We start from the raw sequence: 57671 nt of genomic DNA, 5'->3' as shown, positions 1-57671 counted from the left end.
TCTACTTTACTTCCATTGCAAATCCTGTTCTTAAATATGGTAACGGATGTATTTCCGGCACTCGCACTCGGTTTAGGAAAAGGAGATAAAACCGTTATGGAAAGACCACCAAGAGATCCTAAACTCCTTATTATATCTAATAGAGACTGGATTACTATTTCTTTATATGCTGCTGCCATGACCTTAGCAGTAATTATTGCTGTGGTTTATTGCAAACAAACTATTTCAACTGATTCCAAAATTATAAATAATGTTGCATTTATTACGCTTGCCTTTGCCCAACTGTTTCATGTATTCAATATGTCTTCCCCACATTCAAATTTTTTTGTGAATGAGATCACCAAAAATAAATTTGTATGGATAGCTCTTTTAATTTGCACCGCTCTAATGGTATTGGTTTTTGCTATACCTCAGATGCGTTCAGTACTCCGCTTGGACGTGCTGCCTGCTCAAGTGTGGCTAGTGTCAATTTTAGCTGGATTGATTCCATTGTTGTCAGTTCAGGTATATAAATTTATTTGGGAGAGAAGAAGTTCAAAATAAACCAACAACTAAAGTGGATTTCTACAACATAGCTCACAATGCCAATTCAAAATGATAAAACAAGTTGAAAACAGTAAAATGCCTGCCTTTCACAGTTGTTTGGCAAAAATGTCGGTTCAATGCTTCGTAAAAACATTTGTGGTTAATCAAACATTAGTTTCTTCGTATCACATTTGTGGTAAAATCCGCCACCTTCACCAAGCCGCAACATGTTAATGGCAACCGGCACGCAACGAAAAAATGAATATACAGGAACTACGTAGTATAAATGTGCAGATTGAAACTTATCAATCAATTTTTTTGATACTAAAATGTGATCAAAAAATAGATTGCTTTGACATTTTCGGCAAATAAGAATTTGGATTGAAAAAAGGCACAATTGGAGAACTTAAATGTTTTGAAACTCACCCGTTATTGATTAATTATGCAGAGAATAAAATTGTAAAGTTGCCAGCAGATTATTATTGCGGTTCCACAAGAAATTATGCTGCATTAAAAATGAAGTACAGGTAACTTGATTAGATTTACTTTAGTTGGCAATTGGAATGGACACAGTTTGCAAAACTGCGCTAACGATTATGGTAAATTCGGATAGCTGTTTCCAAATATTTACGGCGATGGCAAATAGCTTGAATATTGAGAAAATCAACAAAAATATTGATCCGAAATCTATGTGAAAATGCTGTTAAAAAAATTAAATGAAGTTTAAATTAAACAAATTTATACTCTGACTGACCAAATCGTTAAACTAAAAACATGTTTCAATTCAACCGCAACTATTTTGCGCTCACCATTTTGCTTTTTGTGATGGAAATTGCAATTGGTTTGTATGTGCACGACAACTTTATAAGACCTTATTTTGGCGATTTTTTAGTAGTGATTCTACTCTATTGTTTTCTGAAATCCTTTGTAAAAGTATCCGTTTGGGTAGCCGCAGCTCTTGTTTTACTTTTTTCATTTGCTATCGAAAGCGCACAATATTTAAATTTGGTTGAAAAATTAGGATTACAGCATTCAAAAATAGCTAAAGTTGTTCTTGGAAATTCTTTTGCGTGGATGGATTTGCTTGCATATACGTTGGGTATTTTAGCTGTGATTATCATGGAGAAAATTTTATTTAAAACGAAAGGCTAGCAAGCAATAATTACTTCGAGCTCATATTAAAAGAATCAAATTCTTGTAAAAATAAAGTACGTTTTTAAGAACCAATACTAAAAACTTTAAAAATATGATTCAAAAATTATTATCCCCAACTTCTTAGTCTGCTCATGTAACGGATTGAAATTCGCTTTTTGCAAGACTACCATTTGGTTTATTGATGTTGGTCACGGTATTCCAAAAATGATGAAGCAAATCAATAACACAAAGTAATTTATTGATCCAATTGGCATCATAGTGCCCGACTCATTGGCTTTAACTGTTTTTGCCGAAGATTTGTGCTCCGTAATAATTGTAAGATGATTTTGGATAGGACTGGCTTTAATTCCACTTATTATTACGATGGCAGTTGCCGTGTATAATGTTCACATCAACGATGGACTGGAAACTATTGAATTAGCACTATTCTATTTGCTGTCCTATTGCGCTCTGTTTTTTATGAGAAAGTGGTCAATATTCTGTTGATGCAATTCTGAAAAGATAATCATAAAATAACTATTTTTAAAATACAACCTTAGTTGTGCTGTTTGCAAGATATGATTAAAGTTTTACTTTTTGTGCAATTTCATAAAAGCAATAATCTCATCAAAGCGTTTGCTCCAAGGCGAGAAATACTGAAGCACCATCGGGACATGCCTTTTGTTCAATTTAATTGGCTCCACATCAGGTTGGAAGGGTTGTAAAGCAACTAAAAAACGGCTATTGGCAATTTTTATGGAATTATAAGTTTTATCTCCTACATAAATTAAAAAGGGAGGCGCGTTTTTGTTTAAAAAATAGATCGGCGAAGCGTCTTTCCATTGCTCAGGATTTGCGGTCCAAGTGGTGAGATAATCGTCTTTTGCCGTTGGCGGATTTCCTTCTAAATAATTTTTCATATCTAATCCTGCCGCATCGTTGAGGATGATTCCAGCAATAGTTCCGGAAGCAATTCCGAACTTTGGATTCATAACAGCCAAAGCGCCAAGATGCCCACCTGCAGAATGACCGTTAATATAAATCATATTGGGATTACCATTGTACTGGCTAATGTTCTTTTTTGTCCACTGGATTACAGACACAATCTGCCGCGCCATTTCATCATACGTAGCGTCAGGACTTAACGTATAATCCGGGATAACCGTAATGACTCCCTTGCTGGCAAAATTCCTGCCCAGTAAATCATACGTTCCTTTCCTGCCACTATTCCAATTTCCTCCGTGCACAAAAATTAAAACAGGGACTTGCGCTGCACTTGATTTTCGCGGCACAAAAACATTCAGTCTGGGTACTTTTGAGCTATTTTTATCCACAGATTCTAAATACGAAATATCAGTACTTTTTTTCGCAGCGCAATTGACCAACATAAAAGCACTCAATAAAACGATGATGACGTAGGAGAAACGCATATTTTTTTTTTACAAATATAAAATTAAAAAAAGTAGTCTGATACCGCTCATTCTACAAACACAAAACAAAAATCAATCAAAAAATACAAATATTTTTTTTATTTGATTTTTAAAACGCTGTGGTTCTAAACAAAAGAAGCTGCCTTTTGAGACAGCTTCTTCGTATTTATCTGTAATTGATTAGTTAAATTGTGAAGCCACATATTCAATTAAACTTTCATCATTCATTTTATTAGAAGTACTTTGTTTAGTCTCTACATTTTTGTATTGTGGAGTTTCACCCAAATATTTAATGAATTGTTCCTGAGCTGTTCCAGGACCTGTTACATGTAATTCATCAACATTTTGCATGTGAGCAGTAATGCTTTTGAATAATTTATGAAGTGAATCTCTTTCAGCATTATTAGCTGCATTTTCATTTGAGTTACCACCCTGACCTTCTTCTTTTTCGTGTCCTAAAACTACGAAATCTCCAGAATCTACATTTTCTTTACCTACAATAATTGCATGATGTGAATCCATCCAAACTCCAAATTGTTTTTTACTTTTCTCTGACATTATTTTTTATTTATTTGTTTAATACTTTGTTTTTAAATCGTCAAAAAGTATGCCGTGAAAGCTTAAATACTTTTTCTTTTAAAAACAAGAAATTATTGTCAGTTATTCAGGCTCTGCCTTTAACAAAAAATTTAAGATTGACAGAAATAAATTGTAGGTAAAAATTAATGAAATATAGCTACCTTTATTATCGTCCTGTAATAAAAAATTGCTAACCAAAATATTCTGAAAGTAATGGATTTATAAAATCATTATTTCTTTATTTTTTAATTTATTAATGGCGACTTAAAATAAAAAACTCAACATCTTTTTGTGTGACAAATGACACCAAAAACCAACTCTGTAATTGTAATTTTGTACCATGCAAACAGCTGTAAAAACGCGCAAATATCTTAAAAATAAAACTATGGAAGTATCAAAAATAATCAAAGAAAAACTGGGAACCATTGTCGATGTGCGCTCCTATGATGAATTTATGGGTGGCCATGTTGCAGGTTCATTCAATATTCCGTTGAATGAAATTCCGCATAGAATGCACGAAATACAGGAACTCAAAGCGCCTTTGATACTGTGTTGCGCCTCTGGAAATAGAAGTGGTCAGGCGCAAGTGTTTCTGACCGCACATGGTGTCGAGTGTTATAACGGCGGTTCGTGGCTGGATGTGAATTACCTTCAATCTCAATCTGAATAAAATGATAGAAAGACTCAAAAAATTATTCGGACTTGGTTCCAAAGTGAACTATCCGGAATTAGTGCAAAACGGAGCCATTATCGTTGATGTGCGCAGCAAAGCGGAATATTCCACGGGGCATATAGAAGATTCTATTAATATTCCTGTTGATGCGCTACGCAATAATCTTTACAAACTGAAAGATAAAAACCAACCTATAATTACGTGTTGCGCTTCAGGAATGCGAAGTGCTTCGGCAAAAAGTATTTTGAAATCAAATGGATATACAACAATTTATAATGGTGGTGGATGGAGCAGTCTCAGAAATAAAATAAGCTAAATAAAAAACTAATTTGTTAGCGATGAAGCTTGATGAAAAGAAAAAACAAATGCAACATCGACAGGAATTGTAATGTCGACTATCAACAAACAAGCCTGCACAGCGGATACAATTACAAATATAAAAGCATAATTTCAATACCAGAACAGCATGACATATTGCGTTCCAATAAATATGAAGCCCACTAAATGTGGGCTTCCTTGTGAATTATAATTTAACTTAAATAAAAATGTGCTGTGTTTTTACAGCTAACGAAAAATTTTTATTATTCAGCCATGGCCGGATAATCAGTGTATCCTTTCACTGTGTCAGTGTAAAACGTACTTTGGTCTGGTGTGTTTAATGGCGCATCAGCTTCAAAACGAGCCACTAAATCCGGATTCGCAATAAAGGGAACTCCATAAGCAACAAGATCAGCGTAACCGTCCTCGATAACTTTGATACCCGTTTCTTTATTAAAACTTTTATTGATGATTAAAGTTCCTTTATAAAACGGTCTGAAATGTTTGGCCACTTCAGTAACTGCAAAAGGTACATCATCCACTGGCGTAAAAGGCTCCGTTAAATGCACATATGCTAAACCATAATCATTTAAACGGTTTACAATATATTCATGCGTTGGAATTGTCTCTTTATCCAGCATCATTCCCTGCGAATTGTGCAATGAAGGATTCAATCGAACGCCAACTTTGGAATAATCAATAACACCTTCTAAAGCATCAAGAATATCAAATAGAATTCGGGATTTATTTTCAATTGAACCGCCGTATTCATCGATACGATGATTGGAATAACCATTAAAAAACTGTTGCAACAAATACCCGTTGGCAGCGTGCAATTCGATTCCGTCAAAACCTGCAGTCATCGCATTTTTTGCTCCGTTTTTAAAATCTAGAACGGTCTGTTTAATGTCTTCAATCGTCATTTCTTTTGGAGTCACCGTATCTACAAAACCATCTTTGGTGTAGGCTTTTGCATGAGGATTCAGCGCTGAAGGTGCGTGTGGTAATTCGCCATTATGTAAATCCGGATGCGACAATCGTCCCGTGTGCCACAATTGCGCGAATATAGTTCCTCCTTTTTCGTGTACTGCTTTCGTAACTAGTTTCCAACCTTCGGTTTGTGCTGCACTGTAAATCCCCGGCACGTTAATAAAACCAACTGCTTTTGTACTTACAAAAGTTCCCTCAGAAACTATTAAACCTGCAGTAGCTCTTTGCGCATAATATTCTGCTGTAAGTGCTGTAGCAACATTTCCTTCATTATTAGAACGGCTTCGCGTCATTGGCGCCATCACCATTCTGTTTTTTAAAGTACGGCTTCCTAATGTATAGGGTTGAAATAAAATTGATTTACTCATTTGATTTTTTGTTAAAAATTAGTAGTTTATGTATATGCAATACTGGCTTTCAAACCAATACTTGTAAAAAGAGTCCAAATAGTTTTTAAGGTTTCTTCATCATTTCCTTTTAAAAGAACGGAATTTTCTACTTCATCCATTGATTCGAAACTCTGAATAACTTTAGAAAAAGGAAATAAAAGCTGTAATTTGTCAAGAGCACTTTCAAAATCAATCGTATTCTTTTCGTTCACCAAAACAAGTACGATTTTACCCGTAGCGACTCTTTTGATTTTTTTAGTAAAATTATCATCAGTTGCCGCATCATTTGAAAGTATTATAATATCCGCCTCCCAGCTTGCATTAGTTGGACAAATCATCATCTCCGCATTTGCCTTTGGAAACTCTAAAAGTATTTGGGCATAAACATTATTCAGCGTAACAGCATCATAATCAAACAACAAAACGGAATTGGTTTTGGCAATTTGCTTCGCTAAAAAAATACTTTTGGTTTCTGAAACTCCGAGGACTGCAAATGTTCTTCTATTTGACATGAACTTTTATTTACAGGACAAATTTAAGGCTGTACGGCTTAAATAACAGTTGATGTAAAACAAGAAATTCTATTGATCTAAATCAATTTTAATTAACTCCGATTGTTAATTTGTTTGCGAACCCGACTCAATGTTTCGGGTTTAAGTCCAAGGTAGGAAGCGATCATGTGTTGGGGAACACGATTTACAATTCCGGGAAAAGCAATTCCTAAATTGATATATTTTTCTTCGGCGGTTTCTGTTAAGGCTGAATTTATTCTGGCTTGATTTGCGATATAAGCATTTTGCAATAACAAGCGTTGGTATCTTTCGAACATGGGAATTTTATCCATCAAAGCTTCTCTGGCAGCTGTTGTCAGCAAAAGTAGTTCAGAATCTTCAAGTGCTTCAATGGTATAAATAGAATTACTGTTGGTCAGAAAACTGGACAAATCAGTAATCCACCAGCCTTCAATTGCAAATTGTACGATGTGTTCATTTCCTTTTTCATCCATGGAAAAAGAACGAAGAATTCCTTTTTCAATAAAGGCATTGTAGACGCAAATATCTCCTTCCTGCAACAGAATTTGTTTTTTGCGCAACTTTTTAGGGATAAAAAAAGTTTTACACAACTCCATTTCTACTTGAGTCAGTATCACTTTTTCCTGAATGCTTTTGAATAATTGTTCAAACATGGCTGCAAGGTACTAAATACTCAATTATCCATGAAAAATTTTATTGTTGCTAAATTTATAATCTTTGATAACTATTAACAAATCTAAAAATGGAACCTTTTATTAATCAAATTATCTGATTATATTTGCGCAGTCTAATTTTAACACACAAATGAAACCGAACACACAACAATTAAACGATTTAACAATCCAAGTCAGAAGAGATATTCTTCGAATGGTACACGCAGTCAACTCAGGCCACCCAGGTGGTTCTTTAGGTTGCGCTGAATTTCTTGTAGTCTTATACCAAAATATAATGGAACGCAAAGAAGGTTTTGATATGAACGGTATTGGAGAAGATCTTTTCTTCCTTTCAAATGGGCATATTTCACCAGTGTTTTATAGCGTTTTGGCAAGAAGTGGTTATTTTCCGGTTTCAGAACTGGCTACTTTCCGTTTGATCAATTCAAGGTTACAAGGACATCCAACTACACATGACGGATTACCTGGAATTCGTATTGCGTCTGGTTCTCTTGGACAAGGATTATCAGTTGGGATTGGTGCTGCACAGGCAAAAAAATTGAATGGTGACAACCATATTATTTATACGCTTCACGGCGATGGTGAATTGCAGGAAGGTCAAAACTGGGAAGCGATCATGTATGCTTCTGCAAAAAAAGTGGACAACCTTATCGCTACAATCGATTTAAACGGAAAACAAATAGATGGTACTACTGACGAAGTTTTGGCTATGGGAAGTGTCCGTGCTAAATTTGAAGCTTTTGATTGGGATGTTTTAGAAATTGAAAAAGGAAACGATATAGAAGCTATTATTGCTGGTATGAACGACGCCAAATCAAGAACTGGAAAAGGAAAACCAGTTTGTGTATTGTTGCACACTGAAATGGGTAATGGTGTAGATTTTATGATGTACAGTCACGCTTGGCACGGTAAAGCACCTAATGATACGCAACTTGAAATTGCTTTAGGTCAAAATTATATTGAAGGAGAAAGCGACTATTAAATAATTATGAATTATAAATTATAAATTGTGAGTTCTCATAATCGTTTGATTTATAAATTATTCAATTAAGAAAAAATGAAAAAATATACAAATACAGGAAGTAAAGATACGCGTTCAGGTTTTGGAGCGGGAATGACTGAATTAGGTCAAAAAAACGAAAATGTTGTGGCACTTTGTGCAGATTTGATAGGCTCCTTAAAATTTGATGATTTCAAGAAAAACCATCCAGAGCGTTTTTTCCAAATTGGAATCGCGGAAGCCAACATGATTGGAATTGCCGCAGGTTTAACCATAGGAGGAAAAATTCCTTTTACCGGAACTTTCGCTAACTTTTCTACAGGAAGAGTGTACGATCAAATTCGTCAGTCGGTTGCGTATTCAGAGAAAAATGTGAAAATTTGTGCTTCACATGCCGGGTTAACTTTAGGAGAAGACGGTGCAACACACCAAATCCTTGAAGATATTGGTTTAATGAAAATGTTGCCGGGAATGACTGTGATTAATACGTGTGATTACAACCAGACAAAAGCAGCTACATTAGCTATTGCAGATCACCACGGTCCTGTTTATTTGCGTTTTGGTCGTCCGGTGGTGCCAAACTTTATGCCCGCTGATGAGCCTTTCGAAATAGGAAAAGCAATTGTTTTAACCGAAGGTTCTGATGTAACTATTGTAGCTACAGGACATTTAGTTTGGGAGGCGTTAATCGCAGCTGAAGCATTAGAAGCACAAGGAATTTCGGCTGAAGTAATAAATATTCATACAATCAAACCATTGGATGAAGAAGCTATTTTGAATTCATTGGCTAAAACAAAATGTATCGTTACCGCTGAGGAACATAATATTCTTGGTGGTCTTGGCGAAAGCATTTCCAGAGTCTTAGCCTTGAACAGTCCGTTGCCGCAAGAATTTGTGGCGGTGAACGACAGCTTTGGAGAATCTGGAACACCAGAACAGCTAATGGACAAATACAAATTGAACAATCAAGCGATTGTTGAAGCTGTAGAAAGAGTGATGAAAAGAAAATAATTGCTTCCTTTTACATCAAAAAAAAACAGTTCAATTTAGATTGAACTGTTTTTTTTTTGAATTGTATTTTTTAATTACATTTTACTAAATGTCTTTTTATCCTTGCGGGATCGGTCGTATTTCCGTTACATGCAGGAATAGCTTCAAAAGGAATCAAAACACCATTAGCATTTGTGATTTCAGTTTTGGTGCTCACACCATCACCATCATCATCCGTATCTAAAAAATTAGGAATTCCATCTTTATCAGTATCATCTGGAGTTGTTGTGGGAGTTGTTGGGTAGTTTGCTGTATTCCTATAATCATAAACATAGCCATCTCCATTAATATCTTCCTGAAAATTCTTTATTCCATCACCATCCGAATCGAGTCTGTTGATTTCAAATAATTTAAAACTAAAAATTAAAGGCGCATAAGCAGGAATGCTATTGCTACCTAAATTGTAATACCCTAATCCAGATGGAATGAACATTACTCCCGCCCCAAAATCATTATACGAAACTGTACCGTCAGCGTTTGACGAATACGTTCCTGTTTTAAATTCCGGAAAAGTTTCTCCCCAACCAGTAATAGTTGTCGTTAGGTTAAAAAACTGTTGCGGACTCTTAGATTCTTCGAAAAAAGTAGCTGTTAACGTTTCAACTTCGGCAACTTTTTGACGGGACAAATAATCTCCTTTATAAGAAGTTAGTATCCCGTCCGTATTTGTAGGTGAGATTCCTGTTCCTTCTCTTAAAACCAAGTAATACAATGTATACGTAATGTCGTGAAGTTTCACAGGTCTACTCAAAAGTTTAGGATATGTAGGACTCTTCAAATAAGAATAGATAGAAGGTTGAGTTCCACCTGTTGCAATCTTAGTAAACGTAACATCTTGATCGTCTTGAAAACCGGCGTGGTTCACAACGGTAATATAATATGTTTTTAAATACTCTTCAATATCCGTTAAATCAGTTGCATATTGCACTGCATAGTCTCTTGGTGGGGTGATTTCTGCTGGGGCATCATCCTTTGAACATGAAAATAAAGAGACGGTTGTAATTAATAGAATAAAATAATACTTAAATTTGTTCATTATAGCTAATTTTTTAAGTGCGCAAGATACAATATTGATTGATTTTTGTAAACTATTTAACTCCGATTTTAGAAAATTTATGAGAATAGATAAATATTTATGGTGCATGCGGTACTACAAAACCAGAAACATGGTTACCGAAGCCTGTAAGAAGAATCACGTAACGGTAAACGGTCTAGTTGCCAAACCTTCAAAGGAAGTTTTCCCTACTGATAAAATTACATTTAGAAAAGACCAAATTACCCAAATCATTACGGTTTTGGACATTCCTGAAAACCGTGTCGGGGCAAAATTAGTTGATATTTACAGGCGAAACGATACGCCGGCAGAAGCGTATCAACATCTTGAACTTTTAAAATTATCGAAAGAACACTATCGAAAAAATGGAACTGGAAGACCAACTAAAAAAGACCGAAGAGACATTGATGAATTTGGTAATGAAATAATTACTGACGACAGCACCGAATAAAAAACAGGACATAATCTAAGATCTCAATTGGCGGTAACTTTAAACAATAAACTAAAATAATGAGCAGAAATATCATCTTAACGAAACAAGAAATAGAGCATAAAATAAAAAGAATTGCGTACCAAATCTATGAAACCTTTGTAGACGAAGAAGAAATTGTAATTGCCGGAATTGCCACTAACGGTTTTATTTTTGCAAAAAAAATCGCATTGGTTCTGGAATCCATATCACCCATTAAAGTTTCGCTTTGCGAAGTACAAATCAACAAACAAAATCCGCAGTTGCCCATTTACACTTCCTTACTAAAAGAACAATACGCTAATAAAGGCTTAATTCTGGTTGACGATGTATTGAATTCAGGAACAACACTAATTTACGCAGTAAGGCATTTTATTGACGTTCCGTTGAAAAAATTCAAAACAGCGGTTCTCGTTGACAGAAACCACAAAAAGTATCCGGTAAAAGCAGATTTTAAGGGAATATCGCTTTCTACCTCATTACTGGAACATGTGCATGTTATTTTTGATCAAGACAATGATGATTGTGCGTATTTAAGCTAAAATAGCAACAATATCTAAAACCGTCTGATCAATGGTTTTATTATCAACTACCACTTTGTATTGCGCCTGATTGTAATAAAAGCTTCGATCAAAAAGATGTTTTGCAATAAACTCTTTCATTTCGTCCTCGCTTTTAGCGGCTATAAGAGGACGTTTGCTTTTATTATGCTTCAATCTATTAAATAAAGTCTGAATTGACGCTTTAAGATAAATAGAAACAACATTATCGCCTTTTAACAAGTCATGGTTATTGGCATAACACGGCGTACCTCCACCCAATCCTACAATTAATTGCTCTGGCGAATTCAATAATTCGACAAAAACTTCATGTTCTAACTTTCTAAAATATATTTCTCCATGTTTCTCAAAAATGGTATTTATGGATAAATTTGCTCTCTCTTCAATTTTTTTATCCAAATCCACAAAAGGAATTCCGATATTTTTGGACAGATTATTTGCAATTGTGGACTTACCACAACCCATATAACCCAATAATATAATTTTTTTCATCTGAATAAAACCTTACAAATTAAGGTGTTGAGTAATTTTGTTTAAAAAAGACAAATTTATAATAAAATTGCTTTGAAAACTCCAAAATAAGTCCTTATATTTGCACCCGCGTTCAAGGAAAGAATATGACTCGATAGCTCAGTTGGTAGAGCACATCACTTTTAATGATGGGGTCCTGGGTTCGAGCCCCAGTCGGGTCACAATTTTAGTGATCAACACATAATTTTCTTGAAAGCATTGACTCGATAGCTCAGTTGGTAGAGCACATCACTTTTAATGATGGGGTCCTGGGTTCGAGCCCCAGTCGGGTCACAAAAAGGTCGAGTAATTTATTACTGGACCTTTTATTTTTTAAGGCCACGTGGAGAAACGGTAGACTTGCCAGCTTGAGGGGCTGGTGCTCGAAAGGGCGTGCGGGTTCAAATCCCGCCGTGGTCACAAAGCAGAATGCTTCTAAAACAATCAAGTATACTTGAAGGTTTCAGAAGCATTTTGCTTTTTACAAAAAATCATTTTATGAAAAATAATCAGGCGATATTCATAAGCAATTGTTTTTTTCAATTTTAAAAAATATTTCGTAACGCATTTAAAAAAAAATAACCATCAAAATTCCCACGGACAGGCTTCCTGCAAAAAAGAAGAAAGTACCAATGTATAAAAATGTTGTATTGTTTTTTACTTTCATAAGTTTACTGCTTTGTCTTTCTACTACTGTGTTTCCCATCTTTAGTGCTGTTTTACTTCGATAAATAATGATTCGATTTAAAATCTCTACTTATGCAAAATTACGGGTATGAAAAGGCTTCCACAATACCAACTTTTAGTGATTTTTTAATTGAATCTAAGATTGATAAAGTTTATTCAAAATAAAACACATTTCTATTCGTTAACTAAATAGCTAAAAAAAGAATTGTACCTTTATATAATTGTCACCCATTAATAATTAAAGAAATTCCCCCAATTTCAAACCTTAAATTTTATGAGAAAATTAGTCCTACTAGCATTATTATTATTAACTTCCTTAGCGGGATGGAGTCAAAATCCAATCGCTTATGACTTATTTGACAAAGCGTTAAAGAAAGCAGAAGTGGGAAACAACAAAGGCGCCATCGATGATTACAGTAAAGCAATTCGAATTGATCCTTTATTCGCCTCGGCTTACTTAAACAGAGCTCTTTTGAAACAAAAATTAGGTGATATTAAAGGTGCTTTAAACGATGTAGACACAACAATAAAAGTAGAACCTAAAAGAAGTGATGCTTACACCACAAGAGCCGACATTAACTATAAAGCGAAGGATTACAAAAGTACGATCGAAGATTGCACCATGTCTATTAGTTTAAACGAAAAGGATTATATCGCGTATAATTTAAGAGGCCTTTCTAATTTTCATTCTAAAAACAAGAAAAATGCCTGTGCCGATTTTACCAAAGCAATCCAATTAGGCAGTCAGAGTGCCGTAAAAAACAAAAAAATGTTTTGCAAATAACAGGTTGACACAAATTATTTAAAATTTACTCCATAAAAAAAGCGTCTTGAAACTATCAAGACGCTTTTCATTAGCTGTACACCCATTTATTTCATTAATTGCTGTAACGGTTTCAATTGTTCTAAATCGATGTTGGATTGTTGTAACACACTCATCATAGTCATTACGCTGGTAGGGTTCATATCTTTGCCCAAAATTCTCACCACTGCAAAACCATTTTCTTTTTTATTGGCATAAAAAACAAATTCCTCGATATGTTCATCGGAACCAACAAAGCTAACCGAAGCACCTTCTTTGCCTGAACCAAATTTCATCAGTTGCTGATACTTTTTGTCTTGTAAAATCAAGTCAACTTTGGCACGTTCCGTTTCAAACTCCGCCTTGTTGGTATCATTTAATTTGAAAGCCAGCACATTAATTTTGTCAAAGGATTTCAAAGCATCAATTTGTGCTACTGACAATTTTGTTTTATCCACATTCAAAATATCGGGAGAAACATCAAGTGCAACAAAATTTTTGTTTTCGGTGTTTTCCACAAAATACTTTTGCAAGGTTGGCTCCGAGCTGCAACTAATCAGGAGCATACTGAAAATTAGTGCAATTCCATAGATCATTTTCATCTTATTTTTTACCTTTAGTTGCTTTCTTCAAGTCATCGCCTCCGGGAATTCTCATCTTATCGGTAAGAATCGAAATTTCATTCAAATCGAAAGTACCGGTCAGCGACATTAGAACAGTATCGTCATTTTTAGCCCCTTCAATAAACATCAATAATTCTTTTATTTGTGAATCAGTTGAACCTGATTTCACCAAAATTTTTATGTTTCTGCCATTCTCATTTACGCGCATCAACTCTTCCAAGCCGGCTGATTTGATGTACTTGTCGGCAACTAATTTCATTTCTCCCTCTACCCGAGTGCTTTTGGTAGTGAAAACTTTTAAATTATCAAGCTTTTTTATTAACGCCAAGTATTGTTGGGTTTCTTTGTCAGAAGCGTCAACTTTTACTTTACTCATCAAGTCAAACATTTTTTTATTGACAATAATTGAGGTTACATCATCTTGTCCGTCAAATTTATCGAAGGCTGTTTGCGCAAAAATTGGACTCGCAATAAAAACCAGTAGTACGACAATTAAAAACTTTTTAGCTGAACTTAGACGTGAGTTCTTTTGAATCTGTTTTGCTGGTATGCAAAAACTTGGATTGGGATTGATTGATTTCATTTTTTTAATTTGTTTACGATTATTTTAATTGATTGTAGCGTTTTACGCCGTGATTAATATTTTTCGGAAGATATTAAATGCCCCCGGATTTATTTTTTTGTTTTCTGAACACTTTATTTTTAGCAATTTGATACTCCTCAATATACTTTACACTTTCTATGCCAACGTTTACGTTATTCGACAATAAATACAACGCTTTTTGAGTCGCTTTGAAAGCTAGTTCAGGATCATCGTAGGTTCCCAAATCTTTACTTTTAGTCACCGTTTCCGAATCATAAAACATATACGTTCCTACTCCCATCAAAACAACAACCGACGCCGCAATAGAAACCCAAGCTAAATTCCTTTTTTTATACTTGTTTTCTCCCTTATGAATTCCGAATGCTGTAATTTCCTGCTTAAACTGCTGCCCTTTTGCAACAGCAAAATGTTTAAATAACGATGCATATTGTTGTAAATGTGGAGCAACCTCAGGTGACGCAAAATAATCCTGCAATTCTTGCTCGTCTTTAATCGTGGTATCTCCTTCAAAATATTTTTTTAGTAACGTTTCTGCTTTATATAATTCCATAATTGTGTGTTTTTGTCATGTATTCTCGTATCGTTTTTCGTGCTCTGGAAAGTGAAACTCTAATGGCACTCTCAGTCATATCAAGCATTTTAGCCATTTCTTCAAATTCATATTGCTCAATGTCCCGGAGTTGAATGATCATTCGTTGCTGCTCCGGCAATTGACTTAAACTTCTTTCAACCCAATTCAAACTATCATTATCTTCCAGTTTCTTGTCTAAAGCAGGAGCTGAATCTGTATAGTTACTAGAAACAATTTTCAGATTATCTGCTCGCTTAGATTTCAATTGATCTAAACAATAATTTTTTGTAATGGTCATCGCAAATGCCTCAATACTGCTATAACTGGAAAGCCCGCCATTCTTGCTCCATAATTTCACCAAAACTTCTTGAGTCGCATCTTCGGCTTCCTCGGTACTCACCAGCAATCGCTTGGCCAACCTGAAGACTTTGTCTTTGAAAGGAGCCACAATTAGCACAAACTCATTTTGGTTCATAAAAATTAGGTATTAAACTGATTATAGAATTAAGACGATTCAAATTTATTTTTGCAACATCGAACATAAAATAAAACTAAAGTTAGTATTTTTACGTTTATTAAGATTAAAACAAATATATGAGAACTGCATTCAAATTTACACTTTTATTATTCATCGCTACATTTGCATTCCAAAGTTGTCAGGACAATGATGATATTGCACCTCCAGCCAGTTTAGAAATCCAGGATTTCATCTGGAAAGGCATGAATCAATACTATTTATGGCAAGCTGATGTTCCAAATTTAGCAGATAACCGTTTTGCAGATCAAACTGCATTAAACACTTTTCTAAGAGGCTATCCGGTTCCTGAGGACTTATTTGCTGCTTTAAGAGTGAGTCCGTCTATTGATAAATTCAGTTGGATTGTAAGTGATTATTTGGAGCTCGAAGGAACTCTTCAAGGAACAACAAAAAACAACGGAATCGATTTTGGTTTAAGCTTTAAACCAGGAAGTACTACCGAAATATTTGGTTATGTGCGTTATGTTATTGCAAATTCAGATGCTTCTACTAAAAATATTAAGCGTGGTGATTTTTTTACGGCTGTAAATGGAACGCAACTGACGGTCAGCAATTATAAATCATTACTTTTTGGCGCCAACGAAAGTTACACGCTAAATCTTGCGGAATTCAACGGAACTACAATTGTTGGCAATGAAAAATCAGTCTCATTAACTAAAACAGTGCTTTCTGAAAATCCAATTTTAATCAATAAAGTAATCACTTCTGGTGCTCACAAAATAGGATATTTGATGTACAATGGTTTTTATGCCAATTATGACAAGCAGTTAAACGATGCTTTTGCTGCTTTAAAATCACAAGGAGTTACGGACTTAGTATTAGATTTAAGATATAATGGTGGTGGTTCAGTGCTATCTGCGACACGATTGGCAAGTATGATTACAGGACAATTTACAGGAAAAGTTTTTGCAAAACAACAATGGAATGCGAAAATCAATGCCTATTTCGAAGCCGAAAATCCAAGTGCTTTATTCAATTATTTTACAGATAAAATTGAGTCAACAGCCATAAACAGTTTGAACTTGACAAAAGTTTACATCTTAACTAGTGCAAGTTCAGCATCAGCAAGCGAACTTGTAATTAATGGATTAGAACCTCACATCAACGTAATACAAATTGGTGATGTAACGGTAGGAAAAAATGTTGGATCTGTTACTCTTTATGATTCTCCAAGTTTTGGTTCAGAAAATAGAAATCCAAACCATAGATATGCGATGCAGCCTATTGTATTAAAAATTGTCAACTCTGTTGGGTTTGGAGATTATTTCAAAGGATTGCAACCTGATTTTTTAATAAAAGAAACTTTGAGCACATTGGGTGTTCTTGGTGATACAGCTGAACCTTTATTAAACACAGCTATCGGAAAAATAACCGGGACATCACGTATGGCACGACAAAACCCAGGAAAAGAATTTGACTTTTTCACTGATGCAAAATCGATAAAAGGAATGCAAAACCAAATGTATATTGAGAAAGCACCAGAAGGACTTTTGAAAGCTTTGGAATAAAAATACAGTTACACAATAAATCTTACTTTTTGTAAGTTATTATTGAATAACCATTTAAGACAAAACCAAATGAAAAAAGCAATTCCGTTCTTTCTGACTTTTGCGACCATCGTATCTTTTGCATTCGTAACAACACATACTGGAAAATCCAAACATATCAATGTTGTTATTGATGCTGGGCATGGCGGATCCGATTTTGGAGCTACTTCGAGCAGCAGCAATGAAAAACAAATTGTAGCCCAAATCACGGATAAAATCAAATTTTTGAATAAAAACGAAAATGTTACTATTCACCTCACGAGAATTGGAGATCAATTTCTTTCTTTGAGCGACCGTTCTGCACTGATTAATAAGATCAAACCTGATTTAGTTTTGTCATTGCATATCAATCAAAATACAAATGTAGCAAAATCAGGAATGGAATTTTATGTTGCTACAGAGTCGATTGCGAACGAAAAGTCAAATGAAATTGCGGTTGAACTTCGCAACAAATTTATCCGCAATACTACTATAAAATCATCTGAAGTAAAGAAAGCTCCCTTTTATATTTTAAAAAAATCGGAAGTGCCGGCAGTACTTATTGAATTGGGTTATATGTCTAATCTTGACGACAGAGAATATTTAACAAATGATTTGCAACAAAACAAAATTGCAGCAACTATCGTAGCATTCATTTCAGAGTTGAAATAACAATACGTTACAAACAAGAAAAGGCTTTCATCACTGAAAGCCTTTTCTTGTTTACATAGATTCGAATTACAATTTGATATTCATACCTAATTTAAAATTTCTTCCTAAAGTATTATAGCCTACATTTTCAACAAAATCAGCGTTCAACATATTGCTTACCGCACCAAAAACGGACAATCTGTTTTTTACCAATTCATAACGAACAGAGGAATTTATTAACTGATACGAACCTAACACAATTTTTGTTGTAGCAAAGCTGTTCGCATCAAAAAAAGCATCATTTCTACTGTCTACATATTGATAATCTAGGTTCAAAAACAACCTGTTATTGATTTGAAAATCCAATGCTGAATTCACTTTATGTTTGGGAATCAATCGATCCAGTGCGCTATCCACTTGCGTAAAAGTATAATTTGAATTCCAGTGGATTTTTTCGCTCAAGGCAAAAGAGGCTTCGATTTCTACTCCTTTCGCTTTATTCAATCCGTCAATGTTAATGTAGTTCGAATCAAAAGTTACCGGATTAAAATAAAATCCGATAAAATTAGTTTGCTCACGGTAAAAAGCAACTGCATTCAGTTTTATTTTTTTATTCGATAATAGCGTCTCAAAACCTGCCTCCAAAGTCTTGTTTTTCTCTGGTGTCAAATTGGAATTTCCATATTCAGAATACAATTGATACAAACTTGGCGTTACAAAAGCAGTGCTGTAAGATGCTAAAATCTTCAATGGAATGGTTTTAAAATCATACGATGGATTTACATTATAAACCAATTGATTGCCATATTGACTGTGAATATTCAACCGCGCTCCAGCATTCAAATTCAATCCAAAATCCGTGGTAAAAACACCCGTGACATAAGGATCAATCATGTTGAATTTAGTAGCTTCCTTCAAAATTCCACCATAAGGAGTAATGCTGTTCATGTCATGAAACTGATATTGGGCTCCGGCTACTAGGAAAAACGATTCTGAAAATTCATATTTGTTATAACCATCTACGTTGACACTTCTGGATTCATACTCCGAAAATCCTGGCGTATTTGAATAAAAATCGAAGTCGTTATACGTACGTACGATTTTGTTGAAGCTGGAATTCATAACAAATTCCCCTTTGGAATATTTGTATTTTGGTAAAAAACCAAAACGAAATTGTTCTGATTCTGTGGAATTCAAATCGGTGTCATTTGCACCAGTGTTATCAAAAGAAGCATCATAATCAGCGCCTATTTTATCATAATTACCGAAGAAATCTAATGTCAATTTTTCTGTAGCTTTATATCCTAACTTTGCAAGATAATTGATTCTGGAAAAACGATCCGCTTCATAATTGTCAGATGGATTTACGGGAGCAATCTGTGACATTCCACTTATTTCAGTGCTATTTAAAGACACAAAATAATTCACCTTTTTAGCATTTCCGTTGACCGAAAAACCTTGATTGTAATTTTGTAAGCTGGTTTTATCAGTATTTGCAGTATTATTGGTTCCCACATTTACATACGCATTCCCCTCAATAGATTTCTTGCCTGATTTTTTCAAGGTAATATTTATTACTCCAGTTGCAGCACCTGAACCATACAACGTGCTCGCTGCACCTTTCATAATTTCAACGCTTTCCACCTGCTCCACCGGAAGCAAACGCAAATCATATTCAAAACTAATTCCGGACGCATCATTCACCGGAATTCCATCAATAAGAATCAACACTTGATTGTTTTTTCCACCCCGAATGTAGTACCCTAAATTTTTGCCGGCAGCACTTTGGTTCCCGTTAATTTCTAATCCTGCTACAGAGCTTAAAATGTTTGCCAGGCTTTGTCCGGCTTTGTTTTTTAAATCCTCAGCTGTAATTTTAGTAATAACTTTTCCTGATTTTTCTTTTGCCAAAGCAAATTTGGAGTCGGAAACCACCACTTCTTTCAATTCACCTTCAGAAGAGATTGTTTGATTTTGTTGCGCAAAAGCACAGGTTGTTATTAGTACGAATAACGCACTAATACGAACGATTTTTTTGTTCATTTTATAAAACATAAAGTAACAGCTATTTTCTGCTACATGACTAAAAATGGGGAGAAAAGCATAGAATTACCCATACCCAAACCTTTTTTCCCGAAAGTTTGATACTCGATGTAGTAGGCAGGTCTCCTGGCTTGCGTCTTGTTGTTTACCTTCTCATTCTTGATTTAGGGTTGTCGATTTTTCCTTTAGGATTTTTCAATCCCAATTCCCAAATCATAACTTCTTAAATTTTCGAACAATGGTTTTGTAGATAACAACAAGCTTGATAGCTTACAGTTGCGGGTACAGCCCAGGATTTTAAATTCTTTATTTAGGATTCTTGTTTTAGGATTTAACTCCTGAAATCTGAATCCTGAAATCTGTAATCTTTCACCTGATTCCCTTTTAATGCTGGTTTGAAAAATCAAAGCAGCAACCTCATAACGGGTGCAAATATAGCTTTATGATTGGAATAAAAAATAAAATTTGATTTTTAAAACGGATTAAATATACCTTTGCAGTTCTTGAAAATTATTTTATGAACTCATATTTATTAAAATTTACGCTCTTTTTATTTGTCGTCACTTTCGGTGGATGCAAACAAAATGACAAGACTTCCACTGTTGCAAATAAAGCCGCAACTAATGAAGTTCAGTATGCAGAGGGTTTGGAAATTTATAAATACCAAGGCTACACAATTGTAAAAGTCACACGACCTTGGCCAGAAGCCAAAGAAAATTTTACTTATGTTTTACAGGAAAAAAACGGCATTATTCCAGATAGTTTAAAACAGTTTTCCATCATTCCAATTCCAATACAATCGATTGTTGTTACCTCGACCACTCACATTCCGGCACTTGAAATGTTAGGCGTCGAAAATACTTTGGTTGGTTTCCCGAACACCAATTATATTTCATCTGAGAAAACCAGAAAACGCATTGATTCCGGAAAAGTAAAAGAAGTAGGAACCAATGAAACTCTAAACACCGAAGTTTTAATAGATATGGCTCCAAATGCCATCGTCAGTTTTGGTTTGAACGACAGTAATCCAACGCTCGATAATCTTCAAAAAAGCGGTTTGAAAGTACTGTTAAATGGCGATTGGGCAGAACAATCACCACTTGGAAAAGCGGAATGGATTAAGTTTTTTGGGGCCTTGTACGGATTAGATTCCAAAGCAAATACGATCTTTTCCGAAATCGAAAAGGAATACACAAACACTTTGGCTTTAGCCAAAAAAACAAATTCAAAACCTACCGTTTTGAGCGGTGCAATGTTTCAGGATCAATGGTATGTGCCTCAAGGCGACAGTTGGGCAGCATTATTTTTAAAAGACGCGTATTCAAATTATTTGTGGGCTGACTCAAAGGGAACTGGTAGTTTGCCCTTGCCATTTGAAAAAATTTTAGAAAAAGCTAAAAATGCCGAATATTGGATTGCTCCCGGAGATTTTTCTTCGTTAAAACAAATGAGCGACAGTAATCCGCATTACAGTGAATTTACCTCTTTTAAAAATAAAAAAGTATATTCGTACGGCATAAACAAAGGTGCAAAAGGTGGAATTTTATATTTCGAATGGTCTCCTACCCGACCTGATTGGGTCCTGAAAGATTTGATTAAAATTTTTCATCCGGAGTTGCTACCAAATCACAAGCTTTTTTTCTTTCAGAAATTAGAATAAATTGACCAAAACTAACCGAAATACAGTACTTTTTATCTTCCTGACCATCGGGATGTTTTTTTTATTTATCATAAACATCAGTTTAGGATCCGTTTCTATTCCTGTGAAAGATGTTTTTAGGAGTCTAACCGGAGAAAATGCGAGCAAAGAAACCTGGGAATATATCATAATTAATTACCGCTTACCAAAAGCCACTGCCGCTATTCTTGTTGGAATGGGACTATCCATCAGCGGCTTGTTAATGCAAACATTATTTAGAAATCCATTGGCTGGGCCTTACGTACTTGGATTGAGTTCCGGTGCCAGTTTAGGTGTTGCAATCGTCATTTTGGGCGCAACACTGTTACCGCCATTTTTAGCGACACTTTTACTTTCTTCTTACGGGATTATTTTGGCATCAAGTCTGGGTAGTTTTACAGTTTTACTGGCTGTTTTAGCCGTTTCCCATCGGTTGCGAGATACCATGGCCATTTTAATTGTTGGACTAATGTTTGGAAGTTTAACCAGCGCCATTGTTGGAACGCTGACGTATTTTAGCACTGCAGAACAATTGCAGAAATTTACATTCTGGTCCTTGGGAAATCTTGGCAATTTGTCTTGGACATCTATTTCTCTATTGTCCATCTGTGTAGCCATTGGATTATTGCTAAGTTTATTCAGCATCAAACCTTTAAATTCCTTACTTCTGGGAGAAAATTATGCCAAAAGTTTAGGTTTAAATTATAAAAAATCACGACTGATTATCATTTTTGCCACAAGTATTTTGGCGGGAAGCATTACTGCTTTTGCAGGTCCAATTGCCTTTATAGGATTAGCGGTGCCGCATATTTCAAAATTGGTTTTTCAGACGAGTAATCACACTATTTTATTTTGGAGCACCATACTTTTCGGAGCGATTATCATGCTTATCTGCGACAGTATTTCGCAACTTCCCGGCAGTGATTTTACGTTACCAATCAATGCTGTGACTTCCATATTTGGCGCACCGATTGTAATTTGGCTATTAATTAGAAGAAAAACTTTTATTTAAACCATTTACTGTGATATTTTTTAAACACATAGAAACATAGTAATTCAACTAAAAAAAATCAAATGTATACTAAAAAATATTTAGATGAATTAACTTATGAAATAATTGGTGCCGCTATCGAAGTTCATAAAACTGTGGGTAAAGGATTGCTTGAGAGTGTTTATCATCAATGTATGAAAGAAGAATTATCACATAGAAAAATTAATTTTTTAACAGAGATGAAAGTCCCAATCATTTATAAAAACACAGAACTAACAACCGATTTCCGATGTGATTTATTTATTGAAGATTGTTTAGTCGTTGAATTAAAATCTGTTTTAGAAATGAATTCTATATTTGAAGCGCAGCTTCTAACCTATGTGAAACTCTTAAAAGCACCTAAAGGAATTATAATAAATTTTGACTGCTTCAATATTTTTAAAGAAGGATAAAAAACTTACGTTAACGAGTATTTCAATCTTTTATCGTAAAAAATACAATTCTATGTTTCTATGTGTTTAAAATTTTATGAAGGAACTATCCAAATATAATGGAAAATAAAATCATCCTACAGGCTTCACAAATCAGCATTGGTTATTCTCACAAAAAAGAAAATACCATTGTTGCTTCAAACATTGATTTGTGTTTAGAAAAAGGTAAACTGATTGCATTAATTGGTGCAAACGGAATTGGTAAATCGACGCTTTTACGAACGATAACCGGTATTCAAAAAACGATTTCGGGAACCGTTATGTTCAATGGGACAAACATTTATGAAATAGACGCTTTAACTTTAGCCCAAAATCTGAGTGTGGTTCTAACTGAAAAATTGCCTCCCAGTAATCTTACTGTTTTTGAATTGATTGCTTTGGGAAGACAGCCATACACGAATTGGATTGGCAAATTAACCGCTGAAGATATCGTGAAAGTGAATGAAGCGATGGAATTGACTCAAATAACTCATTTAGCGGCCAAAAGGCATTACGAAATTAGTGATGGACAACTGCAAATAGTGTTAATTGCACGAGCTTTGGCGCAAGATACACCGTTAATTATTTTAGATGAACCCACAACACACTTGGATTTATTGCATAAAGTGGTATTGTTTAAACTCTTGAAAAAACTCACTCAGGAAACTCAAAAATGCATCCTTTTTTCTACTCACGATATCGACATGGCGATACAATTAAGTGACGAAATGATCATAATGACTCCGGAAAACATAGTTCAAGATCAACCGTGTAATTTGATTCTGAAAGGTACTTTTAATACTCTTTTCAAAGACGAGCATATTGTTTTTGATGCTGATAAAGGGAAATTTATAATTTCTTAAAACTTTAAACTAAGTTGTCTTTTCGCTTCGCCAATGACAAACGCCACCGAATTTGCGATGTTGAAACTTCTGATCAATGAAGACATTGGAATCGTAAGATGATTTGGGAATTCGTTCAAAACAGCTTCACTCAAACCTTTACTTTCTTTTCCAAAAACCAACCAGTCTCCATCCTGAAAATCAGTCTCCAAATATGATTTTTCAGCATGGGAACTCATCAGAAAAACTCGGGAGAAATCAGGAATCTGGGCTTTCCATTCCGCTACATTTTGATATTCGGTTACATCCAGATGCACCCAATAATCCAAACCGGAACGTTTTAAGTTTTTATCATTGATAACAAATCCAAAAGGGTGAATTAAGTGTAAACGGCTTTCGGTGCCAACGCACAATCGGCCAATATTTCCAGTATTATTTGGTATTTCGGGTTCTACTAAAACGATATTTAACATATTATACTTTATTAAAAGATTGAAAAATTAAAAGATTAAAAAATTCAGAGCAAATCCTTTAAATTTCTATTTGAAAATTTCCTACTTCTTTAACTCCTCCAGCCTGTAAATCATGGAGATGTACATTTCCTATTCGGACTCGAACTAAACGCAACGTGGGAAAACCAACAGCTGCGGTCATTTTTCGGACTTGACGAAACTTCCCTTCATAAACCGTTATTGATGCCCAGGAAGTTGGACCGTGACGTTCATCACGTATTTTTTTTCCTCTGGCTCCAAAAGCGGGGATTTCATTTATTAATGACGCTTTACAAGGTTTCGTTATATATTTCGTGCCATTAAAACCTATTTCGACACCTTTTTGCAATTGCTCAATCGCTTCCTGATTGATAATCCCATCGACTTGGACATAGTATTCCTTATCGACTTTCTTGCTCCGAATAATTTCGCTCATCATCCCATCAGTAGTCAGCAACAATAATCCTTCGGAATCTTCGTCAAGACGGCCAATTGCCATCGTTCCTTTGGGAAAATCATACAGTTCTCCCAGCAGTTTCTTTTTCCTTTTTAACTCGTAAATAAACTGACTTAAATATCCGTAAGGCTTGTGAATGATGAAGTGCGAATGGGACATTTTATTAAATTATTTGTGCGTGCAAAGATAGTTTTGTTTTCGCTGGATTAAAAACTGTGACACCATACATTTATTGGTTTAAACAAAACGCTATGTTAAATAATTCGATTATCTCGCAATAATGACGTACTATTATCAAAATTATTAGAATTAATTTTAAAATTACAGATTATGGAAAGCAACGATCTAGGTTCAAAGAAAACAAATAACAAGCAAAATACAAACGAGGGATTTAGTGGTCAGAATCTAGCCCAAAATACGAATCCTGAAGTATCTCATTTAAAATCAGAAGTGGAAACTGATTCACATGGAAATCAAAAAATTGTACAAAGAGCACGAAATATAGAAGGAACTTTAGAACAAAATGAGGATACTACTCCCAAAAATTTAAGTTCTGATACCGCAAATGTTTCTGAAGAACAAGCTAAAAAAATGGTAGAAAATAAAGATCATAATTCGGATATCACTCCTAATCGTTATCCAAATGAACATCCAGATAATAAGGAAGACAGAGGGAATATTAAACTGGATGATTAAAAATTGATTTTTTTTAAAAAGGCCAATATGAAAATCGATTCATATTGGCCTTTTTAATTTTTAAATATTTTAAAAAAGTAAAATAAGTAGATTTTATTAAGCTGTTATTTGTGCATAGCCCCTTTTACTTACGGTTTTAATTGGTTAATTTTATAATATTCTCTTAACTTAAGATATATTATTTTTACTGCTTAATCCAATTGTAAAACTATGAAACACAATTACTATTTTAAGCATTTAGTAGCTTTTTTAAGTTTTTTTTGTTGCTTTTCGGCCTCCGTTTTTGCACAAGCAACATCTCCTGTAACCCAAGATTTACCTTTTTCTCAGAATTTTTTAGCTTTAGATGCGGCCTCTGCTGCCTATCCCGCAGGATTTCAAGGTTGGACAGCCAGTATAATACCGGGAAGCTCGTTTAACACCACAGCTACACAAGTTGCAGACAGAGCATTAGTTGCCAGCAGTACAGCTGGAACAACGAGTGGAAACATCCACAATTATAACGGAAAAATTGGTTTTCTGAATACTGGTTCGTTAGATTTAGCTTTAGGATTTGCTTTCAAAACAGTTGATAGATCCAGAATTGCCGTAGAATATGATGCCATGGTAATTCGTAATCCCTATAATGGAACTACAAATTCTCGTATCAATGAATTAGTGCTGCAATACAGAGTTGGTACTACCGATGCTTTTAATACTTTATTTCCAACTGTGTACTCTAGCGGTATAACTGCACAAACTTTGGGTACAACAGGACTAAACAGTCAAAAAATCAAAGTTGTTCTGCCAACGGAATGTGACAATAAAGAAGTAGTTCAAATTCGATGGATATCAAGACAAGTTTCCGGTGGTGGTTCCCGCCCTTCGTTTGCCGTTGACAACATCAGTGTAAATAATGATGTTACGCCTGCTGTAAATGCGGATGGATTTCCAAAAATTAACAACATCCTGTCTGATGGATTTGATTTTTCAACTCAATTAAACGAAACTGGAAAAACTTATTTTGTTGTATTACCATCAGGAAGTGCGGCCCCAGGCGCAGCACAGATAAAAGCAGGAACAAATGCTACTGATGCAGCGGCTTTACAAGCAGGTGTAATCGAAATTACAGATGCTACTGTTGCGTATGTAAAAAACATCACGGGATTAACTTTGTCCACTGCTTATGAAGTGTATTCTATATCTGAAGATGCCAGTAGTAACATTCAAACTGAAAGCAACAAACTGAATGTAGTAACTTCCAGCGTCGTAGTTCCATCTTTATCAACTACTAAAACTGCTTTAGATTTTAGTTTTATTGAGCAAAATTTCAGTTCAACTGCATTAAATTATCAGATTGAGGCGTTTAATATTACTGAAGCGGTAACCTTGACAGCATCCGGGAACTTTACAATTTCTAAGAATGAAACTACCAATTTTCAATCGGTATTGGTTTTTCCTGTACAAGATTTCAATAACAATAAAACTCCTGCCGTTTATGTGCGATTTACACCCTCTATAACTGGTGTATCTGCAGGACAAATCATTCATGAATCTACTGGCGCTTCCACAAAGACAGTGGCTTTATCAGGAACAGGAATTAATCCGTACATACAAGATTTTAATGATTCAAAGGTCCTAACAAACAGTGGCTGGACAGAATATAGTGTGGCCGGTGATAAGATTAAATGGGTGAGCACAAATACCCGCTTTAACAGTTCACCAGCTGCTGTACAAATGAATGGCTATTCAGAAACTGGAGTTAGTAAAGATTGGTTAATTTCTCCTAATTTACGTTTAGACACTTTTGACAAATTCCCATTATTGTCTTTTTATTCACGTAAATTTTTTGCAGGAACACCACTTAAATTGATGGTTTCTGTTGATTATGATGGAAAAAGCAATCCGGAAACAGCAACTTGGACCGCTCTTGAAGGAGATTTTCCAACTACTACAGGAACATTCAAACAATCTCAATACATCAACCTACAAGCTTATAAAACCAATCATACTTATGTGGCTTGGGTATATGAAACTATCGTTTCTAGCGGTTCTGATATTGCTGAATGGACAGTTGATGATGTAAAAATCTCTAATGAAGCCTCATTTTTAGCTTCAAATCCTAATTTTAATTTTGGAGAAGTAGCACCAAATACCGCTTCAACAAGCCAGTCGTTTGTTTTCATGGCTGGCGGTTACGGCGATATTACAGTTACGGCTCCCGCTGATTACCAGTTGTCTGTTGACAACAGTAATTTTCAATCCAGTGTAGCGATTTCAGCTGCGGACGGAGTTGCTGGAAAAATAATTTATGCTCGCTTTTTCCCTTCGTTAAAAGCATTGAGTATTTCAGGGGCTTTGACAGTTGTTGGAACAGGATTGAACCAAAAAATAGGATCTTTCAAGGGTTCTTCATTGCCTAAAACAGAAACATTTGATATCGTAACCTACAACTTAGAATTTTTTGGAAGCAATGTAATCGGTTCAACGGGAACTGAATTTGGTCCAACTGATGATGCGTTACAAATTGAAAATGTAGCAAAAGTCATGAATACTTTAAATGCTGATGTTTATTCCGTTCAAGAGGTTTCTGATGATGCCGCTTTAGAGACATTAATACAAAAAATAAGCATCAACGGAAAAACTTTTGCCAAAGTAATTTCTCCGGCTTGGTCCTATTCTTTCAATGCTCCTACACCTGACTTCCCTGCTCAAAAATTAGTAGTTCTTTACAATACTAAAACAACAAGCGTAAAAAAGAGTCGAGTAATGTTCAGCAAACTTTTTGATGATATTCGTGCAGGAAATGCAACTTTACCCAATTACCCGGGCGGAAATAGTGCTAGTTTTTACTCCTCTGGTCGCTTACCGCAAATGGTTGAAATTGAAACTAATATTGACGGTGTGAAAAAAGACATAAAAATCATCAACATTCACGCCAGAGCAAATAGTGGCAGCGATATCGCAAGATACAATATGAGGAAATATGACGCTGAATTATTGAAAGACAGTTTAGACGTTCATTACGCTGACGCCAATTTGATAATTTTAGGTGATTATAATGATGATGTGGATGCATCTGTAATTGCAGGAAACCCTTCTTCATACCAGAAAATGATTGAAGATGCAGCACGTTATAACCCTTTAACTTTAGAAATCAGTAAAGCAGGAGCTTTCAGCTTTTTGTCTTCAGGTGGTTTCTTAGATCACATTACAATTTCAAATGAGTTAACGACGGATTACGTTGCAAATTCAACTTCTGTTTACGACCCTCGGTTGGATGTGGCAAATTATGTCAATACCACTTCTGATCATGGTCCGGTGATCTCACGTTTTCAACTTAAAGCAGCTGCAACCTTATCAACAAATGACTTTATTGCAACCAACGGATTGTCTGTACTTACGTATCCAAATCCAGCTTCAGAATCTTTCAGTGTCGTAATTATTTCAGAAAATGCACACGACTTAAAGCTTAACATTTATGATATTTCAGGCAGATCGATGGGACATACAATTAAATTAAAAGGCGTTAACAGCGAAAATGCAACTCGAATAGACATTGCTAAATTGCCAGCTGGAATATATATTTACACCCTTTCCAATGGTAATAAAGTCGTTTTCAAAGACAAAATAGTAAAAAAATAAAATATCAGTTTTAGCATTCAAAAAGAGCCAGATTTCAAAAACGAAATCTGGCTTTTTTATTTAATATGTTTTAAAATTCAGCCGGTTTGAGTCATCGCAATTAATACCTTTCTATAAAAAAAACTTACATTAGTATTTTGATTTCCGAAAGGAAACTAGGAAACTTTTGTTTATTTTTACAAGCTTACAAAAAGAAATTCTATGTCAGATATGTTTCCGTTTTTATTAATTTTTATTGTTGCGCTAGCCGTAGGTGTTTTCATTGGCAAACTGATTTTCTCTGCTCGATTCCAATCGGAAAAAATCAGTTTAGAAGAAAAACTGATTGCAATCACTTCCCAATTCAATCAACTGAAAGAACAGATTATAGCTGATAAAACAACTTTCGAAAAGCGATTAGAAAACACCAATGCTGAGAAAGAAAGCATTCGAAGTGAAAAAGACAGTTTAGCCATTCAACTTTCAAAAAAAGAAGTTGATTTTGAGAATCTTTGGGAACGCAACAAAGAGCAAAAAGAAGAAGTGGAAAAACTACAAGAAAAATTCACCAAGGAATTTGAGAATCTTGCCAATAAAATATTAGAAGAAAAGTCTAATAAATTTACGGAACAGAACAAGGAAAACATGAAGAATATCTTGACACCTTTGCAGGATAAAATTCAATTGTTCGAAAAGAAAGTCGAAGATACCCATAAAGAAAGCATTGATTATCATGCGGCTTTGCGCCAACAAATTCTGGGCTTACGAGAAATGAATATCCAGATGAGTAAGGAAACCATTAACCTGACCAAGGCATTGAAGGGCGACAGCAAGATGCAGGGAAATTGGGGAGAATTAGTTTTGGAACGCGTTCTTGAAAAATCAGGACTGGAAAAAGGCCGTGAATATGAAGTGCAACAGGCCTTCACAACCGAAGATGGCAACCGTGTTTTTCCTGACGTTGTCATTAATCTGCCTGATGGCAAAAAGATGATTGTCGATTCTAAAGTTTCTTTGACCGCTTATGAAAAATACATCAATGAAGAAGATGATATTTTAAAAATCAATTATTTAAAAGAGCACGTTACTTCCATCAAACGCCACGTAGAACAATTGGGCAGTAAAAATTACCACGATTTATACCAAATAGAAAGTCCGGATTTTGTCTTATTATTTATTCCTATTGAACCCGCGTTTGCGATGGCGCTAAATGAAGATACGAATTTGTACAATAAAGCATTTGAAAAAAACATTGTAATTGTTACACCTGCGACTTTATTGGCGACTTTACGGACTATTGACAGCATGTGGACCAATCAGAAACAACAGGAAAACGCACTCGAAATTGCACGACAAGCGGGCGCTTTGTACGATAAATTTGAAGGTTTTGTGGCAGATTTAATCAAAATTGGTAAAAAAATAGACGAGAGCAAAATAGAATACAGCGGCGCGATGAATAAACTCGTGGAAGGAAAAGGAAACTTGATTGTCAGTGTTGAAAAATTAAAAAAAATGGGAGCAAAAGCAAAGAAAGCGCTTCCAGAAAGCATATTAAACCGAGCAGAAAAAGACGAAAATCAATTATTAAACTAAACAAAATGAGAAAATTTTTAATGATTACCACCGTAGTAATAGTACTTTTTATTGTAGGTTACTTTACTTTTTTATATTATGCCACGTACAGCGAAGGAGTTCGTTCTGGCGAATTAATAAAGGTGAGCAATAAAGGAGTGGCTTTCAAAACATGGGAAGGGGAACTAAGCCAGGGAATTTCCGGCGCACAAATATTTTCTTTTTCAGTACTGGACAGCGAGAAAAAAGTAATTGCCGATTTACAGGAATATGAAGGACAGTATGTACAGGTAAATTATGTAGAACGTTACCGAACATTTCCGTGGTGGGGCGATACGCGCTATTTTATCACAGAAGTCAAAAAAGTAAATTCTCCATTTAAAATAAAATAGATGAATCGAACCTTTAAAACAGTAGCTTCCTCAGACATTAGTATTTCAGAATTAATGTTGCCTTCGCATACTAATTTTAGCGGCAAAATTCACGGAGGCTATATCTTATCCCTACTGGATCAGATCGCTTTTGCTTGTGCTTCTAAATTTTCAGGAAATTATTGCGTAACCGCATCGGTAGATACTGTAAATTTCTTAAAACCTATAGAAGTGGGAGAACTTGTAACAATGAAAGCTAGTGTTAATTATGTTGGGAACAGTTCGATGATTATTGGGATTCGGGTAGAAGCAGAAAATATACAGACCGGAAAAATCAAACATTGCAATTCGTCATATTTTACGATGGTTGCCAAAGATAATGACGGTAAAAGTATGCTGGTTCCAGGCTTAATCCTGCTAAATATGAATGATGTTCGTCGCTTTTTTAATTGCATCAAACAAATAGCGCTAAAAAAGGAAAGAGACCTCCACGAGGAAGAATTTGATTATAACTCAAACGAAGCCTTAGAAAGTTTAAAAAAATATAATATTAAGTTGGAATTCTAACAAACCAATCTTTGTTATCAAACAGTTTAAAGTTATAATCTTTTAAATTTAAACTTAGAATTTTATTAAAATTTTTGATTAAAAAAAGTTGGTATAATTTAACTCATTGCACAGATATTTTAGTGGTTGAATGCTTTTATTGCATCTGTTTTTTTTGTAATTTTAAGTAATTTAATTCATAAATCGTTATGAAAAAAATTACACTGATCGTACTTCTCATCATCACAATTGCAACTTCTGCTCAAGAAAAAATGGTCTCATACATGGGAATCACAAACTTTGAGGCCTCCATTCCTTTATTTGAAGAAGTAAAAGCCGTAAATGATAAAACAACCTGTATTTTAATAACAAAAACAGGTGAAATAGCTTGTTGGTTGAATATTAAAGACTTTAAATTTAAAAGAGATTTGATGCGCGAGCATTTCAACAAAAACTACATGGAAAGCAATCGTTTTCCCAGGGCCGTTTTTAAAGGTAAAATTGATAAATTTGATCTAAAAAGCCTTACCTCAGAATCCAATCCCTGTCAAATTTCCGGTAAAATAACCCTTCGCGGGCGAACTAAAAAAATTGTGATTAACGGCACCCTAAAAAAAGTAGATAAAGGGATTGAACTTTATTCCGCATTTCCATTGAACACTGACGATTTCAACATTGAAATTCCTTTTATAGTGCGCAACAAAATCTCAAAAAACGTCAACACACGACTAATTTGTGTCTTACAATAAAGCTATTTTGTTAAACAATTTCTCAAAGCTTCTTCTAAATTTTTGAATTTAAATTCGAAACCAGTTTGTTGAATTTTCTCCGAAGAAATTCTTCTTCCAGTTAAGACAATAACAGCCATTTCTCCCATAACTAATTTTAAAACATAAGCCGGAACATTGGGCAACCAAATAGAATAGCCAAAAATACCCGCTAATGTTTTAGAAAAAAGAGTGTTGGTGGTATTATCCGTTATGGCAGCGTTGTAAGGCCCTTCCATACTTGAATCTGAAACTGCTTGCAGATAGATGTTACACAAATCGTCTACATGAATCCATGGCATGTATTGCTGTCCGGAACCCAATGCAGAACCCAATCGAAACTTAAATAAGGGAATAAGTTTTTTCAAAAAGCCATCATCTTTTCCTAACACTAGTCCAGTGCGAATCTTGACGGTACGGATACTTAGATTTTCGATAAAATCCAGAGAATCTTCCCATTTTTGACACGTATAACCTAAGAAATCATTTGCAGGCGGCATGTCTTCCACACAAATCTCATCTCCGTTTACAGCGCCATAAATTCCAACTGCAGAAGCTGAGATAAAGGCGTCCAGTTTTTTATTGTTCTTTTTCAAAACGGAATACAACAATTGAGTTGATTTTTCCCGACTATCGATAATTGCCGCTTTTCGTTTGGCTGTCCACCTTTTCGCCGCAATATTTTCCCCTGCCAAGTGAATGATGTAATCCGCGTTCAAAACTGCCTTTTCATCTATAGTCTGCTTCGTAACATTCCATTTATAATAAAAAACATCTCCTTTATTTTGTTGTTCACCCCGACTTAATATGGAAACAGAATAACCTTTAGCTACCAATAAAGCAGTCAAATTTCTTCCAATAAATCCTGAACCACCGCTTATTAATACATTTTTTTTCATGATAGTGTAAAACTAATGATTTATAATGATATAAAATTATATTAAATTTTGTTTAACTTTATTAATATATCGTTAAACATTTTGTACCTTTATACTTTAATTTGAAAAACACTAAAAATGGCTATTAAAAAAACGACAATAACAAAAGACAAAATAGTTTCAATGTACATGAATTATGTACTTGATCATAGCGAAAAACCCAAGTCAGTCTATCATTTTACAAAATTGAATAATTCTACCGAAGCGGAATTCTATGCGTTTTTTGGAACTATAGAAAGTATCGAAAAAGAAATTTTCAAAATGTTTACTGAAAAAACAATCGAGTTACTAAATAAGAATAAAGAATACGAGATGTATGACATGAAAAGCAAAATGCTTAGTTTTTACTTTACCTTTTTCGAAATATTGACTGCCAATAGAAGCTACGTCGTTTTTGTTCTAAAAGAGCACAACAATCAGTTGAAAAAACTAATGCAATTATCTGGACTCAGAAACAGCTTCAAAAACTTTCTGACTGAAATCATTTCTGATGACTTTAGAACGCAACAAGAAAAGCTCCAAAATTTCCAAGAGAAAACATTTCAGGAAACATCATGGATTCAACTTTTATTGACATTGAAATTTTGGCTGGATGATTCTTCACCTTCGTTCGAAAAAACAGACATTTATATTGAAAAATCGGTGAAAGTGACTTTTGAATTAATGAACATTGCTCCTATTGACAGCTTAATCGATTTTGGAAAATTTATTTTCAAAGAAAAAATTTACAACAAGTAATGAAAACAATAGACTACATCCCTACATCAAAAATTGAAAGAGCGACAAAACTGGTGCAAACCGGTGCAAAAGTTGGTGTAAACTACCTCAAATACTACGGAGAAAAAATGGTTAATTCTGATTTGACCCGTGATAAATTAAATGAAGACAATGCCGAAGATATTTATGACGGATTAAAGAGTTTAAAAGGAAGCGCGCTCAAAGTTGCACAAATGTTGAGCATGGACAAAAGTTTTTTGCCTCAGGCTTACGTGGAGAAATTTTCACTTTCGCAATTTTCAGTTCCACCACTATCGGCGCCATTGGTACTGAAAACATTCAAGACAAATTTTGGTAAAACTCCTTATGAAATCTTTGATGAATTTAACGCCAATTCTAAGAATGCTGCAAGCATTGGGCAAGTTCATGTCGCAGTAAAAGATGGTAAAAAACTCGCGGTAAAAATTCAATATCCCGGAGTTGCCAACAGTATTTCTTCGGATTTAGCGATGGTAAAACCCATCGCAGTGAGAATGTTTAACCTTCAGGGGAAAGATTCTGATAAATATTTTAAGGAAGTCGAGGACAAATTGATTGAGGAAACCAATTATTTATTGGAATTAAAACAAAGCCAAGAAGTAGTTGCTGCCTGTAAAAAAATTCAAAATTTAGTCTTTCCAAATTACTATCCTGAATTCTCCTCAGAGAAAATTATCACAATGGACTGGATGAGCGGCAAGCACCTTTCAGAATTTACAAAAATAAATACCGATCAGGAAGTAGCCAATAGAATTGGTCAAGCATTATGGGATTTTTACATGTACCAAATTCATGTTTTGAAAAAGGTACACGCTGATCCGCATCCGGGAAATTTCTTGGTGAATGAAGAAAATCAATTAGTGGCACTGGATTTTGGTTGCATGAAACAAATTCCAAATGACTTTTACACTCCTTATTTTGAATTAATTGACAAAAAAGTAATAAATAGTCCTAAACTGTTCAATGCAAAGTTGTTTGAATTGGAAATTTTACGTGTGGATGATTCGAAAGAAGAAGTGGCTTATTTCACGGAATTATTTTATGATTTGTTATCACTGTTTACAAAACCTTTTCAAGAAGAAACATTCGATTTTTCGGATGAGACTTTTTTTGAAAGCATAGCGGCTTTAGGTGAACGTTTTTCAAAAGATACCAATCTACGAAAAATGAACGGCAATCGAGGTTCTAAACATTTTATTTACATGAACCGAACGTTTTTTGGGTTGTATAATTTGATGTTTGATTTAAAAGCGAAAATCGTTGTCAATGAATTTGAAAAATATAAATAGTGAAAAAGGAGCATCTTCCTTCAAAAATGTGTTTGGTATGTAACCGACCATTTACTTGGCGGAAAAAATGGGAAAAAGTTTGGGACGAAGTAAAATATTGTAGCGAAAAATGCAAAAGAAACAAAAAGGGTTAGTTTGGTTTAGAAATGATTTAAGAGTTCACGATAACGAATCGTTGACGAATGCTATTAGTGAAAATAATACTGTGCTTGCAGTGTATTGTTTCGATCCAAGGCATTTTGAAAAGACAGGTTTTGGATTCAAAAAAACAGAAAAGTTTCGCGCAAAATTCCTGATTGAATCTGTAAAGGAATTGAAACAAAATCTGGAAAAATTGAATATTCCGCTTTTGGTTTATCACCAAAAACCGGAAGATGTTATTCCGAAAATTATCGCTTTAAATGAAATTAGTGCTGTTTATTTTCAAGAGGAATGGACGAGTGAAGAAATGGAAGTTTTAGAGAATATTAAAGCTAAAGTTCCAGATTCAGTATCTTTCAAGAGCACTTACAATCAATTCTTGTTTCATCCAGATGCGATTCCGTTCGATATTCAAAAGATTCCAAATGTTTTTACACAATTCAGGAACCAATGTGAGAAATCGACGAAAATCCGACCTGAATTTAAAGTGCAAACGCTGTCTAAAGAAAATTGGATTACAAACACAACAGCAATTCCTACAATGGAAATACTGGGATTTACTGATTTTGAAACAGATTCCAGAACCGCATTCCCTTTTGCTGGCGGTGAAGACGAAGCGCAAAAACGCTTGCAGAATTATTTTTGGGAAACCAAAAAATTAAGCGTTTATAAATTGACCCGCAACGGATTAATTGGAACTGATTTTAGTTCGAAGTTTTCTCCTTGGTTGGCAAACGGTTCCATTTCGGCGAAAACTATTTATTGGGAAATTATAAAATATGAACAACAAATTGGGAAAAATGATTCGACTTACTGGCTGATATTCGAACTGATTTGGAGGGATTATTTTAAATACATTTCGTTGAAAAATGGCAATTCTATTTTTAAAATTGGAGGAATTTTAGATAAAAATTACGATTGGAAAAATAATACATCTGCCATAAACAATTGGATCAACGGTACCACACATGAGCCGTTTGTTAATGCCAATATGATTGAACTGCGGGAAACAGGCTGGATGAGCAATCGCGGCAGACAAAATGTAGGTTCCTATTTTGCAAAGAATCTGTTGTTAGACTGGCGTATCGGAGCTGCGTATTTTGAAGCAATGCTCATTGATTACGATGTTCACAGCAATTACGGAAACTGGATGTATGTTTCAGGAGTAGGCAACGATCCTAGAGATCGAAAATTTAATATAAAATTACAAGCCGAAAATTACGACGGACAATCAAAGTTCCAAAAATTATGGCTGCAACAACAATTATTTTAAAAAGTAAATGAATACAAACAAGAAACATATCAATGTGGTTTGGTTTAAGAGAGACCTTCGTTTAGCGGATAACGAAGCAATTTTTAATGCAACAAGAACAGATATACCCACTTTGTTGCTTTACGTATTCGAAAAATCTTTAGAAAACGATTCACATTACAGTTCAAGACATTGGAATTTCATCAAGCAATCACTTGTTGACATCAACAAACAATTGGAACAATCAAACACGCAAGTATTAGCAGTGTCTTCGGAGGTGCTTCAGGTTTTTAATATACTCGAAGAAACATACAAAATTGAAACGGTGTATTCACATCAGGAAACCGGTTTGAAAATTACGTACGAAAGGGACAAAACCTTTAAACGTTTTTGTAAAAACAATCAAGTCAATTGGGTTGAAAACACCAATAACGGTATATTCAGGGCGTTGAGAAACAGGACAAACTGGGTTTCAAAATGGGAAAAATACATGAATGAACCGCAATTTATTTTTGATTCCAAAGCAGAAAATTTCCTTGATGCAGAAGCGATTAGTGAACTGGAAAAAGTTTTAGAAAAGACAAATTTAGAAACTGTTCCGGATACTATTTTCCAAAAGGGAGGCAGCACCATGGCTGGTAAATATTTACAAAACTTCTTTGAAGAACGCTACCTCAATTACAGTTCCCATATATCGAAACCTTTATTGGCTCGGAAAAGTTGCAGCAGATTATCACCATACATAGCTTGGGGAAATTTATCTTCTAGACAAGTTTTGCAAAAATCGGCAACCTTCAGATTGACGTCTAACCATAAAAAGCAAATCGATTCATTTGTTTCAAGACTTACTTGGCAGGCACATTTCATCCAAAAATTCGAAATGGAAGAAGTTATGGAGTTTGAAAGTGTCAATAAAGGTTTCCATTCGTTAAAAAAGAAAGTGAATGAAAATTATATTGAAGCTTGGAAAACAGGACAAACAGGCTTCCCATTAATTGATGCTTGCATGCGCTGTTTGAATGAAACGGGTTATTTAAATTTTAGAATGCGTGCCATGTTAGTCTCTTTTTTCACGCATAATTTATGGCAGCCTTGGCAAGAAGCCACACAACATTTATCACAAATGTTTTTGGATTTCGAGCCTGGAATACATTTTCCGCAGTTGCAAATGCAGGCTGGTGAAACCGGAATCAATATGTTACGTATCTACAATCCAATTAAAAATAGTTACGAACACGATCCTGATGGTGAATTTATAAAAAAATGGGTGCCCGAATTGCGCAATTTACCACGTGCATTTGTACATGAACCTTATAAAATGACCTATTTAGACCAAAGGTTTAATGACTTTGAAGTGGGTATCAATTATCCGAAACCAATTGTAAATATGGAACGAACGAGAAAATTTGCCAGTGATTTTTTATGGAAAATGAAAAAAAATCCATTGGTAAAAGAGGAAAGTTTCCGCATCCTAAAGTTACACACCATGGCTGATATAGGCGACAGCGAATAATTTTAAGAAATCAATAGCAATATCAAATAAACAAAATACCGTGACTATAAAAAAAGAACTTACTGATTTAGACAAAGACCGAATCATAGAAATGGCTTGGGAAGACCGAACTACTTTTGATGCTATCTTATTGCAATTTGGATTAAAAGAACAAGAAGTGATCGACTTGATGCGTACCGAAATGAAACCATCTAGTTTTAAAATGTGGCGTGAAAGAGTACAAGGTCGCAAAACAAAGCATGAAAAGTTAAGAGATTTTCGAGAAGGTCGGTTTAAGTGTACGATGCAAAGACAAATTAACAATAACAAGATTTCCAAGCGATAGAGCTTAGTGTTCAATGAGCAGTAATCTGTTAAAATAATAACATATAAAAAATGAAAAATATAGTAATCATTGGCGGTAGTAAAGGAATTGGTAGTGCTATTTTGTTGCAACAATTAGAGACAAACTTGGTTTACAACATCAGCAGAAACGCACCTGTTATCACACATCCCAACCTAAAACATTTTTCCGTGGATGTTTTAAAAGATACACTTCCGGAAATAGAAGCTATAGATACATTAATTTATTGTCCGGGTTCTATCAATTTAAAACCTATTGGAAGCCTGAGCATAGATGATTTTAGAAACGATTTTGAAATTAATGTCATTGGTGCTGTAAAAACCATTCAGAAATATTTACCTATTTTAAGGAAAGGGACTAATCCTTCGATTGTTTTGTTCAGTACGGTGGCTGCAAAATTAGGAATGCCGTTTCATGCCAGTATTGCTACTGCAAAAGCGGGAGTGGAAGGATTAGTAAAATCGCTGGGAGCAGAACTGGCATCGGTAGTACGCATCAATGCCATTGCTCCCACGATTACCGAAACAACACTTGCAGCAGGTATTTTGAGAAATGATCGAATGAAGGAAAATATGGTAGAGCGCCATCCGATGAAAGGCTATCTAAAACCGGAAGAAGTAGCTAACATGGCCAATTTTCTAATTTCAGAAAATGCCAAATCTATTTCAGGTCAAGTTTTCGAAATGGATTATGGAATCGTGACTTTTAAAATTTAAATATAAATTAAAAGCTATCAGATGGCGTTTTTTTCACCATCAAGGAATAAAGGAGAAGCGCTTCATCTTTAGTAATTCCGCAATGGTTACAAAAAAAAATTTAAAAACATCCAATAAAATAATTAGCCAAACTTAAAATTGAAATACAGCATACCATGATAAAAGAAATGAAAAGTTACGAAAAAATCGAACAATATGATACTGAAATAACGCAAGCATTAGCAGATAACTACAAAGTAATTATTGAAAATTTAGGCGAAGATGTTACTCGCGAAGGTCTTGAAAAAACACCCGAACGCGTAGCTAAAGCCATGCAATATTTAACTCATGGTTACGGATTAGATCCATTAGAGATATTAAAATCGGCTATGTTTACCGAAGATCATAAACAAATGATTGTGGTAAAAGATATCGAAGTGTACTCCATGTGCGAACACCACATGTTACCATTTTTTGGAAAAGCACACGTAGCGTATATTCCAAACGGGAAAATTGTGGGATTGAGTAAAATCCCAAGAGTCGTGGATGCTTTTGCCAGAAGAATGCAAGTGCAGGAACGATTGACGGACCAAATAAAAAATTGTATTCAAGATGCTTTAAACCCACTTGGAGTAGCAGTAGTGATTGAAGCGCAACACATGTGCATGCAAATGCGTGGTATTCAGAAACAGAATTCAGTTACAACAACATCATCTTTTACAGGAGCTTTCGAGAAAGACAAAACAAGAAAAGAATTCATTAGCTTACTTTCTAACAAATTGAGTTAAATGTAATTATTAACAGGTCAGGTTTCTCATTAACTAAAAATAGCTCACAGATTAAACGAATTAAACAAATTGTAACTGATTTTTTAATTTGTTTAAAATGCGAGTTAATTCGTGTAACACGTAGCAAAAAATACAAATCATGAAAATTCTCTTAACAGGCGCAACAGGTTATATAGGGAAGCGACTTTTACCACTGCTGATAGCGCAAGGACACGATCTAATTTGTTGTGTGAGAGATAAAAACAGATTTTATTGTCCTGTTGAATTTCAAAAAAATGTTACGGTAATTGAGGTTGACTTTCTGAAGCAAGAAACATTGACCGCTATTCCTGCAGCTATTGATACAGCTTATTATCTGATTCATTCTATGTCGGGATCAGCATCCAATTTTGATGAATTAGAAAGTGAATCGGCATTGAATTTCGTGCAACGGCTGAATGAAACTGCAGCCAAACAAGTTATTTATTTGAGCGGAATTGTCAATGACAAATCGCTTTCGAAACATTTATCTTCCAGAAAAAAAGTCGAAGAAATTTTAAATACAGGAACTTTCGCCACAACCACTTTACGAGCTGGAATTATTGTTGGTTCTGGAAGCGCGTCGTTCGAAATCATTCGGGATTTAGTGAATAAACTTCCCATTATGATAACGCCAAAATGGCTTAATACTAAGTGCCAACCGATTGCAATTCCTGATGTTCTTGAATTTTTATCCAAATCATTATTAAATCCTGTAACATACAATCAGAGTTTTGATATTGGCGGACCGGATATTTTAACATATAAAGAAATGCTTTTGGGTTTTGCTGAAGCCAAAAAATTAAAGCGATGGATATTTACAATTCCTGTAATGACGCCAAAATTATCCTCGTATTGGTTGTATTTTGTCACCTCAACATCTTACAGGCTCGCGTCAGCTCTGGTCAGCAGCATGAAAGTGGAAGTCGTTTGTAGTGATAACCGAATAAATGATTTATTGCATGTAACCCCAATGTCGTACAAACAAGCATTATCTCGTGCTTTGATAAAAGTAGACGAAGACAAAGTAGCTTCAAGCTGGAAAGATTCCTTAATAAGCGGACGTTTTAACAGTAACATGTCGGAATATTTGAAAGTTCCAAAAAAGAATTGCTTTATCGACCGACGCAAAATGGAAATCATCGACCGGGATTTTACCATCAGAAGGATTTGGTCTATCGGTGGTGATACAGGTTGGTATTATGGCGATTGGTTGTGGGATTTACGAGGATTTATTGACAAATTATACGGTGGTGTGGGTTCCCGAAGAGGAAGAACGAACCGACATGATATTCATTCCGGAGATGCTTTGGATTTTTGGCGCGTTTTGTATGCCAACAAAGAAGAAGGAAAATTAATTTTGTTTGCCGAAATGAAACTTCCGGGTGAAGCTTGGTTAGAATTCAAAATTATCGGAAATACTTTATATCAATCCGCAACTTTCAGACCTGAAGGTATTTGGGGGAAGTTATACTGGTATTCTGTTTTGCCGTTTCACGGATTTATCTTTAACGGAATGCTGCAGAAATTAATTAAATAATTTTCTTTTTTACACATATAAGTCATGTACGTTTTTAGATAATGTTTTAAAACTTAAATGACTTATATGTTAAATCCTTTTACTTTAAAATTCCCGCTTTGTAAGTTGCAATTGCTCTGTCTCTTGCCATTGCGTGCTCTACCATTGGTTTTCCATAACCTAAATCGAATTCTTTAATCCATTTGCGGATGTAGATTCCTTTTTCATCGAATTTTTTTTGTTGTATCTCCGGATTAAAAACACGAAAGTAAGGTGCGGCATCACAACCGGTTCCGGCTGCCCATTGCCAGTTGCCAACATTGGCAGACATATCGTAATCCAATAATTTCTCCGCAAAATAGGCTTCTCCCCATTGCCACTGAATCATTAAATGTTTGCACAAGAAACTCGCTACTACCATGCGGACTCTGTTGTGCATGTAACCGGTTTCATTGAGCTGACGCATCCCGGCATCAACCATTGGATACCCTGTTGTTCCAGTACACCAACGTTTAAAGTCAGCTTCGTCATTGCGCCATTGAATCCCATCATAAGCCGCTTTAAAGTTTTGCGTAACTACTTTTGGAAAACTAAATAATATTTGCATGAAGAATTCTCTCCAAATCAACTCACTCAAAAATACATCGTTTTTATGAAATGCCCAATTGACTAATTTCCGGACGCTTACAGTTCCAAAACGCAAATGTGGTGACAAATGAGAGGTTTTATCCAAGGCCGGAAAATCTCTTATTTCTTGATAATTTGATATAAATTTTAGGTTATGAGGCTTTACTTTTGAGGAACTCTCTTCGAAACCTATTTGTTCCAAAGTAGGAAAAGCAAAACTGTGTTTGTGGAAATTAGAAAAATGTACTTCGGTGTCGTATTCCTGAACCGGAGTCATTGATTTGTATTTTTCTAACCATTTGTTTTTAAATGGAGTGTAAACCGTGTATGGTAGTCCATCTGCTTTTGTGATTTCTTTTTCTTCAAATATAACTTGGTCTTTATAAGAATAAGTAATGATTTCATTTGTTTCTAAGAATTCTCGAATTGCCGTGTCACGTTGTATTGCGTAAGGTTCGTAATCTTTGTTAAAGAAAACTTCTTTGACGTCAAATTCTTGTAAAAGAGACTGCCAAACATCCAAGGTTTTTCCTTTTTTGATTAAAAGTGAACTTCCTGTTTCCTGTAATTGCGCATTTATTTTACTAAGTGATTCGTAAATAAATCCTACTCGGGCATCGTTTTTTGGTAAACTGTCTAAAATGGAATCATCAAAAATAAATAATGGTATTACCAAATATTTAGACTGTAAGGCTTGAAATAAACCAAAGTTATCTTCCAGACGCAAATCGCGCCTAAACCAAAAAATAGAAACTTGTTGTTTGCTCATTACTTTGAATTAAACATTTTGTCCACTGCAGTAACGCGATACGCAAAAATGGATTTCAATTTATTTTTTACGACCAACGTATTCATGATTCGACCCAGAAAACCAAGTGGTAATCCGTAATGTACCACATCCGTCATTTTGGTTCCGTTTGGTGTTGCTTCAAAGAAATGCTTATGATGCCAAAAACTGTATGGACCAAAACGTTGTTCGTCTATGAAATAACTATTTTCCTTTACTTGAGTAATTAAAGTCATCCAAGACAAAGTGACTCCAAAAAGTGGTGTTACTTTATATTGAATAATTTGCCCTGGATACATGGATTTATGATCGTAATCCGTGATTTGAAAACCCATTCCTTCTGGTGTGATCTTCTGAAGATTTTTTGGATTCGAAAAAAAAGCCCAGCATTCTTCGACAGTTGCATTAACGTGCTGAACGGTTTCTTGTTTGTATATTTTCATGGTTGTGTTTTAAAGATAAATACCTTAATGGAACACTGAGTTCGCGTGAGGGATAAAAGTGGAGCTCTTTTTATGACTACCCTGTCAGGGTTCAAAACCCTGACAGGATGGCTATAAAAAAGCGGGAACGGATAGCCCGACCCAACTGTAACGCTAGTGAAAGTGAGGTCACGCCCCAATTACTCTTTAAATTTTGTAGTATTTGAAAGGTACGAAAAGCATTCCGAAACATTCTCCGTACTCTTTGCCCAAATGTTTGTGATGTATTTTATGGGCTTTTCGCAAACCGATTAAATACTTGTTGTTGGTGTGTTTGAACCACTTAAACCGTTGATGGATTAAGACATCATGGATCATGAAATAACACAGACCGTAAAACATAATTCCCAGTCCGATGAAGAATTTATAGTTCAAACCTCCTTCGACACCATAATAAAACAGTACGATACTTGGAACAGCAAAAATTACAAAAAAGATATCATTCCGTTCAAAAACATTCGCGTATTTAGGTTCATGATGATCCGCATGGAAGTACCACATTGATCCGTGCATTACATATTTATGGGTGCACCAGGTTACGCATTCCATTATTAAAAAAGTACCTAGAAAAATCAAGAAAAATATCATTTTGTTATGTATTTAAGTGTAACAATTTTTTAAAATAAGTTGTCATTTAAACTAACTTTAATTTATAAGACACAAAAGATTTTGCCAGCAAACCGGCTTTGGTGTAGTTAGAAACTCGGATTCTTGCACTTCCTATTTCGTGACAAGGCGTGTTTTCTAACTTTTTTAATAGTTTTTTGTAGTACACAAACGCTGTATACACGCCAAACTTAGCTTCAATAGGAAGTTTTATAATTCCTTCGTAAGCCACTCTGAAATCTTCTTCGATTTCATTGATGATAGCCGTTTTCGCATTTTCATCAAAAGAATTCAAGTCAACTCCGGGAAAATAATTGCGGTTCAAAACCAAATTATCGTCCTTTAAATCTCGCAGGAAATTTACTTTCTGGAACGCAGAACCTAACCGCATCGCTTCACCTTTCAGTTGCTCATATCGTTTATTATCCCCGGCCACAAAAACCTTTAGACACATTAAACCAACGACATCCGCAGAACCGTAAATGTAGGCGTCATACTCTAATTTACTGTGATAATCTGATTTTATCAAATCTAATTTCATACTTTTTAGAAAAGCCTGAATAAGGTCGTCCGTTATATTATACTGTTTAACCGTGTGCTGGAAAGAGTTTAATATTGGATTTAGACTTATTCCTCTTTCAAAGGCTTTGTAATACTCATCTTCAAACTCAGTGATTAAACTTTCTTTATCATAACCATGGAAGGTATCCACGATTTCATCCGCAAAACGAACAAAACCATAAATGCTATAAATGGCATCCCTTATACTTGGCGACAGCATATACACCGCCAAAGAGAAAGAGGTACTGTAATTTTTAGTAACTAACTTGCTACATTTAAAAGATACATCATCAAATAATTCCTTCATACTATTGTTCTGAAAATTGCTTATTAATTAATTCCGATACTAATTTTCCAGAAATTAGTGCTGGTGGAACGCCTGGTCCCGGCACGGTCAATTGACCGGTAAAATATAAATTCTTAACCTTTTTGCTCTTTAACTTTGGTCTCAAAAATGCTGTTTGCATCAAAGTGTTCGCCATTCCGTAAGCATTTCCTTTGTAAGAATTGTATTCTGACACAAAATCATTTTTACAGAATGATTGTTTAAAAATAATATTATTTTTTACACTTTGTTGTGTTAAAGTTTCAAAACGATCCATTATTTTTTCAAAATATTCTTCTCTCAACGACTCAGTATCATTGATTCCCGGAGCTAAAGGTACCAGAAAAAAGCCAGATTCCATTCCTTCCGGAGCGGCAGTTTTATCGGTCACCGAAGGAAAATTTGCATAAAACAACGGTTCTTTTGGCCACTGCGGTTCATCATAAATATCTTTGGCGTGTTGGTAAAAATCAACATCAAAAAACAATGCATGATGCGAAATGTTTTCAATTTTTTTGTTGAAACCTACATAAAACAATAACGATGAAGGTGCGAAAACTCTGCTGTCCCAATATTTCTCAGAATACGCTCTGTGTTCCTGATTCAATAAGGTTTCGGTGTGATGGTAATCTGCACCGCTCAAAATCAAATCGGAAGCAATGATTTCACCATTGACCTGAATGGCTACTGCTGTTTTATTTTCGACGATAATTTTTTCGATGTTGGAATTGGTTTGAAATTTCACTCCCAATTCTAACGCTAAATTTTCCATGCCTCGCACCACATCAAACATTCCTGTTTTGGGGTGCCAAGTTCCCAAACCAAAGTCGGCGTAATTCATAAAACTGTAAAACGACGGCGTATCCGAAGGTTTGGCTCCCAGAAACAATACTGGAAATTCCAGAATTTGAATCAGCCTTTCATTCTTAAATTTTTTACGAACATCTTTACTAACAGTGCTGAGAAATTGTCCCACTTTCATGGCTGTTTCCAAAGTTATTAATTCGAGTGCTGAAACGCCCGGACGGTACACTAAATCTTTGATGGCGATATCATAATTGCTTTTAGCCTCAGCCATAAAGTCATTCAGTAATTTGCCGCTGCCTTTTTCGATAGCCTCAAAAGCAAGTGTAATATCCGCTAAATTGTCTGCTATTGTTATAAAATCATCAATTCCGTAATACACTCGGTAGGCAGGAGACAATTTTATGAGTTCATAATAATCCGTGGTTTTTTTTCCAAAATCAGCAAAGAAACGTTCGAAAACGTCTGGCATCCAATACCAACTTGGCCCCATGTCAAAAGTAAATCCTTCTCTCTTTAGTTGTCGTGCTCGTCCGCCTACAGCATCATTTTTTTCATATATTGTGACATCGTGGCCGCTCTGTGCTAAATACGCCGAAGCTGCTAATGCAGAGAACCCAGAACCTATAATCGTAATCTTTTTTATTTTCTTCATTTGTTTAGCAAATATACGAATTGTTTAAACAAGAACAGTTAAATCCAGTCGACTAATTCCGTAATTGAATTAAAAATTGTAATTCGCTCCGAAACTTCTTCTTTTTTAATAAACTCAACCATTCGTCCAATATACCATAATTCAGTGGTATCATCCAACAACTCATCAGACATTTTTTGAATGTAACTGTCGATAATATCTTTTTCGGGTTGCACCGTAAGGTACGATACAAAAACAATGGAATTAAAATGCTTTTTCAAATCTTTCAGATTTTCAATCGGCATACTTTCCCCTAAATATATCGTCTTGTAGCCATTCAACAGAATTTCATAATTAAGATACATTAATCCTAATTCGTGGATTTCATTCATAGGAAGTGACAAAACGAAAACTTTATCGAGTTTGGTTTGTTTTAAAATCTGAAGCTTTTCAGTATTGATTAAAAGTTTTTGTTTAATTAAATAGCTGATAAAATGTTCGTGAGCAGGCGTTATAGTATCAGACTGCCACAACAATCCAAGTTCATTCATTAAAGGAATGAAAACTTGATGAAAAATTTCTTTGAATGATTTTTCCGCAATCAACCAATTATAGGTATTAAAAAATAGCTCTTGGTCAAAGTTCATCATTGCCATTTTGAACTCACTAATAGCGTGACTTTTGGCTGTTTTACTCGATATTATTTCGCGTACTAAAGACGGTATTTTTTCTTGTGGATAAGTCGCTATTTTTGAAATTTTATAACCATAATCATGTAATAATGTGATGTTTAATAGTTTTTGCAAACTCACCAAATCATATAATCGGATATTTGTATCAGTACGCATCGGCTGAAGGATATCATACCTTTTCTCCCAAATTCGTATCGTATGCGCTTTGATCCCTGAAAGGTTTTCAAGATCTTTTATACTAAACACACTTTTTATATTGTTCATCTTTTGTCTAAATTTATTAAACAAATGTAAAATATTAATTTAACATTCTGCTCAAAATAAATAAAAACTATGCGTAATACTATAAATCAACGTTGTTGTAAACATTTAACTTATCCAAATTAAGAATTGTTCTTGAATTGTCGGCACTTCTGGTGTACATCGGTTCAAATTGGGCACCGTAAATAACCTCGTCAAAAGTATACGAGGTGCGAGCGGCAACAGTATTACTAAACATATCGTCAAAGGTTTTTATAAAGACGAGTATCTCACCATTGGTTGTTTTAAAATCAGCTGCCGTGAATTTATAAAGCGGACTGTCTTCTGTAATTGGATGTACTAAGGTCCAACTTAAAGTCAATGCATTTATCTTGTCCAATTCTAATTCCAGCGCGTAGAATTTATTGGTCCTTCTCCCGTTTTCCTCCACGCTCATCCCAAGAGTTATTTTGGCTTCAGCATCCGTGAAATTTGTATTTTTAAATGGTGTGGTTCTAATCATCAAACCGGTAATTTCTCCATATGGTGCAATTACAGCGTTATGGGAAAACTTCAAAAAAGCGGTAGGCTTACTAAATCGGCCAAAAAATAAACCCGTAGCAATGGCAAAACTCAATAACCCTATCAGCGCTTCGGCAGCAGAAAGCGCACTGGCTAAAAAACCGCTAGGACTTATATGCCCGTAACCCACTGTGGTAAAGGTTTGCGCACTGAAAAAATAAGCCTGTCCAAATTTGACCCATTCATTATCTGTAGTTGAAATCCCATTCAGATGTTCGATTCCAATTCCGTAATAAACAGAAGCAAATACAAAATTGATAGCCACGTAAAACGAGAGAATGATCAGTATAAATTTCCACCCTTGCATATCAATCATAGTGTGATACCAACTGATGCGATGCAAAAAATGCATTCCCTGTTTTTCTACATTAGCCGTCCCATTTTTATTAACGAAACGTCCGCCATAATTATTGGCGTTAGTTCCAAAACCTGTATTCTTATCAGCTTTTGATTTGGCATTTATTGTATTCAAGGGAAGATTTTTTTTTAATAATTATTTGCTAGTAAATTTAGTTAAAATCCCGTTCAAAAAAAGATGCTTTTTCCAGTTAAATTAAAATTCATGTAAAACCCAAACTAATCGAGAAAATTTCCATTCGAGATTCAACTATTAAATACAAAAAAAATGGCATAAAATATAAAACTACTTGAAAATCAGTACCTTTATATTTATTATTTACAATAATTATTAAAAACTAAATAGAATGAATAACGAGCTACTAAAAGATAGAATTGAGGCTGGATTATTGCTTTCTGAAAAATTAAAAAAATACCAAGATACAAATAGCGTAATTCTTGCCGTTCCCAGAGGTGGCGTTCCTGTGGGAATCGTAATTTCAAAAACCTTACATCTTCCTCTGGATATTGTACTCGCAAAAAAAATTGGTCATCCTTCTAATAAAGAATTTGCGATTGGGGCTGTTTCCATGGACTCCATGATTCTTGATGAGCATTCAGACATCCCTAAAAAGTTTATCGACGATGAAATTATTAGACTCCGACAACAATTGGATGAAAAATATGGACGATATATGGGCAACAGAAAACCGCTTGATCTCGAAAATAAAAACGTGATTTTAGTAGATGATGGCATTGCGACAGGAAATACGCTGCTCTCCTGTATCACTATGTTGCGAAAAAAAAATCCTTCAAAAATAATCGTAGCTGTTCCAGTAATACCCTATGATACAGTACCATTATTTGAAAAAAATGCTGATGAGTTAATTTATTTGACTGCTTCTAAATATTTTAGGGGAGTTGGTAGTTTTTATGAAGAGTTTAACCAGGTGGAAGATGAAGAAGTAATTCAAATGCTACGCTTAGGTACAACAACTGAGTAAGGCGATCTTACAGTTTGTAACATAATTAAAATTAGAAATCATGGAAAAATTAGATTTGGATATTCCTTTAACGAAAGTGACATAAAAAGGAGATTTGATACGACCGGAAATCGCGACCGGAATCGATTTGTTCCCTTACGAAAGAGGCAGCAACGTACCCAACCCCCGAAATAGAATGGTAGCAGAACTTATTTAGCAATAAAACATGGGCAGTGTCCTTTTTGATTTACTCAACGAAGAAGAAAATGAAATGCACAAAAATCACTTTCATATTGATTTTCTGAATGACTCTTTCATTGAAACGACACAATCGATACTGCAATAAGACAAAACCAGCAAACTTACCATCGTTTTTTTGGGGCACGTACAAAAGCCACATCTGCATTGCGCACAACAACACATTCCAACGAAAAAATTAAAGCTCTGGTTTCCGATGGCGGGCGTTTGGATTTAGTCATAACCGAATTGCCGCTCTTCACTGCTCCCACTACATTTATTGTAGGAAGTCTTGACACTACGGTAATCATGATGAACAAAATGGCTTAAAAAAACTGAAATCAATAAAACAATTAACTGTAGTTTCCAATGCCAACCATCCTTTTGAAGAAGCCGGTTAAGTACAGGAATTGCTGGTTGTTTTTTTGAAAAATAAACTATAAAATTTGCGTAAATCCAAATTATCAGCGTCCTTAAAACATGCATTTATTGTATTACCAAAACGCCAATCTTGCGACCTCTCTTTGTGGTTATAAAAAAATATACCAAAAAGCAATTAGAATTCCATTTTGCCTTGTTGTAACTGATTGCTCTAAAAAATGAAATTACTGTCCTGTAAAACAATCACTTTTTTTCCTAATTTAGTTGAATCAAAAAAAATGCTATGAAAGAAATAACCAAAAAAGATATCAGTCAGGAAATATTTGACTTATATGACGACTATGCCCACAATAAAATTGAAAGAAGACAATTTGTCGAGAAACTCTCCCTTTTTGCGGTAGGAACACTCACGCTTCCGTCACTTCTGAGTTTTATGACGCCCAATTACGTGGATTCTATCTTAATCAAGCCAGACGATCCAAGACTACAATCAGAATTTATAACTTACGATTCTCCTAAAGGCGGCGGAACGATCAAAGGACTTTTATCGCAACCTACCGCAACCAAAAAGAAACTACCGGGAATCATTGTCGTACATGAAAACCGCGGACTGAATCCGTATATTGAAGATGTAGGACGAAGAGCCGCCATGGAAGGCTTCATCACTTTAGCACCGGATGCATTATCTCCTTTGGGCGGTTATCCCGGAAATGATGATGCAGGAAGGGAATTACAAAAAAAACGGACCCGTGAAGAAATGCTCGAAGATTTCATTGCAGCTTACAAATACCTAAAATCGCACAAAGATTGTAATGGCCATATAGGTGTGGTAGGATTTTGTTTTGGCGGCTGGATTGCCAATATGATGGCGGTCAAAATACCAAAATTATGTGCCGCAGTTCCGTATTACGGTGGACAGCCCACTGCAGCAGAAGCTGAAAAAATAAAAACGCCAATCATGGTACACTATGCCGGTTTAGACACCCGGGTAAATGAAGGTTGGCCCGCTTACGAAGCGATCCTTAAAAAAAACAAAGTAGAACATGTCGCTTACTTCTATGAAGGTGTGAATCATGGTTTTCATAACAATACGACTCCCAGATACGATGAAAAAGCCGCGACTTTATCGTGGACAAGAACGATAGATTTTTTCAAGGAGAAATTGAAGAAATAGTTTTATTTTTTAAAGTCCCTTGATCGGGGCTTTTTTTGGAATTAATTTTAATTATTTGCGAAGAAAACATTACGTAAATTGAACTATCTTTTAACAAGCGGGCAAAGTCCATGAAGATAAAGATGGGCAAAGGGCCTGAGTTCATTGCTAAAATAACCAGAGGCTAAAGCGAGGTGCATCGGATCGGTTTCTTTTATATCCATTTGGGGAATCCCACCCAAAACGACTGCATAAAACGTTTCTTAGGCCGTTACAGCAGTGGGTCTAAAATGAGTTCCTCTTTAGGTACATAGACCGGTTCAGCGAAACGGCAGAATCATGGAACAGGATTATAACTCCAAAAAGCCCCGCGAATCTCTTCGAGGCAAGTCGAAGGTACAACAGGCCGAATTTAATGTTTCTGGACGTTAGTTCCAGAAGAATTAAAAACGATACCTTTTTTGAAGTTTTGAACAAGCACCAAATTCTAATTTGGAAGCCATTCCAAATTCAGCTAATTAAATCATGACTGATCATTATTATGTTAAATAAATCACAAATTTACAAATATTAAGAAACAATTATAATTATTTTTGTTTAATCTTTACATAAAAAAACTAAACAAAAAGACTATGAAAAATTTTAGCAAATTATTTTCCTTATTGTGTTTTCTAGTAGTTAGCACAACTTTTTTTATTGGATGTAGTGATGACGACACTTCACCACAACTCACTGGGGAATCTAAACAATTCAACTTGTACACTAAATCAAACCCTGCTATCAGCGGAACCGTTACGTTTTCGAAAAGAAATGATAATGCTACGCTTATTACTGTTCAATTAAGCGGCACAAATGCTGGTGGAAGTCATCCTGCACACATCCATGCTGGCACAGCAGCAGAAGGTGGAGCCATTTTACTCGACCTAACTTCTGTTACTGGAAGTACTGGTAAAAGTGAAACGGTTGTTACAGCTTTGAATAATGGCTCGCCCGTCACTTACGAGCAGTTAATTACTTTAGATGGTTATGTTAATACCCACCTCAGCGGTACCGATCTTGCAACATTGATAGCGCAAGGCGACATTGGTATTAATGAACTCACAAGTACCAGCAAAACGTATACCCTAAGTGCCGTTTCTAATAGTTCCATAAGTGGTACAGCGAAATTTACCAAAAGAGTAAGCGGTAAAGCTTTGGTAAGTATTGCGCTAACGGGAACAACTCCAGGAGTTAGTTCTATTGCACATATTCACGTTAATACTGTCGCTCAAACGGGCGGTGTAGTAGTAGATCTAACATCAGTAATTGGATCGACTGGAAAAAGTGATACTAGTGTAAACAAACTCAATACTGGAGTTGCCATAACTTATGATGAGCTCTTGAATTTTAATGGATATATAAATGTTCATGAAAGTGCTACCGCTTTATCAACATTAATCGCACAAGGTGATATTGGTAAGAACGAACTTACTAATACCAGTAAAACCTACACGCTAAATGCTGTTTCAAATAACGCCATAAGCGGCACAGCAAAATTTACAAAAAGGGTGAGTGGTGAAACTTTAGTAAGTATTTCCTTGACTGGCACAACTGCTGGAGTTAGTTCTCCCGCACACATCCATCTAAATACTGCGGCTCAGGGAGGAGCTATAGCTATCGACCTGACATCGATCATCGGTGCTACTGGAAAGAGTGAGACCAGCGTGAGTAAACTCAATAATGGAACCACCATTACCTATGAGGAGCTTCTAAATTTTAATGGATACATTAATGTTCATCAAAGCGCTAGTAATCTAGCAACCATAATCGCTCAGGGCAACATTGGAGCTAATGCAGTAAATTCGAATATTGTAAATTACAACATAACCAATTCAGGTTCTTCATCTTACGTATTTAATGGTGGGAATTTGACGAATGGAAGTAATCCAAATTTGACTTTGCAAAGAGGTAAAACGTATAGTTTTACTATGAATACACCAGGACATCCTTTCTTAATAAAGACCGTTCAAACGACCGGCAGTGCAAGCGCTTACAACAACGGCGTTACTAATAATGGTGCTTCGAGTGGTGTCATATCTTTTACTGTACCCAGTGATGCACCAAACACATTATATTACATCTGTGAGTTTCATTCCTCAATGACAGGTATTATAACAATTACCAATTAAGTAAAAAAAAAGTATTTAAATAAAGCCAGTGCAGATGTACTGGCTTTATTTATTGAAATTATCCCGTCTTAAAATAAGTAGCCCCATCACTAACCTATTTCCGAAAACTATCGAAAACCTCAGTAATAAATGCACATTTTTATGCTTAAAGACTAGTGACAAATTACTGTTTCATATTTGGTAAATAGATTTTTAAATATTAGCACTTATTACATAATAACAAATTCACTCTTACAATCAAAAACTACATAATTAATGCTACCCGCTCTCCGAAGTGTTATTGGAATTAAGCTGGGCAAATGCCTCCGACTTTGACCCTCGCTCTCCGAAGTGCTACTTGGTTTACTCTGGGCAAATGTCTCCGACTTTAATCTATAATGATAATCTACTAACACTAAATACAATCTTATAAAAAAAGCCCTACACGGGGCTTTTTCAATATATAAACCCAGATACCATGAAAAAGCCGCAACTTTATCTCGGATAAGAACAATTGATTTTTTTAAGGAGAAATTGAAGAAATAATAATTATAAGTTTTCATATTTAAAAGTCCCGGTAATGGGACTTTTTTAAATCTATTTTTTTTAAAAAAAATATTACATAAAAATAAGGGAGTTAGAAATTTGTTTACATTTGAAAATAAATAAAATCTGACGTTTATCCGACAAAGCCACCCAATTTAGGGATGATAAGTCTGATGTCGTCATTACTATATGCTATTTGGTGGCAAGTTTACCAAAATATCGCAAAAAATAGAAATTAATAAAAAAATATGATTGCATTGTACATAAATTGGGATTTTGACTCTGAAATAATAAACATTTACGGTTTTCCATTAAAATATTACGGACTTTTATTTGCTTGTGGTTTGGTTTTATGTATGTTCATTCTAAAAAGAATTTTTAAAAGAGAAAACTTAAAAGATAGTGCATACGAAGCATTGTTTGTTTATGGAATAATTGGAATTTTTGTCGGAGCGAGATTAGGACATTGTTTATTTTACGACTTTGATTATTATTCAAAAAATTTATTAGAAATTATTTTACCTATTAAGAAAACTCTAAACGGAGAATACAAATTTATTGGCTTTGCAGGTTTAGCAAGTCACGGAGGTACAGTTGGATTAATTATTTCACTCTATCTATATTCAAAAAAATATGAAATAAGCTATCTTAAAACACTGGACTTGATTGCAATTGTTGCGCCACTTGGAGCAACATTTATAAGACTTGCAAATTTAATGAACTCTGAAATGATTGGCAATCCGACTTCAATGCCATGGGCATTTATTTTTAAACGTGTTGACAATATACCAAGGCATCCAGCTCAACTTTATGAAGCAATTTCATATTTAATGATTTTTATTATCGTTTTCACTATTTACAACACTAAAAACATAAAGTTAGGAAATGGTTTTTTGTTTGGTTTAACAATAACTTTAATATTTGTAATGAGAATTTTAATAGAATTTCTAAAAATAAATCAAGTAGAATTTGAAAAAGGAATGAGTTTAAATATGGGGCAAATATTGAGTATTCCTTTTGTGTTATTGGGATTATACTTTGTAGCTTTTAATTTACTTAAAAACCAACCTAAATAAAAAAACCAGTCACCAACAGCGGTTTTGACCTAGTGTGTGATTTATTGGAATTACCGTTTCGCATCAACTCTTCTGCAAAGCCGAAAATTGAAAGGTTACGAATTTCCCACCATCTCAAAGCAGCTGGAAGTCAAACTCTTTAACAACCTTCTTTTTGATTGCTTACATTTTTTGTATTAAAAATCGCTTAAATTATTTGCGCAACCCCGATACCGCTTATATCACACAATCGTTAGCGCAGTTTTGTAAACTGTGCCCAGAACAATAGACAAAGCGTTAAATTCGAGTTTTAAAAATTTTCCAGATGCTGTCCAATATTTTACTGCTTTACAATCTAACTGCTCAATAATTATAACTAGAAACGGAAAATACTTTAAGCATTCTACAATTCCAATTATGACAGCTGAGGAATATTTATGTAGCATTATATAAACCGACTACTGCCAAAAGCTAGATTTCGTTGCGTCTATAACACCAACAATAAAACTCTTGCTGTTTTGCGTAATCGAAACATGAAATCAAACAAATGAATCCTGAATTAAATTTATTACTAACAAGAGAAGGTTTAGATATGAGCGACGACCTTAATGCTCCTAATAAACGGTTAAGAAACCAGGATACAAAATAAAGTCCCAAATAGAATCGTTATGCGACACATTTCTTAGTAAACGAAACGGATTTACGTTATATTCGGGAATTATTAGAGCGCAATAGTAGAAAAACTCACAGCCAATGAAGTACCAAAAGCATTCAGCAAATAAAAAGTCATTTTGATGATTTGTAATAAAACATTATCTATACATTTGGAAAGGCTTGTCTATTCAATAGTGATTACAGACCGGCTGCCAATACTTATAGATCCTTTACGATTTTAAACTTTTCAATTTTTAAAAATAAACCTTATGAAATCCAAACAAATTCTTCTTTTAATATTATTTATTTCCACTTCACTTTTTGCGCAAAGCACAGCACCACAATTAGATAAAATTAAGCAGCAAGATCTAAAAGATGATTTATATGAACTGGCGGGTGACGCCTTTAAGGGACGAAGAGGAGGAGAACTTGGCGAAATGCGAGCTTCTGTTTGGGTGGCTCAAAAGGCCCGTGAAGCTGGCCTTAAACCTGCAGGCGAAGATGGAACCTACTTCCAATTCTTTAATCTGAAACGCAGCCGTATGGCCAATAGTAGTACTGTTAATGTAAATGGTAAAGCACTTGATCTTTGGAAAGAGATTTGGCCAACTAATTTGGTTGACACTACCCTAGAAGGCTCCGTAGTTTGGTTAGACAAAATACCGGATAATACTGTCGATCTGAAAGGCAAAATTGTAGCTATGAATATTATGCCTCCAACCCCCGTTATTCAAGACTGGGTGAGCCTCTGGCAATATCGTTATACCGCTTCTGCCATGAATCAGCAGGGAAAAGAACTCCTCAGCCGCGGTGTTACTGCTATCATTTTTGTTGCTGATGATACTGTAGAATCACTTATTTCGTTTACGGGATTTCATTATCAAGAAGGAAGTTATGGAATTGAAGGTGCCGAATCCTCTACTGCAGCTACGGTACCAATTATATTGGCAAGTAAACAGTTAAAAAATATATTTTCTAAACAAGGCGCTTATTTAAAAACTAATTTGAAGGTAGAGAATTTTGACTATCCTTCTATTAATGTTGTTGCAAAGGTTGATGGAACTGATCCTAAACTGAAAGAGGAATATGTTTTATTCAGCGGTCACCAGGACCATGACGGAGTAGGACCTGCTGTTAACGGTGATCCTATCTGGAACGGTGCTGATGATAATGCATCAGTAACGGTAGCGATGCTTGCAATAGGGAATGCGTGGAGTACACAACCCGCTAAGCGATCGGCTTTATTTGTGTGGCACGGATCTGAGGAAAGAGGTTTATTGGGTTCTCGCTATTTTGTTAGCCATCCCACCGTTAAACTGCCCTCCATAGTTGCTGTTTTAAATGGCGATATGATAGGACGCAATGCATCTGATTCTGCGGCGCTATTAGGCGTAACAGAACCTCATCTTAATTCTTCTGACCTTGTAGCTATCACTTTAGCAGCTAATAAAAGTATTGCCAACTTCAAAGTAGATACTTCTTGGGATGCTGCAGATCACCCAGAGAATTGGTACTTCCGAAGCGATCATCTTCCCTATGCTCAAGCTAATGTTCCAGCAATATTTTTTACCACCTTATTGCACCCTGACTACCATACGCCCTTCGATAGCCCAGATAAAATTGACTATGTAAAACTTACTAAGATGACAAAGTGGATCTATGAAACCGGATGGAGAATTGCTGAAAGTGCCAAACGTCCTGCTTTAACTATTGAAATAAAAAAGTAAAAAATAACTAACTATTATGTTCTTAATTGACAAGCCATTTGTTTCCGATTTTCTTATCAAAACAATAAAAGATAATAATTATAAAATAATCGCAACCAAAGTAGCCAAAGAATTGATAAAAGATGATTCTTTGGCATGGATAGCCGAAGAGGAAGCACTCGCTTTACTAAAAAAAAATCCAGAGATTTCCGTCTATAGCAATTCAGAGAACGCATTAGCTTGGATTGATCAATACTATGGAGAAAGTGAATTATCAAGTCAATTACATGTTTTAAAAAATAAAGTAAAGTTTAGAGAACTTATAAAAGAGTTGTTTCCCGACTTTTATTTCAAGCAAATAAGTATTGAAGAAATTCAACGATTGTCCGATGATGAAATTCGATTCCCTTTTGTAATTAAACCTGCTGTTGGTTTCTTTAGCATAGGAGTTCATATAGTAGAAA

61 protein-coding genes, 3 tRNA genes and 1 riboswitch (2 of these 65 only partly in view) are annotated in these 57671 nt (G+C 35.0%); of the genes, 41 read left to right on the top strand and 23 right to left on the bottom strand.

Going from position 1 to position 57671, the window contains the following annotated elements:
* The 3 genes from ACP7AT_RS06965 to ACP7AT_RS06955 form a co-directional block, all read left to right on the top strand.
* A protein-coding gene (locus tag ACP7AT_RS06965; protein WP_426063613.1) for a cation-translocating P-type ATPase crosses the window boundary here: on the top strand, positions 1-543 show its 3' portion. Its footprint begins 2199 nt before the window's first position; 543 of the gene's 2742 nt are visible here — the last part of the coding sequence; the start codon falls outside the window, past its left edge; it ends in the stop codon at positions 541-543.
* 51 nt (positions 544-594) lie between these two features.
* Entirely contained in the window at positions 595-759 is a 165-nt protein-coding gene (locus ACP7AT_RS06960) for a hypothetical protein (protein WP_426063612.1), read from the top strand.
* Positions 760-1299: 540 nt separating this feature from the next.
* Positions 1300-1677: a DUF2809 domain-containing protein gene (locus ACP7AT_RS06955; protein ID WP_426063611.1), complete on the top strand. Its 378-nt coding sequence runs from the start codon at positions 1300-1302 to the stop codon at positions 1675-1677.
* A gap of 572 nt (positions 1678-2249) precedes the next feature.
* On the opposite strand, the gene ACP7AT_RS06950 is transcribed toward ACP7AT_RS06955, so the two are convergent.
* Positions 2250-3089: an alpha/beta hydrolase gene (locus tag ACP7AT_RS06950; protein ID WP_426063609.1), complete on the bottom strand. Its 840-nt coding sequence runs from the start codon at positions 3087-3089 to the stop codon at positions 2250-2252.
* Between the two features lie 180 nt (positions 3090-3269).
* Complete coding sequence (locus tag ACP7AT_RS06945) at positions 3270-3647, bottom strand: hypothetical protein (RefSeq protein ID WP_426063607.1); 378 nt, start codon at positions 3645-3647, stop codon at positions 3270-3272.
* Between the two features lie 406 nt (positions 3648-4053).
* Between ACP7AT_RS06945 and ACP7AT_RS06940 the strand changes: the two genes are divergently transcribed.
* Positions 4054-4338: a rhodanese-like domain-containing protein gene (locus ACP7AT_RS06940; protein WP_426063606.1), complete on the top strand. Its 285-nt coding sequence runs from the start codon at positions 4054-4056 to the stop codon at positions 4336-4338.
* A gap of 1 nt (position 4339) precedes the next feature.
* Entirely contained in the window at positions 4340-4657 is a 318-nt protein-coding gene (locus tag ACP7AT_RS06935; protein WP_426063604.1) for a rhodanese-like domain-containing protein, read from the top strand.
* 265 nt (positions 4658-4922) lie between these two features.
* Here ACP7AT_RS06935 and ACP7AT_RS06930 read toward each other — a convergent pair whose 3' ends face one another.
* From ACP7AT_RS06930 to ACP7AT_RS06920, 3 genes are all read right to left on the bottom strand, one after another.
* Positions 4923-6017, bottom strand: a complete 1095-nt coding sequence (locus ACP7AT_RS06930) for an alkene reductase (RefSeq protein WP_426063603.1) — start codon at positions 6015-6017, stop codon at positions 4923-4925.
* Between the two features lie 26 nt (positions 6018-6043).
* Positions 6044-6550, bottom strand: a complete 507-nt coding sequence (locus ACP7AT_RS06925) for a hypothetical protein (protein ID WP_426063602.1) — start codon at positions 6548-6550, stop codon at positions 6044-6046.
* Between the two features lie 92 nt (positions 6551-6642).
* On the bottom strand, positions 6643-7224 hold the full coding sequence (locus ACP7AT_RS06920) for a Crp/Fnr family transcriptional regulator (protein WP_426063601.1): 582 nt from the start codon (positions 7222-7224) through the stop codon (positions 6643-6645).
* Positions 7225-7375: 151 nt separating this feature from the next.
* Here ACP7AT_RS06920 and ACP7AT_RS06915 point away from each other — a divergent pair, with 151 nt between their 5' ends.
* Both ACP7AT_RS06915 and ACP7AT_RS06910 read left to right on the top strand, forming a co-directional pair.
* Positions 7376-8227: a transketolase gene (locus tag ACP7AT_RS06915; protein ID WP_426063600.1), complete on the top strand. Its 852-nt coding sequence runs from the start codon at positions 7376-7378 to the stop codon at positions 8225-8227.
* Between the two features lie 75 nt (positions 8228-8302).
* Positions 8303-9256, top strand: coding sequence for a transketolase family protein (locus ACP7AT_RS06910; protein WP_426063599.1), 954 nt, complete (start codon positions 8303-8305; stop codon positions 9254-9256).
* Between the two features lie 70 nt (positions 9257-9326).
* On the opposite strand, the gene ACP7AT_RS06905 is transcribed toward ACP7AT_RS06910, so the two are convergent.
* The gene (locus ACP7AT_RS06905; RefSeq protein ID WP_426063598.1) at positions 9327-10331 is read right to left on the bottom strand and encodes an FKBP-type peptidyl-prolyl cis-trans isomerase; all 1005 of its coding nucleotides are present in this window, start codon (positions 10329-10331) and stop codon (positions 9327-9329) included.
* A 79-nt stretch (positions 10332-10410) separates the two neighbouring features.
* On the opposite strand from ACP7AT_RS06905, the gene ACP7AT_RS06900 reads away from it, so the two are divergent.
* Positions 10411-10800: an RNA-binding S4 domain-containing protein gene (locus ACP7AT_RS06900; protein WP_426063597.1), complete on the top strand. Its 390-nt coding sequence runs from the start codon at positions 10411-10413 to the stop codon at positions 10798-10800.
* Between the two features lie 59 nt (positions 10801-10859).
* The gene (locus ACP7AT_RS06895; RefSeq protein ID WP_426063596.1) at positions 10860-11360 is read left to right on the top strand and encodes a phosphoribosyltransferase family protein; all 501 of its coding nucleotides are present in this window, start codon (positions 10860-10862) and stop codon (positions 11358-11360) included.
* On the opposite strand, the gene ACP7AT_RS06890 is transcribed toward ACP7AT_RS06895, so the two are convergent.
* Entirely contained in the window at positions 11352-11870 is a 519-nt protein-coding gene (locus tag ACP7AT_RS06890) for a shikimate kinase (RefSeq protein WP_426063595.1), read from the bottom strand. The two genes, ACP7AT_RS06895 and ACP7AT_RS06890, sit on opposite strands and share 9 nt — an antisense overlap.
* Positions 11871-11997: 127 nt before the next feature.
* Between ACP7AT_RS06890 and ACP7AT_RS06885 the strand changes: the two genes are divergently transcribed.
* The 3 genes from ACP7AT_RS06885 to ACP7AT_RS06875 all read left to right on the top strand — a co-directional run bounded on the left by ACP7AT_RS06885 (position 11998) and on the right by ACP7AT_RS06875 (position 12308).
* Positions 11998-12070: transfer RNA gene (locus tag ACP7AT_RS06885), tRNA-Lys, on the top strand.
* 39 nt (positions 12071-12109) lie between these two features.
* A tRNA-Lys gene (locus ACP7AT_RS06880) sits at positions 12110-12182 on the top strand.
* Between the two features lie 43 nt (positions 12183-12225).
* A tRNA-Leu gene (locus ACP7AT_RS06875) sits at positions 12226-12308 on the top strand.
* 148 nt (positions 12309-12456) lie between these two features.
* Here ACP7AT_RS06875 and ACP7AT_RS06870 read toward each other — a convergent pair.
* Positions 12457-12594, bottom strand: a complete 138-nt coding sequence (locus ACP7AT_RS06870; protein ID WP_426063594.1) for a hypothetical protein — start codon at positions 12592-12594, stop codon at positions 12457-12459.
* 255 nt (positions 12595-12849) lie between these two features.
* On the opposite strand from ACP7AT_RS06870, the gene ACP7AT_RS06865 reads away from it, so the two are divergent.
* Positions 12850-13359 (top strand): tetratricopeptide repeat protein, encoded by a 510-nt coding sequence (locus tag ACP7AT_RS06865; RefSeq protein WP_426063593.1) that lies wholly within the window; start codon positions 12850-12852, stop codon positions 13357-13359.
* 86 nt (positions 13360-13445) lie between these two features.
* Here the strand turns inward: ACP7AT_RS06865 and ACP7AT_RS06860 are convergent, their stop codons facing one another.
* The 4 genes from ACP7AT_RS06860 to ACP7AT_RS06845 all read right to left on the bottom strand — a co-directional run bounded on the left by ACP7AT_RS06860 (position 13446) and on the right by ACP7AT_RS06845 (position 15650).
* Positions 13446-13979, bottom strand: a complete 534-nt coding sequence (locus ACP7AT_RS06860) for a DUF4252 domain-containing protein (protein ID WP_426063592.1) — start codon at positions 13977-13979, stop codon at positions 13446-13448.
* Position 13980: 1 nt separating this feature from the next.
* Positions 13981-14583, bottom strand: a complete 603-nt coding sequence (locus tag ACP7AT_RS06855; protein WP_426063591.1) for a DUF4252 domain-containing protein — start codon at positions 14581-14583, stop codon at positions 13981-13983.
* A gap of 73 nt (positions 14584-14656) precedes the next feature.
* Positions 14657-15154 carry a hypothetical protein gene (locus tag ACP7AT_RS06850; protein WP_426063590.1) on the bottom strand — a complete coding sequence of 166 codons (498 nt, stop codon included), beginning with the start codon at positions 15152-15154 and terminating at the stop codon, positions 14657-14659.
* Complete coding sequence (locus ACP7AT_RS06845) at positions 15141-15650, bottom strand: RNA polymerase sigma factor (RefSeq protein WP_426063589.1); 510 nt, start codon at positions 15648-15650, stop codon at positions 15141-15143. The genes ACP7AT_RS06850 and ACP7AT_RS06845 overlap by 14 nt, the downstream gene beginning before the upstream one ends.
* A gap of 119 nt (positions 15651-15769) precedes the next feature.
* Here ACP7AT_RS06845 and ACP7AT_RS06840 point away from each other — a divergent pair, with 119 nt between their 5' ends.
* Together ACP7AT_RS06840 and ACP7AT_RS06835 are read left to right on the top strand one after the other, a co-directional pair.
* A complete protein-coding gene (locus ACP7AT_RS06840; RefSeq protein ID WP_426063587.1) occupies positions 15770-17221 on the top strand; it encodes a S41 family peptidase in 1452 nt (483 codons plus the stop codon).
* A 69-nt stretch (positions 17222-17290) separates the two neighbouring features.
* On the top strand, positions 17291-17911 hold the full coding sequence (locus ACP7AT_RS06835; RefSeq protein WP_426063586.1) for an N-acetylmuramoyl-L-alanine amidase family protein: 621 nt from the start codon (positions 17291-17293) through the stop codon (positions 17909-17911).
* 66 nt (positions 17912-17977) lie between these two features.
* Here the strand turns inward: ACP7AT_RS06835 and ACP7AT_RS06830 are convergent, their stop codons facing one another.
* A complete protein-coding gene (locus tag ACP7AT_RS06830) occupies positions 17978-19933 on the bottom strand; it encodes a TonB-dependent receptor plug domain-containing protein (RefSeq protein WP_426063585.1) in 1956 nt (651 codons plus the stop codon).
* A gap of 99 nt (positions 19934-20032) precedes the next feature.
* A riboswitch (cobalamin riboswitch) is annotated at positions 20033-20368 on the bottom strand.
* Between the two features lie 82 nt (positions 20369-20450).
* Here ACP7AT_RS06830 and ACP7AT_RS06825 point away from each other — a divergent pair.
* The 4 genes from ACP7AT_RS06825 (at position 20451) to ACP7AT_RS06810 (ending at position 23935) form a co-directional block, all read left to right on the top strand.
* Positions 20451-21593, top strand: coding sequence for an ABC transporter substrate-binding protein (locus tag ACP7AT_RS06825; protein WP_426063584.1), 1143 nt, complete (start codon positions 20451-20453; stop codon positions 21591-21593).
* A gap of 1 nt (position 21594) precedes the next feature.
* On the top strand, positions 21595-22623 hold the full coding sequence (locus ACP7AT_RS06820; RefSeq protein ID WP_426063583.1) for an iron chelate uptake ABC transporter family permease subunit: 1029 nt from the start codon (positions 21595-21597) through the stop codon (positions 22621-22623).
* A 62-nt stretch (positions 22624-22685) separates the two neighbouring features.
* Positions 22686-23054, top strand: a complete 369-nt coding sequence (locus ACP7AT_RS06815) for a GxxExxY protein (RefSeq protein WP_426063582.1) — start codon at positions 22686-22688, stop codon at positions 23052-23054.
* Positions 23055-23152: 98 nt separating this feature from the next.
* On the top strand, positions 23153-23935 hold the full coding sequence (locus ACP7AT_RS06810; protein ID WP_426063581.1) for an ABC transporter ATP-binding protein: 783 nt from the start codon (positions 23153-23155) through the stop codon (positions 23933-23935).
* Here ACP7AT_RS06810 and ACP7AT_RS06805 read toward each other — a convergent pair.
* Both ACP7AT_RS06805 and ACP7AT_RS06800 read right to left on the bottom strand, forming a co-directional pair.
* Positions 23932-24387, bottom strand: a complete 456-nt coding sequence (locus tag ACP7AT_RS06805; protein WP_426063579.1) for a tRNA (cytidine(34)-2'-O)-methyltransferase — start codon at positions 24385-24387, stop codon at positions 23932-23934. The genes ACP7AT_RS06810 and ACP7AT_RS06805 overlap by 4 nt on opposite strands.
* Before the next feature lie 58 nt (positions 24388-24445).
* Positions 24446-25021 carry a pseudouridine synthase gene (locus ACP7AT_RS06800; protein ID WP_426063577.1) on the bottom strand — a complete coding sequence of 192 codons (576 nt, stop codon included), beginning with the start codon at positions 25019-25021 and terminating at the stop codon, positions 24446-24448.
* Between the two features lie 171 nt (positions 25022-25192).
* On the opposite strand from ACP7AT_RS06800, the gene ACP7AT_RS06795 reads away from it, so the two are divergent.
* The 6 genes from ACP7AT_RS06795 (at position 25193) to ACP7AT_RS06770 (ending at position 32399) form a co-directional block, all read left to right on the top strand.
* Complete coding sequence (locus tag ACP7AT_RS06795) at positions 25193-25558, top strand: hypothetical protein (protein ID WP_091206768.1); 366 nt, start codon at positions 25193-25195, stop codon at positions 25556-25558.
* A gap of 210 nt (positions 25559-25768) precedes the next feature.
* Positions 25769-29182 (top strand): choice-of-anchor J domain-containing protein, encoded by a 3414-nt coding sequence (locus ACP7AT_RS06790; protein ID WP_426063575.1) that lies wholly within the window; start codon positions 25769-25771, stop codon positions 29180-29182.
* Positions 29183-29383: 201 nt separating this feature from the next.
* Positions 29384-30754, top strand: coding sequence for a DNA recombination protein RmuC (gene rmuC / locus ACP7AT_RS06785; RefSeq protein ID WP_426063573.1), 1371 nt, complete (start codon positions 29384-29386; stop codon positions 30752-30754).
* Between the two features lie 5 nt (positions 30755-30759).
* On the top strand, positions 30760-31125 hold the full coding sequence (locus ACP7AT_RS06780; protein ID WP_426063572.1) for a 6-phosphogluconate dehydrogenase: 366 nt from the start codon (positions 30760-30762) through the stop codon (positions 31123-31125).
* On the top strand, positions 31126-31671 hold the full coding sequence (locus ACP7AT_RS06775) for an acyl-CoA thioesterase (protein WP_426063570.1): 546 nt from the start codon (positions 31126-31128) through the stop codon (positions 31669-31671).
* A gap of 188 nt (positions 31672-31859) precedes the next feature.
* Positions 31860-32399 carry a YceI family protein gene (locus ACP7AT_RS06770; RefSeq protein ID WP_426063568.1) on the top strand — a complete coding sequence of 180 codons (540 nt, stop codon included), beginning with the start codon at positions 31860-31862 and terminating at the stop codon, positions 32397-32399.
* 2 nt (positions 32400-32401) lie between these two features.
* Here the strand turns inward: ACP7AT_RS06770 and ACP7AT_RS06765 are convergent, their stop codons facing one another.
* Positions 32402-33316: a TIGR01777 family oxidoreductase gene (locus ACP7AT_RS06765; protein WP_426063566.1), complete on the bottom strand. Its 915-nt coding sequence runs from the start codon at positions 33314-33316 to the stop codon at positions 32402-32404.
* Between the two features lie 117 nt (positions 33317-33433).
* Between ACP7AT_RS06765 and ACP7AT_RS06760 the strand changes: the two genes are divergently transcribed.
* The 9 genes from ACP7AT_RS06760 to ACP7AT_RS06720 all read left to right on the top strand — a co-directional run bounded on the left by ACP7AT_RS06760 (position 33434) and on the right by ACP7AT_RS06720 (position 41690).
* Positions 33434-34093, top strand: a complete 660-nt coding sequence (locus ACP7AT_RS06760) for a TetR family transcriptional regulator C-terminal domain-containing protein (RefSeq protein ID WP_426063565.1) — start codon at positions 33434-33436, stop codon at positions 34091-34093.
* Positions 34093-35400 carry an ABC1 kinase family protein gene (locus ACP7AT_RS06755; protein WP_426063563.1) on the top strand — a complete coding sequence of 436 codons (1308 nt, stop codon included), beginning with the start codon at positions 34093-34095 and terminating at the stop codon, positions 35398-35400. Before ACP7AT_RS06760 ends, ACP7AT_RS06755 begins: the two co-directional genes overlap by 1 nt.
* The gene (locus tag ACP7AT_RS06750) at positions 35400-35534 is read left to right on the top strand and encodes a DUF2256 domain-containing protein (protein WP_091206734.1); all 135 of its coding nucleotides are present in this window, start codon (positions 35400-35402) and stop codon (positions 35532-35534) included. Before ACP7AT_RS06755 ends, ACP7AT_RS06750 begins: the two co-directional genes overlap by 1 nt.
* Positions 35510-36814 (top strand): DASH family cryptochrome, encoded by a 1305-nt coding sequence (locus ACP7AT_RS06745; RefSeq protein WP_426063562.1) that lies wholly within the window; start codon positions 35510-35512, stop codon positions 36812-36814. Before ACP7AT_RS06750 ends, ACP7AT_RS06745 begins: the two co-directional genes overlap by 25 nt.
* Before the next feature lie 7 nt (positions 36815-36821).
* Positions 36822-38306: a deoxyribodipyrimidine photo-lyase/cryptochrome family protein gene (locus ACP7AT_RS06740; protein ID WP_426063561.1), complete on the top strand. Its 1485-nt coding sequence runs from the start codon at positions 36822-36824 to the stop codon at positions 38304-38306.
* Positions 38307-38346: 40 nt separating this feature from the next.
* Positions 38347-38631: a TIGR03643 family protein gene (locus ACP7AT_RS06735; RefSeq protein WP_426063560.1), complete on the top strand. Its 285-nt coding sequence runs from the start codon at positions 38347-38349 to the stop codon at positions 38629-38631.
* A gap of 50 nt (positions 38632-38681) precedes the next feature.
* Complete coding sequence (locus ACP7AT_RS06730; protein WP_426063559.1) at positions 38682-39365, top strand: SDR family NAD(P)-dependent oxidoreductase; 684 nt, start codon at positions 38682-38684, stop codon at positions 39363-39365.
* A 155-nt stretch (positions 39366-39520) separates the two neighbouring features.
* Entirely contained in the window at positions 39521-40132 is a 612-nt protein-coding gene (gene folE, locus ACP7AT_RS06725; protein ID WP_244281805.1) for a GTP cyclohydrolase I FolE, read from the top strand.
* A 139-nt stretch (positions 40133-40271) separates the two neighbouring features.
* On the top strand, positions 40272-41690 hold the full coding sequence (locus tag ACP7AT_RS06720; RefSeq protein ID WP_426063558.1) for an SDR family oxidoreductase: 1419 nt from the start codon (positions 40272-40274) through the stop codon (positions 41688-41690).
* A 79-nt stretch (positions 41691-41769) separates the two neighbouring features.
* Here ACP7AT_RS06720 and ACP7AT_RS06715 read toward each other — a convergent pair whose 3' ends face one another.
* The 7 genes from ACP7AT_RS06715 to ACP7AT_RS06685 all read right to left on the bottom strand — a co-directional run bounded on the left by ACP7AT_RS06715 (position 41770) and on the right by ACP7AT_RS06685 (position 48481).
* A complete protein-coding gene (locus ACP7AT_RS06715; RefSeq protein ID WP_426063557.1) occupies positions 41770-43065 on the bottom strand; it encodes a cryptochrome/photolyase family protein in 1296 nt (431 codons plus the stop codon).
* Positions 43065-43526, bottom strand: coding sequence for an SRPBCC family protein (locus tag ACP7AT_RS06710; protein ID WP_426063556.1), 462 nt, complete (start codon positions 43524-43526; stop codon positions 43065-43067). The genes ACP7AT_RS06715 and ACP7AT_RS06710 overlap by 1 nt, the downstream gene beginning before the upstream one ends.
* Before the next feature lie 186 nt (positions 43527-43712).
* Entirely contained in the window at positions 43713-44153 is a 441-nt protein-coding gene (locus tag ACP7AT_RS06705; RefSeq protein WP_426063555.1) for a sterol desaturase family protein, read from the bottom strand.
* 46 nt (positions 44154-44199) lie between these two features.
* Positions 44200-45039: a phytoene/squalene synthase family protein gene (locus ACP7AT_RS06700; protein ID WP_426063554.1), complete on the bottom strand. Its 840-nt coding sequence runs from the start codon at positions 45037-45039 to the stop codon at positions 44200-44202.
* A gap of 1 nt (position 45040) precedes the next feature.
* Complete coding sequence (locus tag ACP7AT_RS06695) at positions 45041-46516, bottom strand: phytoene desaturase family protein (RefSeq protein WP_426063553.1); 1476 nt, start codon at positions 46514-46516, stop codon at positions 45041-45043.
* A 38-nt stretch (positions 46517-46554) separates the two neighbouring features.
* A complete protein-coding gene (locus tag ACP7AT_RS06690) occupies positions 46555-47451 on the bottom strand; it encodes a MerR family transcriptional regulator (RefSeq protein WP_426063552.1) in 897 nt (298 codons plus the stop codon).
* 79 nt (positions 47452-47530) lie between these two features.
* Positions 47531-48481: an ion channel gene (locus tag ACP7AT_RS06685; protein ID WP_426063551.1), complete on the bottom strand. Its 951-nt coding sequence runs from the start codon at positions 48479-48481 to the stop codon at positions 47531-47533.
* A 232-nt stretch (positions 48482-48713) separates the two neighbouring features.
* Here ACP7AT_RS06685 and ACP7AT_RS06680 point away from each other — a divergent pair, with 232 nt between their 5' ends.
* The 7 genes from ACP7AT_RS06680 to ACP7AT_RS06650 form a co-directional block, all read left to right on the top strand.
* Positions 48714-49349, top strand: coding sequence for a phosphoribosyltransferase (locus ACP7AT_RS06680; RefSeq protein ID WP_426063550.1), 636 nt, complete (start codon positions 48714-48716; stop codon positions 49347-49349).
* 384 nt (positions 49350-49733) lie between these two features.
* Complete coding sequence (locus tag ACP7AT_RS06675; protein WP_426063549.1) at positions 49734-49895, top strand: hypothetical protein; 162 nt, start codon at positions 49734-49736, stop codon at positions 49893-49895.
* Positions 49896-50229: 334 nt separating this feature from the next.
* Entirely contained in the window at positions 50230-51120 is an 891-nt protein-coding gene (locus ACP7AT_RS06670) for a dienelactone hydrolase family protein (RefSeq protein ID WP_426063548.1), read from the top strand.
* Between the two features lie 611 nt (positions 51121-51731).
* Entirely contained in the window at positions 51732-53267 is a 1536-nt protein-coding gene (locus ACP7AT_RS06665; protein ID WP_426063547.1) for a CHRD domain-containing protein, read from the top strand.
* Between the two features lie 773 nt (positions 53268-54040).
* A complete protein-coding gene (gene lgt / locus ACP7AT_RS06660; protein ID WP_426063546.1) occupies positions 54041-54868 on the top strand; it encodes a prolipoprotein diacylglyceryl transferase in 828 nt (275 codons plus the stop codon).
* Positions 54869-55770: 902 nt separating this feature from the next.
* A complete protein-coding gene (locus tag ACP7AT_RS06655; RefSeq protein WP_426063545.1) occupies positions 55771-57228 on the top strand; it encodes a M28 family peptidase in 1458 nt (485 codons plus the stop codon).
* 112 nt (positions 57229-57340) lie between these two features.
* Positions 57341-57671 carry the start of an ATP-grasp domain-containing protein gene (locus ACP7AT_RS06650; protein WP_426063544.1) on the top strand. The gene runs 740 nt beyond the window's last position, so only the first 331 of its 1071 coding nucleotides appear in the window; its start codon is at positions 57341-57343; the stop codon falls past the right edge of the window.

Source organism: Flavobacterium sp. DSP2-3-1, from assembly GCF_049896865.1.
Taxonomy (GTDB): domain Bacteria; phylum Bacteroidota; class Bacteroidia; order Flavobacteriales; family Flavobacteriaceae; genus Flavobacterium.
The sequence above is the reverse complement of the archived record's forward strand: the minus strand, read 5'-3'. Positions and strand labels throughout refer to the sequence as shown.

What these genes read in the sequence shown, in the direction of transcription:
- ACP7AT_RS06920 (WP_426063601.1), bottom strand. Translation starts at nt 7,224, where the DNA reads ATGTTTGAACAATTATTCAAAAGCATTCAGGAAAAAGTGATACTGACT.
- ACP7AT_RS06870 (WP_426063594.1), bottom strand. Translation starts at nt 12,594, where the DNA reads ATGGGAAACACAGTAGTAGAAAGACAAAGCAGTAAACTTATGAAAGTA.
- ACP7AT_RS06930 (WP_426063603.1), bottom strand. Translation starts at nt 6,017, where the DNA reads ATGAGTAAATCAATTTTATTTCAACCCTATACATTAGGAAGCCGTACT.
- ACP7AT_RS06850 (WP_426063590.1), bottom strand. Translation starts at nt 15,154, where the DNA reads ATGGAATTATATAAAGCAGAAACGTTACTAAAAAAATATTTTGAAGGA.
- ACP7AT_RS06775 (WP_426063570.1), top strand. Translation starts at nt 31,126, where the DNA reads ATGAATCGAACCTTTAAAACAGTAGCTTCCTCAGACATTAGTATTTCA.
- ACP7AT_RS06960 (WP_426063612.1), top strand. Translation starts at nt 595, where the DNA reads ATGATAAAACAAGTTGAAAACAGTAAAATGCCTGCCTTTCACAGTTGT.
- rmuC (WP_426063573.1), top strand. Translation starts at nt 29,384, where the DNA reads ATGTCAGATATGTTTCCGTTTTTATTAATTTTTATTGTTGCGCTAGCC.
- ACP7AT_RS06700 (WP_426063554.1), bottom strand. Translation starts at nt 45,039, where the DNA reads ATGAAGGAATTATTTGATGATGTATCTTTTAAATGTAGCAAGTTAGTT.
- ACP7AT_RS06690 (WP_426063552.1), bottom strand. Translation starts at nt 47,451, where the DNA reads ATGAACAATATAAAAAGTGTGTTTAGTATAAAAGATCTTGAAAACCTT.
- ACP7AT_RS06655 (WP_426063545.1), top strand. Translation starts at nt 55,771, where the DNA reads ATGAAATCCAAACAAATTCTTCTTTTAATATTATTTATTTCCACTTCA.
- ACP7AT_RS06935 (WP_426063604.1), top strand. Translation starts at nt 4,340, where the DNA reads ATGATAGAAAGACTCAAAAAATTATTCGGACTTGGTTCCAAAGTGAAC.
- ACP7AT_RS06950 (WP_426063609.1), bottom strand. Translation starts at nt 3,089, where the DNA reads ATGCGTTTCTCCTACGTCATCATCGTTTTATTGAGTGCTTTTATGTTG.
- ACP7AT_RS06765 (WP_426063566.1), bottom strand. Translation starts at nt 33,316, where the DNA reads ATGAAAAAAAATGTATTAATAAGCGGTGGTTCAGGATTTATTGGAAGA.
- ACP7AT_RS06940 (WP_426063606.1), top strand. Translation starts at nt 4,054, where the DNA reads ATGGAAGTATCAAAAATAATCAAAGAAAAACTGGGAACCATTGTCGAT.
- ACP7AT_RS06905 (WP_426063598.1), bottom strand. Translation starts at nt 10,331, where the DNA reads ATGAACAAATTTAAGTATTATTTTATTCTATTAATTACAACCGTCTCT.
- ACP7AT_RS06730 (WP_426063559.1), top strand. Translation starts at nt 38,682, where the DNA reads ATGAAAAATATAGTAATCATTGGCGGTAGTAAAGGAATTGGTAGTGCT.
- folE (WP_244281805.1), top strand. Translation starts at nt 39,521, where the DNA reads ATGATAAAAGAAATGAAAAGTTACGAAAAAATCGAACAATATGATACT.
- ACP7AT_RS06805 (WP_426063579.1), bottom strand. Translation starts at nt 24,387, where the DNA reads ATGTTAAATATCGTTTTAGTAGAACCCGAAATACCAAATAATACTGGA.
- ACP7AT_RS06845 (WP_426063589.1), bottom strand. Translation starts at nt 15,650, where the DNA reads ATGAACCAAAATGAGTTTGTGCTAATTGTGGCTCCTTTCAAAGACAAA.
- ACP7AT_RS06810 (WP_426063581.1), top strand. Translation starts at nt 23,153, where the DNA reads ATGGAAAATAAAATCATCCTACAGGCTTCACAAATCAGCATTGGTTAT.
- ACP7AT_RS06860 (WP_426063592.1), bottom strand. Translation starts at nt 13,979, where the DNA reads ATGAAAATGATCTATGGAATTGCACTAATTTTCAGTATGCTCCTGATT.
- ACP7AT_RS06665 (WP_426063547.1), top strand. Translation starts at nt 51,732, where the DNA reads ATGAAAAATTTTAGCAAATTATTTTCCTTATTGTGTTTTCTAGTAGTT.
- ACP7AT_RS06825 (WP_426063584.1), top strand. Translation starts at nt 20,451, where the DNA reads ATGAACTCATATTTATTAAAATTTACGCTCTTTTTATTTGTCGTCACT.
- ACP7AT_RS06835 (WP_426063586.1), top strand. Translation starts at nt 17,291, where the DNA reads ATGAAAAAAGCAATTCCGTTCTTTCTGACTTTTGCGACCATCGTATCT.
- ACP7AT_RS06715 (WP_426063557.1), bottom strand. Translation starts at nt 43,065, where the DNA reads ATGAGCAAACAACAAGTTTCTATTTTTTGGTTTAGGCGCGATTTGCGT.
- ACP7AT_RS06695 (WP_426063553.1), bottom strand. Translation starts at nt 46,516, where the DNA reads ATGAAGAAAATAAAAAAGATTACGATTATAGGTTCTGGGTTCTCTGCA.
- ACP7AT_RS06745 (WP_426063562.1), top strand. Translation starts at nt 35,510, where the DNA reads ATGCAAAAGAAACAAAAAGGGTTAGTTTGGTTTAGAAATGATTTAAGA.
- ACP7AT_RS06855 (WP_426063591.1), bottom strand. Translation starts at nt 14,583, where the DNA reads ATGAAATCAATCAATCCCAATCCAAGTTTTTGCATACCAGCAAAACAG.
- ACP7AT_RS06770 (WP_426063568.1), top strand. Translation starts at nt 31,860, where the DNA reads ATGAAAAAAATTACACTGATCGTACTTCTCATCATCACAATTGCAACT.
- ACP7AT_RS06680 (WP_426063550.1), top strand. Translation starts at nt 48,714, where the DNA reads ATGAATAACGAGCTACTAAAAGATAGAATTGAGGCTGGATTATTGCTT.
- ACP7AT_RS06705 (WP_426063555.1), bottom strand. Translation starts at nt 44,153, where the DNA reads ATGATATTTTTCTTGATTTTTCTAGGTACTTTTTTAATAATGGAATGC.
- ACP7AT_RS06710 (WP_426063556.1), bottom strand. Translation starts at nt 43,526, where the DNA reads ATGAAAATATACAAACAAGAAACCGTTCAGCACGTTAATGCAACTGTC.
- ACP7AT_RS06925 (WP_426063602.1), bottom strand. Translation starts at nt 6,550, where the DNA reads ATGTCAAATAGAAGAACATTTGCAGTCCTCGGAGTTTCAGAAACCAAA.
- ACP7AT_RS06760 (WP_426063565.1), top strand. Translation starts at nt 33,434, where the DNA reads ATGGCTATTAAAAAAACGACAATAACAAAAGACAAAATAGTTTCAATG.
- ACP7AT_RS06895 (WP_426063596.1), top strand. Translation starts at nt 10,860, where the DNA reads ATGAGCAGAAATATCATCTTAACGAAACAAGAAATAGAGCATAAAATA.
- ACP7AT_RS06780 (WP_426063572.1), top strand. Translation starts at nt 30,760, where the DNA reads ATGAGAAAATTTTTAATGATTACCACCGTAGTAATAGTACTTTTTATT.
- ACP7AT_RS06955 (WP_426063611.1), top strand. Translation starts at nt 1,300, where the DNA reads ATGTTTCAATTCAACCGCAACTATTTTGCGCTCACCATTTTGCTTTTT.
- ACP7AT_RS06915 (WP_426063600.1), top strand. Translation starts at nt 7,376, where the DNA reads ATGAAACCGAACACACAACAATTAAACGATTTAACAATCCAAGTCAGA.
- ACP7AT_RS06840 (WP_426063587.1), top strand. Translation starts at nt 15,770, where the DNA reads ATGAGAACTGCATTCAAATTTACACTTTTATTATTCATCGCTACATTT.
- ACP7AT_RS06720 (WP_426063558.1), top strand. Translation starts at nt 40,272, where the DNA reads ATGAAAATTCTCTTAACAGGCGCAACAGGTTATATAGGGAAGCGACTT.
- ACP7AT_RS06755 (WP_426063563.1), top strand. Translation starts at nt 34,093, where the DNA reads ATGAAAACAATAGACTACATCCCTACATCAAAAATTGAAAGAGCGACA.
- ACP7AT_RS06790 (WP_426063575.1), top strand. Translation starts at nt 25,769, where the DNA reads ATGAAACACAATTACTATTTTAAGCATTTAGTAGCTTTTTTAAGTTTT.
- ACP7AT_RS06670 (WP_426063548.1), top strand. Translation starts at nt 50,230, where the DNA reads ATGAAAGAAATAACCAAAAAAGATATCAGTCAGGAAATATTTGACTTA.
- lgt (WP_426063546.1), top strand. Translation starts at nt 54,041, where the DNA reads ATGATTGCATTGTACATAAATTGGGATTTTGACTCTGAAATAATAAAC.
- ACP7AT_RS06815 (WP_426063582.1), top strand. Translation starts at nt 22,686, where the DNA reads ATGTATACTAAAAAATATTTAGATGAATTAACTTATGAAATAATTGGT.
- ACP7AT_RS06740 (WP_426063561.1), top strand. Translation starts at nt 36,822, where the DNA reads ATGAATACAAACAAGAAACATATCAATGTGGTTTGGTTTAAGAGAGAC.
- ACP7AT_RS06890 (WP_426063595.1), bottom strand. Translation starts at nt 11,870, where the DNA reads ATGAAAAAAATTATATTATTGGGTTATATGGGTTGTGGTAAGTCCACA.
- ACP7AT_RS06795 (WP_091206768.1), top strand. Translation starts at nt 25,193, where the DNA reads ATGGAAAGCAACGATCTAGGTTCAAAGAAAACAAATAACAAGCAAAAT.
- ACP7AT_RS06865 (WP_426063593.1), top strand. Translation starts at nt 12,850, where the DNA reads ATGAGAAAATTAGTCCTACTAGCATTATTATTATTAACTTCCTTAGCG.
- ACP7AT_RS06910 (WP_426063599.1), top strand. Translation starts at nt 8,303, where the DNA reads ATGAAAAAATATACAAATACAGGAAGTAAAGATACGCGTTCAGGTTTT.
- ACP7AT_RS06945 (WP_426063607.1), bottom strand. Translation starts at nt 3,647, where the DNA reads ATGTCAGAGAAAAGTAAAAAACAATTTGGAGTTTGGATGGATTCACAT.
- ACP7AT_RS06800 (WP_426063577.1), bottom strand. Translation starts at nt 25,021, where the DNA reads ATGTCCCATTCGCACTTCATCATTCACAAGCCTTACGGATATTTAAGT.
- ACP7AT_RS06900 (WP_426063597.1), top strand. Translation starts at nt 10,411, where the DNA reads ATGAGAATAGATAAATATTTATGGTGCATGCGGTACTACAAAACCAGA.
- ACP7AT_RS06830 (WP_426063585.1), bottom strand. Translation starts at nt 19,933, where the DNA reads ATGAACAAAAAAATCGTTCGTATTAGTGCGTTATTCGTACTAATAACA.